The organism is Promicromonospora sp. NPDC057488 (assembly GCF_042802395.1).
Taxonomy (GTDB): Bacteria; Actinomycetota; Actinomycetes; order Actinomycetales; family Cellulomonadaceae; genus Promicromonospora.
This window is the reverse complement of the sequence record NZ_JBHVEG010000017.1, coordinates 1-57,671: the sequence shown is the minus strand read 5'-3', so window position 1 is coordinate 57,671 and position 57,671 is coordinate 1. Positions and strand designations below refer to the sequence as shown.

The following is a 57,671-nucleotide window of genomic DNA, read 5'->3' as shown; positions in this document are numbered from 1 at the left end:
CAGCCAGGGCGGGGTCTCGTCGCGCACGGGGTCGAGGGTCACCAGGGTCACGCCGTGGCGGCCGAGGGTCAGGTCGAGGTCGGCCCGCCCGCCGTCCGGCGTGGGGACCACGGGCAGGGAGAAGGCGCGGCGGGCGGGTTCGCTCGCCTCGTGCAGGGCGTCGAGCTGCCGGGCCGACGGCGACGCGGGGCGCCCCATCTCGCGCCAGGCGGCCCAGGCGTTGCCGGCGTTCTCGTCGACGTCGTACCGCATCCCGAACACCCGCGACGTGTCAGACGTACAGGTCCCTCCAGTGACCTGTACGTCTGACACGATCGGCACGCTCAACCGGATCTCGTGGCGCTCCGGCTCGGCCGCGTCGTCCGTGCCGCCCACGGGCTGCCAGGCGAGCACCGTCACCTGCCCCGTCGCGGCATGGCGCGTGACCAGGTGGTCGACGCCGCGCGCGAGCACCTCCTGCCCCATCCGCGCCATGAACGCGTACAGGTGGAAGGTCGGCTTGCGCACCTGGCGGTGCCCGAGCATGCCGAACCCGCCGTGGAAGAACGACGCCGGCACCCCCTCCTCCTCGAAGACGTCGCTGAACGTCCAGTAGGCGAAGGAGTCGGCGTGCTCGCCGCCGCTCGCGAGCACGGGGGCGAGGTAGGCCGCGTTGTACGCCGTGTCGTGCACGGGGTTGTCGGGCCGGTAGCTCGTGTTGAACTCGGTGACGTGCAGCGGCCGCCCCGCGAGCGCCGTCCCGGCCAGGAGCTTTGCGGGCCGGGCGAACTGGTCCAGCAGGTCCTCGGGCCGGCGGAGCGTCTGGTAGACGCCGAACGGCACGTGCTGCGCCGGGCCGGAGGTGTAGGCGTGCACGGACAGGAAGTCGGCGGGCAGGTCGCGCCGGGTGACGAACTCGGCGAAGGGCTCCCACCAGTCGTCGGCGCCCGGCGAGATGGCGGGGCCGCCCACCTGGAGCGCCGCGTCGACGTCCTTCACGGCGAGCACGGAGGTCTCGTAGAGGCGGAAGTACGCCTCCTGGTCGGCGCCGGCCCAGAAGTGCGTGAGGTTGGGCTCGTTCCACACCTCGACGGGCCAGGTCCGCACCTCGTCGATGCCGTACCGGTCGATCAGGTGCCGCAGCAGGGCCTGCACCAGGCGGGCCCACTCGGCGTGGTCGCGCGGTGGCGTGACGTTGCCCTGCCACCAGAACACGGTCTGGCCGCCGGACGCGAGGCCCTTCGGCATGAACCCGAGCTCGAGGAACGGCTTGATCCCGAGCCGCAGGTAGGCGTCGACCACCTGGTCCACGTAGGTGAACACGTAGGCGGTGCCGCGGTGGCCCGCGGCGTCGTACGGGCGGTGCACGGCGATGTCGTCGTGCAGGATGCCGTGGCCCCGGATGTGCCGGAAACCGATCTCGCGCTGCACGAGGGCCAGCGACTCCTGGTAGTCCTGCCGCAGGGCGAGGTTGAACCGCCCCGTGCCCACGCAGGTACGCCAGGCTTCCCCGAGCACCCCGCTCGCCGAACCCGAAACAAGAACCCGCTCCACAGCACTCCTCTGCTCTGTCGGGTGCGGGACCCGAGGGTCCCGCACCCGACGGATGAACTACTCGGTGACGCCCGCCGCCTGGTTCACGGTGTCGACGTACGTCTGCGAGCCGGCGCTCTCCACCTCGGCCACGTACGCGTCCCACTCGTCGAGCGAGCGGTCGCCCAGGATGAACTGCGACGTCGCCGTCATGACCAGGTCCTGCAGGTTGGTCTGCAGCAGCGACGACTCCTCGCGCTGCATCTCGTCCATCGCGATGCCCGGGCCCTTCTCCGCGACGTCCTTCTTGTTCATCTCGTCGAGGAAGCCCTGCACCTCGGGCGTGAGCGTGGAGCGGACCAGGTCCGAGGTGGACCCGTGGGCCAGCGACCAGACGCCGTTGTAGTAGCCGAAGTCGGTGTTCAGCAGCTTCGGGGCGCCCGGGTTGAGGCCGCTCCAGTCGACGTCGTCGGCCAGGGTGCGGGTGCCGTCGGCGTCCTTGGTGTAGGTCTCGCCCTCGATGCCCCACTTGGCGAACTCGAGGCCCTCGTCCGAGTAGTACAGCCAGTCGACGAACTGCAGCATCGCCACGAAGTCGTCGCGCTCGGCGGCGCTGGAGGACAGCGCGATGCCGGACTCGAACTGGCCGCCGGTGGTGGCGTCCATGATGTTGCCGGCGGGGCCGGCCGGGACCACGATCTCCTTGAGCTTCGCGTCCTTGTCGCCGGCCTCCTCGAAGCCGGTGCGGTACCGCGTCATCTCCTGGTCGTTCACGCCGAGGGCGGCGACCTTGCCGGTGGTCAGCTTGGCGATGGCCGGGTCGTCCTCCTGGGTGAGGCCCTCGGGGTCGAGCAGGCCGCGGTCCACCAGGTCGGCGAAGTAGGAGACCAGCTCCTTGTAGCCCTCGGAGGTGCCCGTGTACTCGTACTCGGAGCCGTTCCAGGTGACGCCGTCGCCGTAGCCCCAGCCCGCCTCGGTGCCGAAGTTGCCGGCCGCGGCCTGGAGGGTGGCCTCCATGGGCCCGTTGATGGACCAGCGCTCGGTGTACGGGTAGTCGAGCTCCGGGTGCTCCTCCTTGATGACCTCGAGCTGGTCGGCGAACTCGTCCCAGGTCTTCGGGTCCTCCAGGCCGGCGTCCTCCCACCAGTCCTCGCGGATCGCGATCGAGTAGGACGGCTTGGGGCTCTCGTGCAGGCCGGGCAGCACGTAGAACTTGCCGTCGGCCTGGCGCAGGCGGTCCAGGTCCTCCTGAAGGCCCCACTTCTCGACCTTGTCCTGGAAGTTGGGCAGGTAGTCGAGGTAGTCCGAGATCGGCAGGACGGCGCCGCCCGAGGTGAGCGTCTCGACGTCGGCCGCGTAGGTGGACGGGATCAGGTCGGCGGCGTCGCCGGAGCTGATCAGGAGCGCCCGCTTCTGCTGCCAGTCGGCCAGCGGCACCGACTGGATGTCGAAGGTGACGTTGTGCTCCTCCTCGAACGCCTTGAGGATCGACCAGTCCTTCTGGAGCGGGTAGTTCGGGTGGTCGCGGTACATGAGACCGAACTCGAGCGGCTCGGTCGCCTTGAAGGTGGTGCCGACGCCGTAGTCCTCCATGGCGCCGACCATCTTGTCGGCCGTGTCGACGGCGGCGCCGTCGTCGTCGCCCCCGGACGAGCACGCGGTGAGCGTGAGTCCGAGCGCGGCCACGGCGGTGGCCGCAGCGACCTTTCTAGGGGTGATCCTCATTGATTTCCTCCGGGGTATGAACGTCGTCGTTCGACGGCGGATCGGTCGGTGGTGCGGCGCGCTCAGCCCTTGACGGAGCCGAGCATCACGCCGGACACGAAGTACTTCTGGACGAAGGGGTAGAGGCACACGATGGGCAGCGCCGTGAGCAGCATCGTCACCGCCTTGACGTTGGCGCCGATCTGGACGGCGACGTCGCTCAGCCCCTCGCCGGTGCCGGTGGCGCCCGCGATGATGTTCCGCAGGAACACGGTGACCGGGTACATCTCCGGGTCGTCCATGTAGAGGAACGCGGGGAACCAGGAGTTCCAGAACCACACCGCGTAGAACAGGACCATGGTGGCGAGCACCGCCTTGCTGAGCGGCAGCACCACCCGGAAGAAGATGCCGTAGGTGGTCAGGCCGTCGATCGCGGCGGCCTCCTCCAGCTCCTCCGGGAAGTTCTCGAAGAACGACTTCATGACGAGCAGGTTGAAGACGTTGATCGCCTGGGGCACGACGACGGCCCAGATGGTGTTCTTGAACCCGAGCTGGCTGACCAGGATGTAGTTCGGGATGAGGCCGCCGGTGAAGAACATCGTGAAGACCGCGAACCCGATCAGGATCATGCGGCCCTTGAGGTACTTCTTCGACAGCACGTAGGCGAACGTCGTGGTCAGCGCCATGGCGATCGCGGTGCCCACCACCGTGTAGACCACGGTGTTGAGGTAGTTGCGCCAGAACAGGTCCTGCTCCAGCACCGACATGAGCGTGGTCGTGTTGAACCCGATGGGCCACACGGTGACGTCGCCGCTGCGGATCGCGGCCTCGGAGCTGAACGCCCGCGCCGCCAGGTTGAGGAACGGGTACAGCGTGACGGCGGCGACCAGCACCAGGATGGTCGTGTTGACCCAGCGGAACACCGTGTAGCCGGGGGTGTCCTTGACCGTGGTGGTCTCGGGACGGGGCCGGGAGAGGTCGGGGGTCCCGGCGCCCACGGCGTCGGTGGTCGGGGCGGGGGCGGTGTTCACCACAGGGAGCTCCCGGTGACTCGGCGCGAGATGGCGTTGGCGGAGAAGACGAGGACCAGGCCGATCACGGCCTCGAACAGGCCGATCGCCGTGGCGTAGCTCAGCTGCCCCGAGGTGAGGCCGACGCGGTAGATGTACGTGGAGATCACGTCCGCCGTCGGCTGGGTCAGCGTGTTGTAGAGCAGGAAGATCTTCTCGAAGCCCACCTGCATGAACTGGCCGATGTTCAGGATGAGCAGCACCATCATCGTGGGCCGGATCCCGGGCAGCGTGACGTGCCACGTCTGCTGCCAGCGGTTGGCGCCGTCGATCCGCGCGGCCTCGTAGAGCTGCGAGTCGATGGTGGTCAGCGTGGCCAGGTAGAGGATGGTGCCCCAGCCGACGGTCTGCCAGACCTCGGAGGACACGTAGATCGTGCGGAACCAGTCGGCCTGCTGCATGAACGAGATCGGGTCGCCGCCGAACAGCTTGACCAGCCGGTTCACGGTGCCGTCCAGCGACGTCAGCTCGAACACGAAGCCCGCCACGATCACGACCGACATGAAGTGCGGCAGGTAGCTGACGGTCTGCACGAACCGCTTGAACACCCGTGACCGGAGCTCGTTGAGCAGCAGCGCCAGGATGATCGGCAGCGGGAACACGATCACCAGGGTCAGGGCGCCGATGATCACGGTGTTCTGGAACGCCTGCCAGAACGCCTGGTCCTGGATGAACCGCTCGATGTAGTAGAAGCCGACCCATTCCTCGCCGAAGATCGACCCGCCCGGCCGGAACCGGCGGAACGCGATCACGTTGCCGGCCATGGGCAGGTAGCGGAAGACCAGGAACCAGATGATCGGCAGGAGCGCGAGGCTGTAGAGGCGCCAGTGCTTGCGCAGTGCCAGGCCCCATGTCTCCTTGCCGCGTAGCTCAGTTGCGCCGCGTAGCTCGGTAGCCATCCCCACCTCTTTGTGGAACGTTTTCGAAACTATCGACGTCGATGCCGATAGTGCTTGTCGTGAGGGACAGTAGGGTGAGATCCGGCGACACGTCAAGACATGCCCAGAACGTGGTGATTACGATCCAGACACGGCGTTCCGTGCCCTGTACGAGACCCAGTACTGGCGCAATACGGTGTACCTTCGGGTCGAAACTTCCGCGGACATGACCGAAAGGGTGGGTGCGATGACCGGCGTGAGCCCCGGGCCGACCATCGCGTCGATCGCACGCGAGCTCGGCCTCTCGGTGCCCACCGTGTCCAAGGTGCTCAACGGCCGGGCCGACGTCGCCCCCGCGACCCGCGACCGCGTCGAGGCCGCGCTGGAGAAGCACCAGTACCGGCGACGGCGTCCGGCGACCGCGCCCACGGGCAGCGGGCTGATCGACCTGGTCTTCCACCGGCTGGGCTCGGCCTGGTCCATGGAGATCATCCGGGGCGTGGAGGACGCCGCCGCCGAGCTGCGGACCAGCGTGATCCTGTCCGAGCTGGGCGGCGAGCACCGCCCGCCGGCCCGGTGGCTCGACACCACCATCTCGCGACCTCCGCTGGGCGTGCTGCTCGTCGCCGCGAACCTGTCGGAGAGCCAGCACCAGCAGCTCGACCGGCGCGGTGTCCCCTACGTGGTGATCGACACCGACGGCGAGCCACCCGCCGACGTCGCCTCCGTGGGCTCCGACAACTGGAACGGCGGGCTCCAGGCCACGCGGCACCTGCTCGCGCTGGGCCACCGCCGCATCGGGATGATCACGGGGCCGTGGAACATGCTGTGCAGCCGGGCGCGGGCCGACGGCTTCCGGTCCGCGCACGAGGAGGCGGGCGCCGTCGTGGACGCCGCGCTCGTGCGCGAGGGGAACTTCTACGTCGAGGCGGGCTTCGAGCAGGGCCTTGAGCTGCTGTCCCTGCCGGACCGGCCGACGGCGGTGTTCGCGGGCTCCGACATGCAGGCCCTCGGCGTGCTGCGCGCCGCGCACCAGCTCGGCCTGCGTGTCCCCGAGGACGTGTCCGTCGTGGGTTACGACGACCTGCCGCTCGCGTCCTGGGTCGGCCCGCCGCTGACGACGGTGCGGCAGCCGCTCCGCGAGATGGGCGCGGCCGCCACCCAGATCCTGCTCGACATCGCCCGCGGCCGGTCGCCGAAGGTCCGTCGGCTCAACCTCTCGACGGAGCTGGTGGTCCGGGAGTCGACGGCGCCGCTGACCTGAGAGGGTGGGGCCCATGTCGAACCGAGTCATCGTGGTGGGTGCCGGCATCGTCGGCGCATCGGTCGCGTACCACCTCGCAGCGCGCGGGCAGGCGGTGACCCTGCTGGACGCGGGCCTGCCCGCCTCCGGTGCCACCGGCTCCTCGTTCGCGTGGATCGGGCGGCCGGACACCTGCGACCTACCCTCCGCGCCCCTGCGGTTCCTCGCCCTTGACGAGTACCGGCGGCTGGAGCGCGAGCTGCCCGGCCTCCGGATCTCGTGGACCGGGTCCCTCACCTGGGACAGCGATTCCGACACCCCGCACCACGCCCCGGACGACGGCGCGCTCGACCCCGTCGAGGTCACGGAGCTGCTCGTCGCGGCGGCCGTCGAACGTGGCGCCGAGCTCCGCGTCGGCACCCCGGCGACCGGCCTCGTGCGGGACGGCTCGGCCGTGACGGGCGTCCGGACCGGTGCCGGGGTGCTCCCGGGCAGCACCGTCGTCCTGGCCGCCGGGACCGGGACCCCCGCCCTGTGCGCCGGCATCGGCGTCGAGGTGCCGGTCGAGTCGTCGCCCGCCGTCCTGGTGCGGCTGCGCGCCGCGCCGGGCCTGGTGCGGACGATCGTCGCCGGCCCGGAGCTGGAGGTACGGCAGCTTCCGGACGGGACCCTGCTGCTTCCGCTGGCCTACGCGGGGCAGACGAACCGGGCTGCCCTCCAGGACACCGCCGAGGAGGCCCGGCGATCCCTGCTCCGATACTTTCCCGGGGCGTCGGACGTCGAGATCGTCTCCGCGGAGATCGGCTGGCGGCCGATGCCGACGGACGGCGAACCGATCGTCGGAGCCGAACCCGGTACGGCCGGGCTGTACCTCGCCGTGATGCACTCGGCCATCACCCTGGCCGCCGCGGCCGGCCGCCTCGCCGCCGAGGAGATCACGACGGGGGTCGCGGCGCCCGAGCTCGCGGGATGCCGGCCCGACCGGTTCAGCCGGGACCGGTTCGTCTGAGCCGCCGGCACCAGGGGCAGCCGCGCGCTCCGGTCCCCGGGCGGGCCGAGGACCGGAGGGCGCGCCCTCAGACCGACCGGGCGTGCGCCGCGAGCCGGTCGAAGGCCGCGTCCAGCTCGGCGTCGACGACCTGCGCCTCGGGGTGCGCCTCGAACCAGGACACCTGCTCGGCCGCACCGATGTCGTAGGTGATGGTGGTGCCGAACTCGGGCACGAGCGAGCGCACCTTCGAGCTGTCGAAGACCATCGAGTGCGCCTTGTCGCCAACCAGGCCGGGGCCCATGTCGGGCAGCACGCGGGCGATGGTCTCGGACGCGACGTGCACCAGGTCAGGGTTCCGGACGCCCGCGGCCTCGGCCAGCCAGGTGTAGATCTGGTCCCAGGTGGGCGCGTGGGTGCCGGTGATGTGGAACGTGTCGCCCACGGCCAGCGGGTTGCCGAGCAGCCCCACGAACCCGACCGCGAAGTCCTCGGTGTGCGTGATCGTCCACAGGGACGTGCCGTCGCCGTGGACGACGACGGGCTTGCCCGCGCGCATGCGGGCGACGTCGGTCCAGCCGCCCGACGTCGGCAGCAGGGTGCGGTCGTAGGTGTGCGACGGGCGCACGATCGTGGCGGGGAACCCGTTGTCCCGGTACTCGCGCACCAGCAGGTCCTCGCAGGCGATCTTGTCGCGGGAGTACTGCCAGAACGGGTTGCGCAGCGGCGTCGACTCCCGCACGGGCAGCCGCGACGGCGGCGTCTGGTAGGCCGACGCCGACGAGATGAACACGTACTGCCCGGTCCGGCCCGCGAACTGCGCGACGTCGCGCGCCACGTGCTCCGGCCCGAACGCCCGGAACTGGGCGACGACGTCGAACTCCCGGCTGCCGACGGCGGCGGCGACGGCCTCGGGGTCGTTCGCGTCCGCGACGAGCGTCTCCACCCCGGCGGGCACCGGACGGGTCGTGGATCTGCCCCGGTTGAGCACGGTCACCCGGTGTCCGAGCCGTGCGGCCCGGGCCACCGAGGCATGACTGATGATTCCGCTTCCACCGATGAACAGGATGCTCTGGGACATGCTCCAATCCTTGCACCGAGCACCCTGTCTGCGCTGGTCGGGGGCAAGATCGGTCCGAGGTGCGGACACCCTGCCGACCCTGCCCCCGCAGCACGTCGCGCAGCAGGTCAGCGCTGCACGCGCGCGCTGCCTCCGCCGGCCAGCTTGGCCACCTCGGCGAGTGTCGCCATGGTGGTGTCGCCCGGGGTGGTCATGGCCAGCGCACCGTGCGCCGCGCCGTACTCGACGGCCTCCTGGAGCGAGCCGAGCTCCATGAGCCCGTAGGCCAGGCCGGACGCGAACGAGTCGCCGCCGCCCACGCGGTCGAAGATCTCCAGGTCGGCCCGGTGGGTCGCCTCGGCGAAGCCCTCCGCGCGCGACCAGGCGATGGCGCCCCAGTCGTTGCGCGACGCCGAGCGCACCCCGCGCAGCGTCGTCGCGATCACCTGGAAGTTCGGGTACGCCTCCGACGCGGTCTTGATCATCGCCCGGAACGCGCCCGTGTCCAGGTCGGTCAGGTTCTCGTCGACACCCTCGACCTCGAAGCCGAGCGAGGCCGTGAAGTCCTCCTCGTTGCCGATCATGACATCGACGTGGCTGGCCAGGCGCCGGTTGACCTCGCGCGCCCGCTCCTCGCCGCCGATGCCCTTCCACAGGGAGGGCCGGTAGTTCAGGTCGTAGGACACGATGGTGCCGTGCCGGCGGGCCGCGGACATGGCGGCCTCGGCGACGTCGGCCGACGACTCCGAGAGGGCCGCGAAGATGCCGCCCGTGTGCAGCCAGCGCACGCCGCGGGAGAACAGCGCGTCCCAGTCCACGTCCTCGGGCTTCATCTGCGAGATCGCGGTGTTGCCGCGGTCGCTCACACCCACCGCGCCGCGCGCGCCGAAGCCGCGCTCGGTGAAGTTGAGGCCGTTGCGCACCGTGCGGCCGATGCCGTCGTACGGCACCCACTGCACGTACTGCGTGTCGAGGCCGCCGGTGAGCATGAAGTCCTCGACCAGGCGGCCGATCTCGTTGTCGGCCAGTGCGGTGACGATCGCGCCGCGCAGGCCGAAGCAGCGGCGCAGGCCGCGGGCCACGTTGTACTCGCCGCCGCCCTCCCAGACGTCGAAGCTGCGCGCGGTGCGCACCCGGCGGTCGCCCGGGTCGAGGCGGAGCATGACCTCGCCGAGGGCGACGACGTCGTAGGCGCTCTCGGCGGCGGGGCGGACGTTCAGGGAGCTCATCGGTTCTTCTCCTGGTCGATCTGGGCCGCGAGGGCCACGGCGTCGCGGGTGCGGCTGGTGATCCCGTCCCAGTCCCCCGCGGTCACGAGCTTGCGGTCCACCATCCAGGACCCGCCGACGGCGAGGACCGGGTCCAGGCCGAGGTAGTCGCCGAGGTTGGCGGCGCTGACACCGCCCGTGGGCACGAACCGCAGGCCGGGGAACGGCGCGGAGAAGGCCTTGATCGCGGCGGGCCCGCCGACCACGGACGCGGGGAACAGCTTGACGACGTCGACGCCCAGGTCGAGCGCCGCCATGATCTCGGACGGCGTGGCGACGCCGGGCAGCACGGGCACGCCGTGCTCCTGCGCGCGGCGCACGACGGCGGCCGACAGCCCCGGGGAGACGATGTAGCGCGCGCCGGCGTCGACGACGTCGTCCACCTGCGCGACGGTGGTGACGGTGCCGGCACCGATCACGACGTCGGGCTGGTTCTTGGCGACCGCGCGGATGGCGTCGAGGCCGCCGGCGAGCCGCAGCGTGATCTCGGCGACGGGCAGGCCGCCGGCGACGAGCGCGTCGGCGAGGCGGGCGCCCTCGTCGGCACCGTCGACCACGACGACCGGCACGAGCCGGTGCGCGGCCAGCGCGTCGAGGACCGGGTTGTCGGGGGATGACATGCGTGCTCCGTTTCGCTATGGTGAACGCCTGTTGTTCACTGCGAAACGCATGCTACGTGAGGGAGTCCCATGGAAGCCAGTCCGCTCGGCAGCGTCGACAAGGCGCTGCTGGCCCTCGACACCCTCGCGGGCTTCGGCGCCGCGGGTGCGCCGCTGGCCACGCTGGCTCAGGCCGTGGGCGTCAGCAAGCCGACGCTGCACCGCACGCTCGCCGCGCTGCGGCACCGCGGCTACGCCGAGCAGACGTCGGACGGCGCCTACCATCTGGGCCCCTCCGCACTGGCGCTGGGCAGCTCCTACCTGGCCGAGGAGAACCTCCCCGCGCTGCTGCACCCGGCCCTGACGGCGCTCAGCGAGGCGGTCGACGAGCTGGTGCACCTCGGGGTGCTCGCCGGGCGCGAGGTGGTCTACCTCGACAAGGTGGAGCCGCAGCGCGCGGTCCGGGTGTGGTCCGCCGTCGGGCGGCGGCGTGCGGCCGCGACCACGGCGCTGGGCCGGGCGCTCCTGTCGGTCCAGGACCTCGACGACGGTGTCCTGGAGCGGTTCGCCGGCGGGAACACCCCCGCGGAGCACCTGCGCGACGTGCTGGCCGACGCCCGGCGGACCGGCGTCGCCGGGGAGACCGAGGAGAACGAGCGCGGCATCGCCTGCATCGCGGTGCCGCTGCTCCGCGCGGGCCGGGGAGTCGCGGCGGTGAGCATCACGGCACCCGTGGAGCGGCTGCGCGGCACGGCGCGGGCGGAGCGCGTCGACGCGCTGCGCGAGCTGCTCCCGCCCCTCCTCCCGGCGGGCCTGTCGGTCCCGCCGCCGGCCAGCTGACCCGGGGCGCGGGGCGCGGGCACGACAAAGGCCCGGCCACCCCCATCGGGAGTGGCCGGGCCTTGTGTCAGGACCGGGTCCTACCGGGCGATCACGCCCCGCCGGCCGCCATCTGGCCCGACGGCGGCAGGTCGCGCGGCACCAGCCCAGCGCCCGCGGGCACCGACTGGGGCTCGGCCTGGGTCGGCCGACGACGCTCGTCGCGCTCCGTACCGCGGAACGTGAACTCGCCGAGGATGCCCTCGCCCTCGCCGTCGACGATCACCAGCTGGCCCGCCGTGAGGTCGCCGAACAGGATCTTCTCGGACAGCGTGTCCTCGATCTCCCGCTGGATCGCCCGCTTGAGCGGACGGGCGCCGAGCACCGGGTCGTAGCCCTTCTCCGCCAGCAGACGCTTCGCGGCGGGGGTGAGCTCGATGCCCATGTCCCGGTCGCGCAGGCGACGGTCGAGCTTCGCGATCTCCAGGTCGACGATCTCGATGATCTCGTCCTGCGAGAGCTGCGGGAACACGACCACGTCGTCGACGCGGTTGAGGAACTCGGGCCGGAAGTGCTGCTTGAGCTCCTCGTTGACCTTGGCCTTCATGCGCTCGTAGGAGGTCACCAGGTCGCCGCCGGCGTTGAAGCCGGTCTGGACGCCCTTGGCGATGTCCCGCGTGCCCAGGTTGGTGGTCATGATGATCACGGTGTTCTTGAAGTCGACCACGCGACCCTGCGAGTCCGTGAGGCGACCGTCCTCGAGCACCTGCAGCAGCGAGTTGAAGATGTCGGCGTGCGCCTTCTCCACCTCGTCGAACAGGACCACGGAGAACGGCTTGCGCCGCACCTTCTCGGTGAGCTGGCCACCCTCGTCGTAGCCGACGTATCCGGGCGGGGAGCCGAACAGGCGCGAGACCGTGTGCTTCTCCGAGAACTCGGACATGTCGAGCTGGATGAGCGCGTCCTCGTCACCGAACAGGAACTCGGCGAGCGCCTTGGCGAGCTCGGTCTTACCGACACCCGTGGGGCCGGCGAAGATGAACGAGCCACCCGGACGCTTCGGGTCCTTGAGGCCGGCCCGCGTACGGCGGATGGCCTGCGACAGGGCCTTGATGGCGGTCTCCTGGCCGACGACCCGCTTGTGCAGCTCGTCCTCCATGTGGAGCAGCCGGCTGGACTCCTCCTCGGTGAGCTTGACGACCGGGATGCCCGTGGACATCGCGAGGACCTCGGCGATCAGCTCGTCGTCGACCTCCGCGACCGTGTCCAGGTCACCCGACTTCCAGGCCTTCTCCTTGTCCGCACGGACCTGCGTGAGCTGCTTCTCCTTGTCACGCAGCCCGGCGGCCTTCTCGAAGTCCTGCTCGTCGATCGCCGACTCCTTCTCGCGGCGCGCCTCGGCGATGGACTCGTCGAGCTCCTTGAGCTCCGGCGGCGCCGTCATGCGACGGATGCGCAGGCGGGCCCCGGCCTCGTCGATCAGGTCGATCGCCTTGTCCGGGAGGAACCGGTCGTTGATGTACCGGTCCGCGAGCGTGGCCGCGGAGACCAGAGCGGAGTCCGTGATGGACACGCGGTGGTGCGCCTCGTAGCGGTCGCGCAGACCCTTGAGGATCTCGATGGCGTGCTCGAGCGACGGCTCCGACACCTGGATCGGCTGGAAGCGGCGCTCCAGGGCCGGGTCCTTCTCGACGTACTTGCGGTACTCGTCGAGGGTGGTGGCACCGATGGTCTGCAGCTCACCGCGAGCCAGCATGGGCTTCAGGATGGAGGCGGCGTCGATCGCGCCCTCGGCGGCACCCGCACCCACCAGGGTGTGGATCTCGTCGATGAACAGGATGATGTCGCCACGGGTGCGGATCTCCTTGAGCACCTTCTTGAGGCGCTCCTCGAAGTCACCGCGGTAGCGCGAGCCGGCCACCAGGGCGCCCAGGTCCAGCGTGTAGAGCTGCTTGTCCTTGAGCGTCTCGGGGACGTCGCCCTTGACGATGTCCTGCGCGAGGCCCTCGACGACGGCCGTCTTGCCGACGCCGGGCTCACCGATCAGCACCGGGTTGTTCTTGGTGCGGCGGGACAGCACCTGCATGACCCGCTCGATCTCCTGCGTGCGCCCGATGACCGGGTCGAGCTTGCCCTCGCGCGCGGCCTGGGTGAGGTTGCGGCCGAACTGGTCGAGCACGGCCGAGCCCGCGGGCTGACCTTCCTGAGGGCCACCGGCGGAGACAGGCTCCTTGCCCTGGTAGCCGCTCAGCAGCTGGATGACCTGCTGGCGAACCTTGTTCAGGTCGGCACCCATCTTGGTGAGCACCTGTGCGGCAACGCCCTCGCCCTCGCGGATGAGGCCGAGCAGGATGTGCTCCGTGCCGATGTAGTTGTGACCGAGCTGCAGCGCCTCGCGGAGCGACAGCTCAAGAACCTTCTTGGCGCGCGGCGTGAACGGGATGTGCCCGCTCGGCGCCTGCTGCCCCTCACCGATGATCTCGGTGACCTGGGTACGGACGCCGTCGAGCGAGATCCCGAGCGACTCCAGCGCCTTGGCGGCAACGCCCTCACCCTCGTGGATGAGGCCGAGCAGGATGTGCTCCGTGCCGATGTAGTTGTGGTTCAGCATCCGCGCCTCTTCCTGGGCGAGGACGACGACCCGACGGGCGCGATCCGTAAATCTCTCGAACATGTGCTGCTCCCTCACGAGCGGCGTACACCTGCACCGGCGGTACCAGGCCTGACCGCAACGACTCTATGCGCTCCCAACGCGGCGACCTACCGGTTGATGCCCATGTTCGCCAGGGGCGTGACGATGGACCGTCCGTGGACGGTAAAGCGCGCCCGGAGCGCGGCGACACGCCCGGGCGGCCCCGCGAGGCGGCGAGTCCGGGCTGATTCCCGGCCGATTCCGGCGAAGGTCGTTGACGCCTCCGCGTGCACCCGGCAGTCTCGTTCCCAGACCCGCACCCGCTCCGGGAGGCCCCATGGCGGACGAACCGAGCCCGACCCCCGAGTCCTGGGAACAGATCGTCGCGCGCTTCGCGCGCTTCTCCGGTGTCGTCGGCGAGGTGGACGACCCCCTGACGTGGGGTCTGGACCTCGTCGAGGAGGAGGTCACCGGGGTCTCCGACAGCACGGACCCGACGGAGGAGCGGTTCCTACGCTCCTACCGCACGTTCGCCGGCGAGACCGTGGAGGTCGAGACCCTGCGCGTGCCCGCGACGCCGGCGCAGGTCGAGGACATCGTGCGCGCCGCCTGCAGCGGCGCGCTCGTCGCCCCGCTGCACGCCGACGTCGACCCGGCCGCCTCGCCCGAGGCGGCCGACGTGACCGACCTCGCCGAGTCGTACCAGGACTACCGCAGCGCGATGCGCGCGATCGTCGCCGAGGTGGACGACGTGCCGGTCGAGACGAAACAGTTCCACGTGGACGGCACCGCCAAGCGCTGCATGCGGGTGACCGTGCGGAACGTGACCGCCGTCTACTCCCCCACGGCCGACCGGGCCCTGGTCGTGACCGGGCCCACCGACCTGGTGGACCGGGTCGACGTCGTCACGCGGCCCATCCGCAACCTCCTGCACGGCGAGGAGGGGCCGAGATTCTGAGCCCCGCGGCGGGCACGGCGGTAGGATCGCCGCCGTGATCCGCACCATCGCCTCCGCCGCAGCGGCGCGGCCCATGGCACGTCACGCCGCCGCACCACGCCGGCTCCTGCTGACCCTGCTGCTGCTGACCGTGCTCGCCCTGGCCGGGACGGCCGCCGCCGGGCAGCGTGCCGCGGCCGCCGCGCGCTATGGCGACGACATCCAGGTGAGCTCGGACGGCGTCTCCTTCGAGCCCGGCCGCGAGAGCGACGAGGTCGCCTACGTGGTCCGCTCGCTGAGCGGCAAGAGCGCGCGCTCCTACGGGCGGGACCTCACCCGCGGCGAGCAGAACCAGGGCTGGACCGGCTTCCGCGAGGCCAGGCAGGCCTACCCCGACGGCTACTGCGTGGTGTGGGTCGAGGTCGAGGACGCGAGCAGCTGGCACGAGACGAGCGGCGACAGCGTGTGCACCGCCACCGTGCGGCCCGCGGAGCCGACGTCGACCCCCACCCCGACCTCGACGCCCCGGCCCGCGGACGAGGAGACGCCGGAGGCCACGCCCACGCCGGCCGAGACGGAGTCCCCGGCGGCGGAACAGGCGGCGGCAGCGGCGACGGAGCCGACCCCGACGCCCACGCCGACCCCCACCCCGACGCCGTCGGCCAGCCCGAGCCCGACACCGACCCCGTCGGCGTCCGCCACGCCGAGCCCCTCGCCGTCGACCACGTCGCCCGGGGCCGGGCTGCTGCGGAACATCCAGGAGGTGTCCCCGGCCCAGGCGCAGACGCACGTGGCGCAGGAGGAGGACCTGCTCACGCCGCTGGGCTGGGTCGCGGTGCTCGGCGGCGGCGGGCTGCTGACCGTGGGCGGCGCGCTGCTGCTCCTGCGCCGCCTCACCTGAGGCCCGCGCCGCACCTCGCTCCGGCCCAGCCGGACGACGCCGCTCGGGGCAGACTGATCCGGTGACCACTCCCGCAGGCCTCCTGCTGACCCCCGGCGCGGGCGCGAGCCGCGAGAGCCCGGCGCTCGTCACGGTCGAGCAGACCCTGGCCGACGCCGCGCCGCCGCTGCCCGTGCGCCGCGTCGACTTCCCGTACCGCCTGGAGGGGCGGCGGATGCCGGACCGGGCCCCCGTCGCCGTCGCGCACCTGCGGAAGGAGGCGGCCGCCTGGGCGGACGAGCTCGGCGTGGGGACCGGCCAGCTGCTGCTGGGCGGGCGGTCCTACGGCGGGCGGATGTGCTCGATGGCGGTCGCCGAGGGCCTGCCCGCCGCCGGGCTGGTGCTGCTCAGCTACCCGCTGCACCCGCCGGGCAAGCCGGAGAAGCTCCGCGTGGAGCACTTCGGGCAGATCGAGGTGCCGACGCTCCTCGTCTCCGGCGACAAGGACCCGTTCGGCACGCCCGACGAGCTCGCGGCCCACGTCGCGGCGATCCCCGGGCCCGTCACCAACGTGACGCTGTCCGGGGCGCACGACATGCGCGGCGTCGCGCGGGAGAAGGCAGTGGCCGAGGCCGTCGCGGCCTGGGTCGCGACCCTCTGAGGAACGTGTCAGACCCTCAGGTCACCAGGGTGACCTGAGGGTCTGACACGTGCGGCGGGGTCCGGGTCAGCGACCGCCGGCCGGCTTCTCCGGGTACTCCGGGGGGGTCTTGTCGAGCTCGATCGCGATCTCGCGCCGCTCCGCGACGATGTGCGGCCGCTCCTCGTCGCGCTGCTCCAGCGCGTCCGCCTGCAGCTCGGCGTCCAGGTGGTCCCAGTACAGGGTGCCGTCGAGGTGCTGCGACTCGTGGATGAAGCAGCGCGCCAGGTAGCCGGTGCCCGACAGCTGCACCGGTCCCCCGTGCTGGTCCACGCCGCGCACCGTGGCGGCGCCGGGCCGTTCCAGGGGCTCGTACGCGCCGGGCACGGAGAGGCAGCCCTCCTCCTCGGTCTCGGGCTCGGCCTCGAGGTCCATCTCCAGGACCGGGTTGACCACGTGGCCCACGTGCCGGTCCCCGGACGCGTCCGTGAGGTCGTAGACGAACACCCGCAGGTCCACGCCCACCTGAGGCGCCGCGAGACCCACGCCCTGCGCCGACTCCATGGTGGCGAACAGGTCGTCGATCAGCCGCGCGAGCTCCGGCGTCGAGAACTCCTCGACGGTCCGGGACGGCGTGTGCAGCACCGGCTCGCCGATCTCGGTGATGCGCAGCACCCGGCCCCGCTCCACCTCCGGGGCGGTCGCGGGGTACTCCTCGACCGGCTCGCCGAGCAGGTACGTGACGGGCTTACGTCGTCGGGGGCGGGTCCATGCCATGGCAGAGAGGGTACCTTCGACGCATGCAGTCCACGCCGATCCGCGACGCCGCCGGCGCCGCGGGGTACGCGCTCGACACGGCGCAGCTGGCCGCGGCGGAGCACCTCGAGGACCTGCTGCACACCCTGGGCACGCGGCCCGGGCGCCCGCGTCACGACGGCCCGCGCGGGGTGTACCTCTGGGGCCCCGTGGGCCGCGGCAAGACCTGGCTGCTGGACCGGTTCCACGGCCGCTCGGGTGGGCCCCGGTTCCACTTCCACGAGTTCTACCGTGCGCTGCACGCCGAGGTCTGGGCCCGCACGGGCACGCCCGACGCGATGGAGCGCGCCCTGGACGCCCTGCTCGGCGACGCCGCCGTGCTCTGCTTCGACGAGCTGCACCTGCACGACGCCGGGGACACCATGCTGCTCTCCCGCGCCCTCCGCGCCCTGCTGGGTCGCGGGGTGACGCTCGTCGCGACGTCGAACTACCCGCCGCAGGGGCTGCTCCCCGACCCGCTGTTCCACGAGCTCGCCGAGCCCCTCATCACCCTGCTGGAGGCGTCGCTGGACGTGCGGCGGGTCGACGGCCCGGTGGACTACCGCGAGCTGCACGCCCCGGCCGCTACGGGATGGCGGACGGGGTTCGTCGTCACGCCCGGGTCGGCGGGCGGGTTCGCGGACAACGGGCCCGCCCGGCCGACGCCCGGCGAGGCCGTCGACGTCCCCCTGGCCGGCGGCCGCAGCGTGCGCGCCCTGCGCGCGGCGGACGGCGCCGTGTGGTTCGACTTCGCCGGGCTCTGCACCGCGCCGGTGTCCGCGTTGGACCTGCTGTCGCTGGCGGACCGGTTCGACCGCTGGGTGGTGTCCGACGTCGTGCCGTTCGCCGACTGCCACGTCAGCACGCAGGCGCGGTTCGTGAGTCTCGTGGACGTGCTCTACGACCGGGACCTGGCGCTCGTGGTGACCGCTCCCGGTCCGCTGGACGAGGTGTTGCTGGTGCCCGACGGCCGCCCCGCCCCGCCCGACCTGGCCCGCGCGACGAGCCGGCTGCGGCAGCTGGGTCGGGCCGGGCGCCTCGTACCGGAGCGGCAGGCATGAGCGGCGCGCACCGGCCGACCGTGCGTTCGCGGGACGACGGCGTCGCGGCCGCGCTCCGCCGTCGGGCCGTACCGGCCGTCGCGGCCGTGCTGACCGTGGTCGCGGGACTGTCCGTGCGGTCGGTGCTCGCGGGCGACGTGGCGAAGTACGCGGGCGACGCGCTCTACGCCCTGCTGATCTTCTGGCTCGTGCTGGTCGTGGCCCCGCGCACGCGCGGGTGGGTGGCCGCCGTCGTGGCGTGCGGGTTCAGCGTGGCGGTCGAGCTCTTCCAGCTCACGGGCGTGCCCGCGACGCTCGGCGCGCACAGCACGCTCGCCCGGCTGGTGCTCGGCACCACGTTCAACGCCCCGGACCTGCCCTGGTACGCCGTGGGCGCGGCAGCGGGCTGGGCGCTGCACCGGCTCGTCGTGCTCCGAGGCACCGCCCGGCGCTGACGGCGGGCCGCGGACGCCGTCACGGCGCGGGCGCCCGTCTCGTCGGTGGGGCGACAGCGACCTGCGGCACCGGAAGGACCCCGATGAACATCGCCCTGTGGACAGTGGCCGGACTGCTCGCGCTCGCCTACGTGGCCGGCGGCGGGCTCAAGGTGGTCATGAGCAAGCAGCGGATCCGCGCGACGGGCGGCGACTCGGCGGCCTGGACCGATGACGTCAGCCCGGCCAGGATCAAGACGATCGGCGTGCTGGAGGTCCTGGGCGGGCTCGGCCTCGTGCTGCCGGGCCTGACAGGCGTCGCGCCGGAGCTGGTGCCGCTCGCGGCGCTGGGCCTGGCGATGATCATGGTGGGCGCGGCGGTCACGCGGATCTCCCGCCGGGAGTACCGGCTCCTGGTGGCGGACCTGGCCTACCTGGTGCTGATCGCGTTCGTGCTGTGGGGCCGGCTCGGGCCCGTCCCGCTGGCCGCCTGAGGGGCCGGCGTCCGGCCGCCGGGCCGGCCGGTCACTCGACGACGCGCAGCGAGTGGTCGCTCGTGTTCAGCCGGCGCCCGCCGTCCGCGGTGACGGTGACGATGTCCTCGATCCGCACGCCGAACCGTCCGGGCAGGTAGACACCGGGCTCGACCGAGAAGCACATGCCGGGGACCATGGGCAGCTCCTCGCCCTCGATCATGTACGGCGGCTCGTGCGTGGTGACGCCGATGCCGTGGCCGGTGCGGTGGATGAACTGCTCGCCGTACCCGGCCTCGGTGATCAGCCGCCGGGCGGCGCGGTCCACCTCCTGGCACGCCGCCCCGGGGCGTACCGCGTCGACGCCGGCCTGCTGGGCTCGGCGCACGATCTCGTGCACCTCGCGGACCTGCTCGGTGGGCTCGCCCACGCAGACCGTGCGGCTGGTGTCGGAGCCGTAGCCGAACATCAGGCCGCCGAAGTCCAGCACTATGCAGTCGCCGTCCTGGATCACCCGCACCCCCGCCTCGTGGTGTGGGTTGGCCCCGTTGGGCCCGGATCCCACGACCGTGAAGTCGACCTGCTCGTGGCCGTGGGCGCGCAGCAGGTCGGCGAGGTCGGCGGCGACGTCGGTCTCGCGGCGTCCGGCGAAGCGGACCTTCAGGATCTCCTCGTAGGTCGCGTCGGCCGCGGCGCCCGCGGCCGCCAGGCGCGCCAGCTCGTTGTCGTCCTTGACCGCCCGCAGCATCGGGAGCCGCCGGGTCAGGGACTCGTACCGCGACCCGGGCAGCGCGGACTGCAGGCCGAGCAGGTGCATGGCCCACGTGTTGTCGGAGACGCCGTACGCGCCGTCCGGCCGCAGCATCCCGCGCACGACGTCGTACGGGTCGGCGCCGTCGGTCCAGCCCACGAGGGCGAGGGCGGGCGCGCCCTCGGCCCGCTCGGCGTCCGGCCGCTCCAGGGTCGGGACCAGCAGCGTGGGCTCCCGGTCCGCGGTGAGCAGCAGCATGGTGAGCCGCTCGGTGATCGCCGTCGGCTGGTAGCCGGTGAGCCAGACCAGGTCGGGCCCGGGCGCCACCAGGACGCCGTCGAGGCCGGCCGCGCGCCCGTCGTCGACCACGTGCGCCATGCGGGCGGCGTAGTCCCGGGTGGTGAAGGGGACGGCGGTGAGGGGTTCGGTGCTCATGACGTCTCTCCCGAGGGCTGGTCGACGGACGGGGCGTCCTGGGCCCCGCCCGTGGCGGCGGCGGTCGTGGGCAGCGTGTGCAGGTGCGCGGCGGCCGCGGCCGCCGAGTCGGACAGGCTGGCCCGGCCGGCCGGGTGCCGCACGATGACGACGATAGCGAGCAGCAGCCCGAGCGCGCTGAACACCGCCATGACCCACGACGCCGCGGCCAGCCCGGCCGAGAGGGCGTCGGCGTCCGCGGCGCCGTCCGCCACCTGGTTGGCGGTCACGCCGGCGTAGATCGTCGCCGCCAGCGCGGTCGCCACCGCCGCTCCGACATACCGGGCCATGTTGGAGACGCCGGAGGCCTCGCCGACCTGGTCCGCCGCCACCGAGGCCGTGGCGGCCGACGACGACGGGCCGTTCGACAGGCCCATGCCGACGGCGATGGCCACGAGGGGCAGCAGGAACACCAGGTACTGCCACGACGCGTTCGCGAAGCCGATCGCGACGAAGCCGGCGGCCGTGATCGCGAAGCCAGCGCCGATGACCTGCCGGGGACCGAACCGCCCGGCCAGCCGGGGCACCAGCGGGGCGACGACGACGAGGCCCACCGTGGCGGGCAGCGTGGCCAGCCCCGCCTGCAGCGGCGAGAGGCCGAGCGTCGACGGGTCCTGGAAGTAGAGGCTGAGCAGGTACATGAGCGCGTTGATGGTGCCCGCGCCGATCAGGATGGCGATGGTCGCGCCCACCAGGACCCGGTTGCGCAGCAGGCGCAGGTCCAGGAGCGGGGCGGCGACCCGGCGCTCGGTCCGCACGAAGGCCCAGCCCGCGACCAGCGTGATCGCGAAGCAGGTGAGCGTGGGCACCGAGATCCACCCCCAGTCGCCGCTCTTGCTCACCCCGAGGATCAGCGGCATCAGGGTCAGGGCGATCAGGAAGGTGCCGAGGTAGTCGATGGACCGTGGCGCGTCCGGGTCCCGGGACTCCGCGACGGCGAAGTAGGTGAGCGCCATGCACAGCACCGCCACGCCGGCGTCGATCCAGAACAGCCCCTGCCACCCCGTGACGTCAACCAGGACACCGCCGACCAGCGGCCCGGCGGCGGCCCCCACCGCCGCCGCGGCGCCCCACAGCGAGACGGCGCGCAAGTTCTCGTCGCCCTTCGTGGCCACCGACAGCAGGCTCAGCCCGCAAGCCAGGATGGTGGCGCCGGCGGCGCCCTGGATGACCCGGCCCGCGATGACCATGCCGCCCGACTGTGCCAGCGCGATCAGCACGCAGGAGACGACGAACAGCGCCAGGCCGAGCTGGAAGACCCGCTTGCGCCCGAAGACGTCGCCGAGCGAGCCGGAGGTGATGATCACTGCCGCGCCGACCAGCGAGTAACCGGTGACGGCCCACTGCAAGGTGTCGACCGACATCCCGGTGTCCTCGCTGATCGCCGGCAGGAGGATGCTGACCGCCGAGGTGTTCGCGTTGACGACCAGCGTCGAGATGCAGGTCGCCGCCAGCACGCCTCCGGCGCCGACCGGGGTGCTCGTCGCGTTCATCCGGGGTCCCTCCCGAGCGAGACCCTAGGAGCCGCCCGGGCGCGGCCGGTCACCCGAATTGGGTGAGAGAGGCAGGTGGCCCCCGGTCAGAGATGGTTCTGACCTGGCCCGTGCGAGAGGGGCCTACCGGGTCAGGCTCGGCCGCAGAGCAACAACCAGGTCGGCGGCGAGGAACGACACCGCGGATGCGACCTGCTCGGGCTCGCCCACGAGCTCCTCGGCCCGGCCGGCCATCACCGCGCCAAGGGAATCAGGTCCACGGCCGAAGAGTTCGTCGAGATGGTCGATCGCCTCACGGGTCACCTCGTGGCTCAGGTCGTTGCGGAGCAGGTCGTCGATCGCAGTACGGAGCGTCTCGGTCTCCACGGCACGAAGCACCCGGTAGATGTCGTGCGCGTCCTTGTCGTTGAGCCTGGTGGGCGCCCCTACACGCTCCGCGATCTTGAACAGCTTCGCGACCAGAAGGGCAGCGGGCCCAGCAACACGCGCTCGGATCTCTCGCGGGTCCTCGGGATCGAGCGCGCGGACTGCGATCTCCGAGTTGTCGACGAGCGCCGCCTCCAGGCCCCGGGCGCGCCTGGCAACGCCCTTGTGGTGTGGTGGGATGCGGGCGCCGCGCCTGCCACCCAAGCCAGCCAGCTGCTCCGGAACCATCAGATCGACAGGGATCCCATCACTGCTGAGCCACGAACCTGGCTGATCTCCCGGTACGAAGCCACCGCTCTTCATCGCCGCTTCGAGGAGCGGATCGTCGACCAGGGCCCTGGGGTCGAGCGCCACGTCGCTGTCCTTGGTGGCTTCGGCCAACGCTACGTCCACGCCCCCGGTCTGGAGATAGATCGCCTGAGCCCCGATGACGACAACTGCGTCGCGCTGATCCGCTAGCGCCTCGAGCGCATCGAGGAGGACTGCTCGGGACCTCGCAAGCAGGTCGAGCTCATGTCCGTGACTCCGCATTTCGTTCCTTCCATGCCGCGAACTCAGGGCTGTTCTCAGCCCATTCGATGAGAGCCTCCGCCTCGGACGGCGATCGGCCCGGCCCTGTCATCAGGTCGACCGCGACCTGAGTCGGCGCGGCGAGAACAAGGCCGTCAACCATCATCGTTCGCTCGGTCAGAACATCGAACACAGGTTCGGCAAGGATCACGTTCGCCCCCCTGTCGGTCTCGCGCAGCCCCCACTCCTCAGCGATCAGCCGGGGCCGGGCCGCGTACGCCATGACAGAACGTGCCGGGGCATAGGGCGCCCACGCGGCGGCCGCCACCGACCCGGTCACCGCGTACTCCTCACGGGCACCCGCGCGGATCTGGTCCACGAGGTGCTCCACGCCCCGGGGCGCGACCCAACGAGTCAGGGCGTTGGCCTGCGAGAACTGATAGTCCTGGCCCCACCTGCGCAGAAGCCCCGACCAGTCGGTGAGGGTCAGGTCTCCCCCGCGACTTCTGGTCACGAGCGACTCGGACTCCAGGAATTCGATCACGCGATAGACGGAGCCGGTCGCGGCCCCAGAAACATCAACCAGTCGCCGGATCCGCCACTGGTCAGGGAAGTCGAGGAGTGCTCGCACGACCCGGGCTGCGGGCTCCCCCTTGAGCGCCCCGCGGGGTCGTCCGGGCCCGCGCCACGGGTCCTTGTCCGCTCCACGATCGGAGACGAACAGACCCGGCATATCGACTCGCACCAGCACGTTGCCGGTCGCGTCCGCGTACGACAACCCGGCCTCCGCCAGACGTGTGCGCACGGAACCGGTCAGGTAGCGGGCGACAACCATCCCGGTCGATCCCGGAACCGCCTCCATGAGGCCGGCGAGCTTTGCGCTAACGGTGGCGACGTCGCGAGCCTCCAGCGTGGTCTTGGCCTCGACGAGAACCACGGCCGCAACCTGGTCCGGCGATGTGAAGCGAAGAATCAGGTCAGCACCATCGGCGCGGTCCGACGACTCGGCCACGCCCCAGGCGGGCGGCAGCCGAGTTCGAAGGACGTCGACGGCAGCCTGAACAACCTGCCGTTCGTCGCGGGGCTTCGCGGGCAGAGGCTCCATGTTCAGATAATAGGCCCTCTCAGCCGTCGACGGAGAGCGGCAATTAGCTGAACATGTTCGAGGGGCAGCCAGCTACGTTTCCGTAGATCGCGGTTTCCAGCTCCCACCGGGCGGCGGGCCCAACGTGGGAGAGCGGAGTACGCCGGGGGTGCGCGAGATGCCCGCAACGGAGCCTGAGATGCAAGAAACCCCGGCCAACCGAGGCACATATGGCCTGGTCGGACGGGGTGTCCTTGGTGGAGCCGCCTGTGGGAATCGAACCCACGACCTTCTCATTACGAGTGAGACGCTCTGCCGACTGAGCTAAGGCGGCGCACGCACCGCACACCGGTCAGGACCGGATGGGTGAGCGGGCCCAACTGTACCCAATGCATGACCCAGGTTCCAAAGCGAAACCGTGTGACTTCCCTGACCGGCGGAACGGCGCCGCCCAAGAGGTCAGCAGGTGAGCCCGTCCTTCGGTGCCTTGCCCTCCAGCAGGTAGGTCTCCACGGCGTTGCTGACGCAGGTGTTGGAGCGGCCGTAGGCCGTGTGCCCCTCGCCCTCGTAGGTCACCAGCACGCCCGTCGACAGCGTGTCCGCGAGTGCCTCGGCCCAGCGGTACGGGGTGGCCGGGTCGTTCGTGGTGCCGATGACGACGATCGGGGGCGCGCCCTTGGCGGCGGGGTCGAACTCCTGCTCGGCCGGCGGGTACGGCCAGTCGGTGCACTCGATGCCCGAGTAGCCGAACGACTCGCCGAGCGTGGGGGCGGCGGCCTCGATCTCGGCGGCGATGTCGCGCATCTTCGTCATGTCCTCCTCGGCGCGGGAGTCGGCGCAGTTGATCGCGCGGAACGCCTCCTCGCTGTTGGACTTGAAGGTGCCGTCGTCGTTGCGGTCGTTGTAGACGTCCGCCAGGTAGAGCAGGTCGTCACCGGTGCCCTCCCAGAAGACCTCCCGCAGGGCCTGGGTGAGGAACGACCAGGATGCCTCGTCGTACATCGTCACGGCCACGCCGTAGAACGCGAGCTTCTTGGTCACGTCCCGCCCCGACGACGTCGGGATCGGGTTGGGCTCGGCGTCCTCGACCATGTCCTGGATCCGCTTCAGGCCGGCGTCCACGTCGTCACCGAGCGGGCAGTCGCTGCCCGCCTGGCAGTCGGTCACGTAGGCCCGCAGCGCGCTCTCGAAGCCCTCAGCCTGCTGCAGCGCCACCTCGTCCGAGCTGAGCGTGGTGTCCAGCGCGCCGTCGAGCACGAGGCGGCCGGCCCGGTCCGGGAAGAGGCCGGCGTAGGTGGCCCCGAGCTGGGTGCCGTACGAGTAGCCGAGGTAGTTCAGCTCGTCGTCGCCGAGCGCGCCCCGGAGCATGTCCATGTCCCGCGCGGCGGACTGGGTGTCCACGTTCCCGAGCAGCGGGCCGGTGTTCTCGTCGCACGCCTTGCCCCAGGCGCGGACGGCGTCCTGCCGCGCAGCGAGGCCCTCCGGCGTGTACGGGTAGTCGGTGCTGAGGAACTCGTCCTTGCCGGCGTCGTCGTAGCACTTGACCGGCGTCGACTGCCCCACCCCGCGCGGGTCGAAGCCGACGATGTCGAACGACGAGCGCAGGGCCTGCCCGAACCGCGACGGGTCGGCCACGAAGTCCACCCCGGAGCCGCCCGGCCCGCCCGGGTTGACCAGCAGGGACCCGGTCTTCTGCCCGGTGGCGGGGATGCGCTTGAGCGCGATCTCGATGCTCCCCGCCCCCGGGTCGTGCCACGACAGCGGCGCGGCCGCCGTCGCGCACTGGAAGTCGTCGCCGCACTCGGTCCACTCCAGCGACTGACCGTAGTAGTCCTCGTAGCCCTTGGGCGCGCCCTCCGTCGCCGAGCCGTCCGACTTGCCCACGTCCTCCAGCGCGGTCTGCACCTTGGGAGGTGCTCCGCAGGCGGCGAGGAGCAGGGCAGTGGTGAGCAGCGTGGCGACGACGGCCGCAGGCTGACGACGGCGGGCGGGGCGAATCACCCGGCCAACCTACCGGTTGTGCTCGGTGGATTTCCTACCCGCTGGCGAACCGACACGCGACCCTCACGAGTCGAGCCAGGCGACCGGACCGGGCTCGCCGTCGGCGCTGCGCGGCTGGAGCTCGACCTTGCCCTTGTCATCGAGCTGGACCGGCACCGGCTGCCCGGTGTCGGACTCGGCCGGGACCTCGACCACCGTGGTCGTGGGCACGAAGTCCATGGTGCAGATGCCGTCCTCGGCGGGCACGAAGGTCACCGTGAGCACGCCGTCCGCCGCGGCCACGCCGCCGGACTTACCGCCCGAGCCGATGGTCGCCTGCGGTTCCGCGAACGTGGGGCACGAGCTGGACCCGTTGGTCACGACGTACAGCAGACCGGGCTCGGGCGACCACGCGACGCCCACGGTCGAGTCGGTGCTGCCCTCGAGCCCCGGCGGCAGGCCGCGGCCCGAGTTCCCGGCGGCGATCTCCATGTCGGCGGCCTCCGGCAGCTTGCCGTCCTCGGACGCGCTGGGGCTGGGACTGGGGCTCGTCGTGTCGCTCTCCTCCGGGGACGACGTCGACACCGACCCGCCCGTCTGGGATCCCGCGGTGTCGGCCTGCGCGCACCCCGCCAGCGCGAGGACCGCGATCACCCCGATGCCCAGCGCCGACGCGCCCGCGCGCGTGAGAGTCCGTGCCGCAGCACCCGACCGGTTCGTCCGCTCGATCCTCATGCCCAGTTCCTTCCGCTCGCCTCTGACACCACCAGGTGTGTGTCGCAGGAATGCGACGCCTCCACCCCTGTCATGTGGCGAGCGGCGTGGTTCTTGCACGACACCGCGACCAACATTGGCAAAGGGTCAGGTGATCGGCACCTCGAGCGGGTGAGAAGTCAGACGCGGGCGGTCGCGAACCGGAGCTTCTCGGGCGTAGCGTCCGCGGCCGTCTTGCGCAGGAAGGCCCGGCGGTGCACCGAGAAGGCGTTGCGGTCGTCGAAGAAGTCGCGCGCCATCTCGGCCAGCTCGATGGTCTGGTAGTACGACAGCGGCCGGTCGGTCGCCCGGCGCTCCGCACGCGCGGCGAGCATCCAGCCGAGCGTCGCGGGCTCCTCGTACCCCTGCGCCGCCGACTGCAGCCAGGTGGTGAACTCGCCCCACTCGCGCGGCCCGACGGCGCTGATCAGCCCGATGCGCGCCGCCTCGGCCACCGAGATCGGCAGCTTGCGCGACAGCAGCAGCGACGCCCGGTGGTCGCCCACGCGCGCCGGCATGCTCCAGGAGTGGAGCTCGGAGCCGAAGATGCCCATGTCGTAGTACGGGTTCAGGACGACGCCCTCGCGGGCCAGCGTCACGTCCGCGCACAGCCCGGCCATGACGCCGCCGGCGCCGGCGTTCGCGGTGAACGCGGCGACCGTGAGCTGCTCGGCGGTCGCGATGGCGAGGCAGAGCTCGTCGATGGCGCAGATGTTGTCCCAGGCCTCGGCGGCCGGGTCGGGCGAAGCGTCGACGGTGCCCAGGTGGATCCCGTTGGAGAACGCGTGCTCCGTGCCCTTGATGACCAGCACCCGGGTGTCCTCGGTGAGGGCCTTCTCCACGGCGCTCGTCATGCGGCGGCACTGCTCCGTGTACATCGCGCCGCTGTAGGAGCGGAACGTCAGGTAGCCGACGGCGCCGTCGCGCACGTAGGTGGTCTCCGCCATGGAGTCCGGCACGCGGCGGAATGGGGCGTTGCTCGCGTCGATGACCTGCGCGGCCGGGAGCTTGGTGCCGCGGCGTCCGCTCAGCTCGGCGGCGTAGCCCACCCAGAGCGTGCCGACGCCGCAGGCGATCGCCACCGCGTCGAGGTTGCGGCCCACCACGGTGCCGGGCTGGGCGCCGGTGTGCTCCGGCGACGCGACGGCGTCGAACACGCAGACCGAGCGGCCGTTCACGCCCGCGGGGGCGCCGGGGGCGCCGTCGGCCGCGGCGACGAGCCGCTCCAGCTCGGTGGCGGGGCGGCTCCAGTCGATCCGGAAGTCCTCGCGGCGCAGCAGCGGCAGCTCGCCGCTTACCGGCACGATCCGCAGGCAGGCCTCCGAGGGGATGGGCCGCTCGCCGTCGGCGACCTTGCGGACCACCTCGCCGATGCAGGCCATCGCGGCGTCCGCGACGCGGCTGTTGTACAGCGCGCTCTTGGAGATGGGCTGGTCCGGCATGTCGAACACGGCCGTGGCCCACACGGGGCCGGCGTCCAGCTCCTCGACGGCGGACAGGGCCGTCACGCCCCAGCGGTCCCGGCCGTCGCGGATCGCGTGGTCCAGCGACGAGGGCCCGCGGTCGCCCACCGGGCCCGGGTGCACGATGACGGTCGGCCAGCGGTCGTAGATCGTGTCCGGCACGCGGTGCTTGAGGAACGGGCAGAGGATCAGGTCCGGGTCCACCCGCTCGACGGCGCGGGTCATGGCGGCGCCCGACTCGAAGGTCGGGGCGAGCTCGACTCCGACGTCGTGCCCCTGCTCCCGCAGGGAGCACCAGACCCGCTGGGTAAGACCGTTGAAGGCAGAAACCAGCAGGAGGATCCTCATCGGACGGTGGACTCCTAAATCGCACGGAAGAGCTCTGGGGGCGCCCCGCAGCCTAACCAGGGACGGCATTCGGGACAATGTGCCACGGTGGTTCAGATTCACCCGCGCGAAATCTTCACACGTGGCGGATACCGCGGAGGAACTTCAGCCCTGCGGACGCAGCGCGATCGCCATCGCCTCAAGGGCCAGGAGCGGCGCCACGTTGCCGTCCAGGCGGGTGCGGGCCACCCCGATCGAGTCCATGCGCCGCACCGTCTGCTCGGGGGTCGAGTCGGCCGCGAGGGCACGCACCGTCTCGGCGAGCTCGGCGTTGACCAGGTCGACCTCCGCCCCGAGCTGCACCACGAGCACGTCCCGGTAGAGGGAGAGCAGGTCCACCATCGCACGGTCGAGCACGTCGCGCTGGTGCCGCGTGGCGCGCCGCTTCTGGTCGTCCTCCAGCTGCTTGAGCTGGGAGCGCAGGCGCGGGGGCAGCGTCTCGCCGTCGGCCACTCCCAGGGCGCGCAGCAGCTCGGCCTTCTCGGCCGCGTCGCGCTCCTGCGTGGCCGAGACGGCCTCCGCCTTGGCCACGTCCACGAGCTCGCCCGCGGCGAGGACGGCGTCGCCGACGCCGCGGATGCGGCGTGCGATGCTCAGCACGGCCGTGCGCCGCTCGCGCGCCCCGGCGTCCCGGGCCAGGCGCTTGGCCAGGCCGACGTGGCTCTGCGCCGCACGGGCCGCGCTGAGCGCGACCGCCGGGTCCGCGCCGTCGCGCCGCACCAGCAGGTCGGCGACCGCCTGCGGGGGCGGCACGCGCAGCACCACGCCGCGGCAGCGCGAGCGGATGGTGGGCAGCACGTCCTGGACCGACGGCGCGCACAGCACCCAGACGGTGTGCGGCGGCGGCTCCTCGATGGCCTTGAGCAGCACGTTCGTGGTGCGCTCGGCCATGCGGTCGGCGTCCTCGATGACGATCACGCGCCACCGGCCGCCCGAGGGCGAGCGGGACGCAGTCATGATCAGGTCGCGCACCTCGTCGATGGTGATGACGACCTTCTCCGTGGCCAGCAGCGTGACGTCGGGGTGGGTGCCCGCCATGGTGGTGGTGCACGACCGGCACACGCCGCACCCGCCCTGCGGGCACTGCAGAGCGGCGGCGAAGGCACGCGCGGCGACCGACCGGCCGGAGCCGGGCGGCCCGGTGACCAGCCACGCGTGCGTCATCGCGGCCGGGCTGGCCACGGCGGCCTGCAGCGTGGCGACGGCGGACTCCTGCCCGACGACGTCGTCCCACACCGTCACGAGCGGTCCTCGGAGTCGGGGACCGTGACGGCGGCCGCCTCGGTGACCACGGGCGTCAGGCCCAGCCGCGCGACGACGTCGACGCGGATCTGCGCCTGGATGTCGTCGACCGGGGCCGCGGCGTCGATGACCACGTAACGCTCCGGGTCGGCCGCCGCGCGCTGGAGGAACGTGTCGCGCACCCGCGTGTGGAACTCGAGGCCGGCCCGCTCCAGCCGGTCCAGCGCACCCTTGCCCTCGGCCGCGGCGCGGCGCGCGGCGGCCGCCTCGGGGTCGAGGTCGAGCAGGATCGTGATGTCCGTGCGCAGGCCCTTGGTGGCCCACAGCGAGAGGTGCTCCACCTCGCCGGGCGGCAGGTCGCGGCCGCCGGACTGGTAGGCGATCGAGGAGTCGACGTAACGGTCGGTGATCACCACGGCGCCGCGCTCCAGCGCGGGCCGGACCACGGTCTCGACGTGGTGGGCGCGGTCGGCGGCGTAGATGAGCGCCTCGGCGCGCGGGCCCATGTCCTGACCGTGCATGACGGCGGCCCGCAGCTCCTGGCCGAGCGTGGTCGCGCCCGGCTCGAACGTGAGCAGGACCTCGCGGCCCGTCAGGTCCGCCAGCCAGTCGCCGAGGAGGCGGGACTGGGTCGACTTGCCCACGCCCTCGCCGCCCTCGAAGGAGATGAAGTAGCCCGGTGCGTTCACGCCGCCACCCTAACCGGGCCCGCTGACATCGACCCGGGCGGCTTCCGCTGAGCGGCGCCCGCGCACCCGGCGCACGATGGGGAGATGGACGACAACGAGCAGAGCATCACGTCGATCACCGAGGACGAGTGCTGGGAGTTCCTCTCCATGCAGCCCATCGGGCGCCTCGGCACCGCCGTCGGGGGCGAGCCCGAGATCTTCCCGCTGAACTTCGCGGTCGCGGACCGGACCATCTACTTCCACACCATCCCGGGCACGAAGGTCGCCGAGGTGGCGATCAACGAGAAGGTCGCGTTCGAGGTCGACCAGTGGGGTCCGGAGATCGCGTACAGCGTCGTCGTGAAGGGCACCGCCGAGATCCTGGAGACCGACGCCGACATCGCGGCGGCCGAGTCGACCAACCTGATCAGCTACCTGGAGGAGACCCGGGACACGTGGGTGCGCATCACGCCCACCCACGTGACGGGCCGCCGCCTGCGGCGCTGACCCGCGCGGCTACTTCTTGGCCGCGGGCTTCTTGGCCGGAGCCTTCTTCGCGGGCGCCTTCTTGGCCGGCGCCTTCTTCGCCGGGGTGCGCTTCTTGGCCGGGCCCTGGGCGCGCTTCTCGGCGAGCAGCTCGATGGCCCGCTCGGCCGTGACCGACTCCGGGGTGAGGTCCCGCGGCAGGGTGCGGTTGGTCTCGCCGTCGGTCACGTACGGGCCGAACCGGCCGTCCTTGACCGTGATCGGCTTGCCGCTGTTCGGGTCGTCGCCGAGCTCGCGCAGCGGCGGCGTCGCGGTGCGCCCGCGGCCCCGCTTGGGCTGCTTGTAGATCTCCAGCGCCTCGTCCAGGGTGACCGTGAACATGGCCTCCTCGGACGGCAGGGTCCGCGAGTCCGTGCCCTTCTTGAGGTACGGGCCGTAGCGGCCGTTCTGCGCGGTGATCTCGTCGCCCGACTCCGGGTCCGTGCCCACGACGCGCGGCAGCGACATGAGCTGCAGGGCGTCCTCCAGGGTCACCGAGTCCAGGGCCTGCGTCTTGAGCAGCGACGCAGTCTTCGGCTTGGGCAGGGCGGCCAGCGCCCGCTTCTTCGCCGCGGCCGACAGGTCCGGGTCGAGGTCGGGCTCGGGCAGCTGCTCGGTGACGTACGGGCCGTAGCGGCCGTTCTTCGCCACGATCGGGTTGCCCGTCTCGGGGTGCTCGCCCAGCACGCGGCCGTCGTCGGCGCCGGCCGCGAGCAGCTCGCGCGCCTTGGCGACGGTCAGCTCGTCGGGCGCGACGTCGTCCGGCACCGAGGCGCGGGGCGGGGTCTTGCCCTCCTCGACCTCGGCCGCGAGGTCCTCCAGGTAGGGGCCGTAGCGGCCCACGCGCACCCGGATGCCCTCGCCGATGTCCACGGAGTTGATCGCCGCGGCGTCGATCTCGCCGAGGTTCTCGACGAGGGCGCGCAGCCCGCCGCCCTCGCTGTCCACGCCGAGCTCGTCGGACGTGCCGATGTTGCCCGGCACCTCCCCGAAGTAGAACTCGCGCAGCCAGGCCACCCGCTCGCGGGAGCCGGCCGCGATCTGGTCGAGGTCCTCCTCCATCGTTGCGGTGAAGTCGTAGTCGACGAGCCGGTCGAAGTGCTCCTCCAGCAGCCGGATCACCGCGAACGCGAGCCACGTCGGCACGAGGGCCTGGCCGCGCGTGATCACGTAGCCGCGGTCCTGGATGGTCGAGATGGTCGCGGCGTACGTGGACGGGCGGCCGATGCCGCGCTCCTCCAGCGCCTTGACCAGCGAGGCCTCCGTGTACCGGGCGGGCGGCGTGGTCGAGTGGCCGTCCGCGGCGAGGTCGGTGCCGGTCAGCGCGTCGCCCTCGGCCATCGTCGGCAGGCGCGTCTCCTTGGCCGCCGCGGCGGTGTCGGGCGCGTCGGTCTCGGCGTCCGCGCCCTCCTCGTAGGCCGCGAGGAAGCCGCGGAACGAGATCACCGTGCCGGACGCCGAGAACACCGCCTCGTTGCCGTCCTGCGCGCCGCCGACGATGGTCGCGCCGAGGCGGACGGACGCCGTCGAGCCCTTCGCGTCCGCCATCTGCGAGGCCACCGTGCGCTTCCAGATCAGCTCGTACAGCCGGAACTGGTCGCCGCTCAGCTCGCCGGCGACCTGCGCCGGGGTGCGGAACGAGTCGCCCGCGGGGCGGATCGCCTCGTGCGCCTCCTGGGCGCCCTTGGCCTTGCTGGCGTAGAGCCGCGGCGCGCCCGGCACGTACTCCGCGCCGTACAGCTCAGCGGCCTGCCGCCGCGCCGCGTCCGTCGCCTCCTTGGAGAGCGACGGGCTGTCGGTACGCATGTAGGTGATGTAGCCGTTCTCGTACAGACCCTGCGCGGTGCGCATCGCCTGCCGCGACGACATCCGCAGCTTGCGGCCCGCCTCCTGCTGCATCGTCGAGGTGGTGAACGGCGCGGCCGGACGGCGCGTGTACGGCTTGGTCTCCAGGCTCTTGACCGCGAAGTCGGCGGCCTCCAGCCCGGCGACGACGGCGCGGGCCGCCGCCTCGTCGAGCTGCACGACACCGGTGCGGACCTTGAGCCGGCCCCGGTCGTCGAAGTCCCGGCCGGACGCGACCTTCTGGCCCGCGAGCTGGGTGAGCCGCGCGCGGAAGGACGGCTGGCCGGAGCCGGCGCCGTCGTCCGCGACCGCGAAGGTGCCCGCGACGTCCCAGTAGTCGGCCGAGACGAACGCCATGCGCTCGCGCTCCCGCTCGACCACCAGGCGCGTGGCCACCGACTGCACGCGGCCGGCGGACAGGCCCTGCCGCACCTTGCGCCACAGGACCGGCGAGACCTCGTACCCGTACAGGCGGTCGAGGATGCGCCGCGTCTCCTGGGCGTCCACCAGGTCCTGGTCCAGCTCGCGCGTGTTCTCCAGCGCGCGGAGGATCGCGTCGCGGGTGATCTCGTGGAACACCATGCGCTTGACGGGGACCTTGGGCTTGAGCTCCTGGATCAGGTGCCAGGCGATGGCCTCGCCCTCGCGGTCCTCATCGGTCGCGAGGAAGAGCTCGTCGGCATCCTTGAGGGCCTTCTTGAGCTCGGAGACCTTCTTCTTCTTGTCCGCGTGGACCACGTAGTAGGGGTCGAACCCGTTGTCGACGTCGACGGAGAACTTGCCGTACGGGCCCTTCTTCATCTCCGCGGGCAGGTCCTTGGGCTGCGGGAGGTCGCGAATGTGCCCCACGCTGGCTTCGACCTCGTAGCCGTCACCGAGATAGCTCTGGATCTTGCGAGCCTTCGTGGGCGACTCGACGATCACGAGCTTGCGTGCCTGGGACATCCGGTCCTGCCTGCTTCCTGCTGGGTCTGGGGACGTGCGCCGGGTGGCGTTGGAGAGTTCACGGTACGCCAGGCGCGACGGATCGCACCCTATCCGGGCTCACAGTGGGCCGCCCGGCAGTTTCACATGACCGTGGTGATTTTCACTCGTGGCGTCAAGGACACGGCGTCGATGACACAGGGAGCCACACATCTGCGCCACGGTCTCTCCAACGGACTCCTCTACCGTGGGGCCATGACCGACCGCACCCTCCCGCCACCCGCGCTGTCGCAGCCCGCAGAGGGCCACGCCATCGGCAGCGTCAGCAGCCCGATGCCCGGTCGGACGCCTGGTCACCGGCCCCGGGTTGGTCCGCGCGTGGCGGCCGCCGTCGTCGCCGTCCTGGGCATGTGGGGCGTGTGGGCCACCTGGGACACCTTCGTCGCCTCCGGCCGCGGCCAGCACGCCGACCAGCTCGCGCTCGAGGGCGCGGCCACCGGGCAGGGCGTGCTGTGGGAGCTGGCCGAGCCGGTGCTCGGTGTGGTGTCCAACTCATTCGTCGGCCTGGGCCTCGCGGTCGCCGTCGTGCTCGCGCTGGCCCGCGGGCGCTGGTGGCTCGCGGCGCAGGTCGTGATCCTGGTGGCCGGCGCGAACCTCACCACGCAGGTGCTCAAGCACCTGGTGCTCGACCGGCCCGCGCTGCTCGACACCGCGCGCGCCGACATCAACACCCTGCCCAGCGGGCACACGACCGTCGCCGCCTCGATCGCCGCCGGGCTGCTCATCGCGGTGCCGCGGCGCTGGCGCCCGGTCGTCGCGCTGGCGGGCGCGGCCTACACGGCGGCGACCGGCGTCTCCACGCTGATCGGGCAGTGGCACCGGCCGTCCGACGTCGTCGCCGCGATCCTGGTGGTGCTCGCCTGGGGCGCCGGCGTCTGCGTGCTGAGCTCCCGGTCGTCCCTGGACGAGCCCCGCTCCGGCGCGGAGCCCGGGTCGTCGGGCGCGGCGGGCCTGCTGCTGCTCGGCGCCCTGGTCAGCGGGGCGCTCGGCGTCGGCGCGCTGGGCAGCGTGCGTGGCTACGGCTGGGCCCTGCCGATCGGCGGCGACCTGACGGCCTACATGGGCGGGGCGCTCGGCGTGGTGGCCGTGACCCTGGGCTCGTTCGCCCTGCTCCTCCTGGTCCGGCAGTCCACGGCGCGCCCCTGAGACCCCACGAGCGTGTCAGACGCTCAGATCACGGGAGTGACCTGAGCGTCTGACACGTCATCCGAAGGGGGTCACGGGGTCGAGTAGCCGCCCGTGTACGAGCCCGAGCCCGAGTACGACTCCACGACCCAGCGGTAGGTGCCCGCCGTGCCGTTGTAGCTCACGCTCTCGTCGGGCTGCGACGTGATGCCCTGGGCCACGGTGACCCAGCTGCTGCCGCTCACCTTCTGCAGGAACAGGTCGAAGTCGGCACCGGTCGGGCCGTCGAGGCAGCCCGTGATGGTGCCGGACGACGCCGAGAAACCGCTGCTGCTCGGCTTGTACGTGTAGGCGCCGCTGCTCAGCGAACCGCTGAACGCCGTCTCCTGGCTCGCGCAGCCGGTCGGGGGCGTGGTGCCGCCGCCACCGGTGATCAGGGTGACGCCCGCGGCGCTGAGCGCCTCGTTCACCGGCTGGAAATACGTGGTGCCGCCGGAGGAGCAGTTGCCCGAGCCGCCCGAGGTCATGCCCTGGGCCTGGGTGCCGGCCAGCAGCGAGCCGCCGGAGTCGCCCGGCTCGGCGCAGACGTTGGTACGGATCAGGCCCGACACGGTGCCCTCGGCGTAGGTGACCGAGGCGTTCAGCGCCTGGATGGTGCCGCAGTGCCAGCCGGTCGTGGAGCCCGAGCGGCAGACGGTGGCGCCCACGGCGGCCGCCGTCGAGCCCGCGACGTTCACGGTGCCGCCGCTGTAGTTGTTGACCGCGCCCACGGGGGTGTCGTCCGTGCCGACGTTCACGTAGGCGTAGTCGTTGCCCGGGAACGAGGAGGTGCGGAAGGTGCCGCTGGGGCTGGTGGTGGCGTTGCCGACGTTGCCGCAGTGGCCGGCGGTGACGAACCCGCCGGTGGCCGAGAAGCCGACCGAGCAGCGCGAGCCGCCGATGTAGTAGGCGTTGCCGCCGATCACGTTGATGAAGGTGCGGGGCATCTCCTTCACCTCGACGAGGGAGACGGAGCCGGCCGCGATGCCGGCCCGCTCGACGGCGGCGGCGACGGCGGCCTTGGCGCCCTTGGCGACCTCCAGCACCACCGCGTTGGACTCGACGTCCACGTACGCACCGGCGACCTTGGCCTCGGGAGCCGCCCGGTACGCCTTCGTGGCCAGACGGTCGAGCTGCGCCAGGGACTTGTCGACGGTGACCGCCGTGGCGCCTGCGGCCCGGACCTCGGCCGCCCTGGCCTTGTCGGTGACCGCGACGAACAGCTCGGTGCCGCTCACCCAGGCACCCGCGTAGCCCTTGTCGAGGGACTTGGCGATGGCGTGCTGCTTGTCGGACAGGGCCTCGTCGGTCTTGAGACGGGCCACGGCCTGGGAGGTGGTCAGGCCGAGGTCGCGCTCCATGGCGTCGACCATGCCCGGGGCGTAGCTGGACACCTCGGGCTTGTCGGCTCCGGCAGCAGCGGTTGCGGTCGCAGCGGTGATGCTGCCGGCGAGAAGCGTCGCCGCGGCTGTGGCCACGGTGATCGCCTTGAAGGATGTGCGTCTCATGTCCAGCGACTCCTTGTCGTCGGGGCAATGAATTCACCCAGTGCGACAGAGCGTAAGGTCGCGTTCAGGTAACTCCCAGATACCGTTTTGGACATATCGGCGCAATATGCGGACATGCCGCAGAGCGGGTAGGGACTTCCCCTACCCGCCCCGCGGCCCGACGGCGGTGGCGCTCAGCGCCCTCGCGTCAGTGCCTTCGGCTGGTTCAGTTCGTCAGGAGCGACACACCGGCCGCGCTCAGCGCCTCGCCCACCGGCTGGAAGAAGGTCTGGCCGCCGGAGGAGCAGTTGCCGCTGCCGCCGGAGGTCATGCCCTGGGCCTGCGAGCCGGCGAGCAGCGAGCCGCCCGAGTCGCCCGGCTCGGCGCAGACGTCGGTCTGGATGAGGCCGGAGACGCTGCCCTCGGCGTAGTTCACCGTGGCGTTGAGCGCCTCGATGGTGCCGCAGTGCCAGCCGGTCGTGGAGCCCGAGCGGCAGACGCTGGCGCCCACGGCGGCCGGCGTCGAACCCTCGACGGCCACGGTGCCGCCGTTCCAGTCGTCGACGACGCCCACCGGGGTGTCCGAGTCGACCGAGACGTAGCTGTAGTCGCTGCCCGGGAACTCGGAGACCTCGAAGGTGCCGCTCGGCTCGCTCGCCGAGGAGCCGACCGAGCCGCAGTGGCCGGCCGAGACGAAGCCGCCGGTGACGGCAAACCCGACCGAGCAGCGCGCGCTGCCGTCGATGAAGTAGGCCTCGCCGCCGATCACGTCGGCGAAGGTGCGCGGCCGCTCGGTCGCCTGCGTCAGCGTGACGGCGCCGGCCGGCACGCCGGCCTCGGCCACCGCGGCGCGGACGTCGGCGCGGGCGCCGTCGACCACGTCGATGACGATCTCGTTGGTCTCCACGTCCACGTGGTACGAGGTCACGTCGGACGAGGACAGCGCGCCGTCCAGGTCCGCCGTCCAGGCGTCGAGCGCCTTGAGCGAGTTGTCGACGGTCACGGGGGTGGCCCCGGCCGCGCGGACGTCGGCGGCCTGCGCGGCGTCGGTGACGGCGACGTGCAGCGCGTCCGACCCCTCGACCCAGGCTCCGGCGTAGGAGGCGCCGAGCGACTTCTCCAGGCTCTGCTGCGTGTCGGCCAGGAGCTCCTGCGCCTCGATCTGGGCCACGGCGTCCGCCGTGCTCAGGCCGAGGTCACGCTCCATGGCGGCGACGAGGCCCGGCGTGTAGCCGGCGGTCGCGGCCTCGACGTCGGACGGTGCGGCGGCGACGGCGCTGATGGTGCCGGCAAAGAGGCCCACGGTGGCGGTTGCCACGGCGACGCCCCGGAGGGAAGTACGTCTCATCTCCAGCGACTCCTTGGATCGGAGAGGGTGAAGTTCCACCCACGGGTGATTTTTCACCCGCCCTGCCACCGTAGGAGGAGATGGACTTCACGCCCAGATCACACTCAGGTCATACATATTTCCTATGGAGGGCAAACCACGTAAGTGTCCCCATCAGCCGAGCATCCCGTACATGGCCAGCCACTGCTCGTACTGCGGGCTGCGGCGCACCGCGTCGCGGTGGGCGCGGTGCGCGGCGCCCTCGACGGCCTCCAGGTCCACGCGCAGGTCGGCGTCGTGCCGCCAGCCCAGGTAGTGGGTACGGCGCAGCGGCGCCCCGGCGAGGGGGACCGCGGCCACGCCCGGCGGGTCCGGCTGGCCGGGCTCCACGAGCGCGACGGCGCGCCCCGCGCGCACCTGGTCGACGGCGGTGGTCCACTCGGCCTCGCCCATGCCGCGGGGCGTGAACCCCGCGCGGACGCACGCCGAGACGAAGCACTCCTCGAGGCAGCCGTGCGACGGCACGCGGAGCCACTGCTCCTCTGCCAGCTCCGCCAGCGACACCTCGGGCTTGCCCGCGTACGGGTGGTGCTCGTCGATGAGCACGAACATCGGGTCGGTGCAGACCCGGGTCCAGGACACCTCGACGGCCGCCGGAGGCGAGACGTCGGAGCACATGCCGACCAGCCCGACGTCGATGGTGCCGCGGGCGAGCCGCGCCGCGACGTCGTCGGGCAGGTGGGGCATGGCCGTGGTGACCTGCGCACCGGGCATGCCGATGTGCAGCTGGTTGACGAACAGCCCGCCCAGGCCGGTGCCGGTGATGCCGACCCGGACGGTCTCGCCGTGGGCGACGTCGCCGTTGACGAGGCGCTCGGCGTCGTCGGCCAGGGCCGACATGGCAGGGAGAAGCACGCGGGCGTGCCTGAGTACCAGCTCGCCGAGCTCGGTCGGTCGCGCACCGAACCGGTCGCGGACGAAGACGTTCCCGCCCAGGGACCGGTCGATGCGGTTGAGCTGCGCGGTCAACGCCGGCTGCGCGATGCCGAGGGCAGCGGCCGCCTTCGTGACGCTGCCCGACTCGGCAACCGCGACGACCATCCTCAAGTGCCGCATGTCGAGTTCCACAGGGTGGAAAATATCTGTCATACGCCCATATGTCTCGGGCATCGACAAAATTTATCGGTCTGCGCGAAAGACCGTTACGTCCCGGTAACGGCCTCCAGGGGTCCGCGCGGCCGCCGCGACGGCCCTGCCGGGTCCCCGGGACGGCCCGCCGCGGACGCCGGTCAGCCCTCCAGAAAACCGTCCCTGACCAGGCCGCGGACCGCGGGGAGCAGCTCGGCCGCCAGCGCGTCCGCGGGCACCTCGAACAGCGACGCGATGGCAGCCACGATCTGCCCGACGGTCAGGTCGCCGTCGCACGCGCCGACGAGCGCCGCGAGCGGCGTGGACGCGTGCACGCCCCGCCCCAGCCCGTCCCCCTGCCGCAGCACGACGACGTTCGGGTCCGCCGCGCCGGGCGTCAGGTAGCGCTCCTCGGTGACGTCGGCGGCGGTCACCAGGTGTGCCGCGGCGAGCGCGGCGTCGTCCCGGGCCGCCAGCCAGTCGTGCCCGGCGAGGCTGCGGGCGATGTGCGCCCCGAGCGGCTGGCGCACCGACCCGGTGTGCTCCTCCAGGCGGCGCAGCGTCGCGGCGCCCGAGGCGGGCCGCCGCAGGGTGACGATCCCGAAGCCGACCGCCTCGACGTCCCGGGACGCGAAGTCGTCCAGCCAGGCGCCGTACGCCGCGGCCCAGGCGTCCGGCTCGCGGTCGGGCGTGGTGCCGCCGTCGCGGATCCAGGTCTCGGCGTACTCGGCGGGGTCGAGCACCTCGCGCTGGATGATCCAGCCGTCCAGGCCGGCCTCGTCGAGCCAGCGGCCCACGCGCTCGGTCCACGGCTCGCCGCGGCGGTGCTCCCAGTTCGCCAGGAGCTGGGCCGTGCCGCCCGGCGCGAGCACGCCGCCGACGCCGAGGACCAGGTCCCGTACCAGGTCGTCGCCCGCCCGGCCGCCGTCGCGGTACTCGTAGTCGCCGAGCGCGTCGGCGACGGCGCGGCCGGCCGCCCCCGCGTGCGGCGTGATGACGAACGGCGGGTTGGAGACCACCAGGTCGAACCGCTCCCCCGCGACCGGCTCCAGCATGGACCCGTGCCGCAGGTCCAGCTCCGCGCCGTCAGGCAGGTTCAGGGCGGCGTTGAAGCCCGCGAACGACAGCGCGCGGTGCGAGATGTCGGTGCCCACCACGTGCTGGGCATGCCGCGCCGCGTGCAGGGCCTGGATGCCGCAGCCGGTGCCGAGGTCGAGCACCCGGCCGACCGGGTTGCGCACCGTGACCTGGGCGAGCGTCAGCGACGCGCCGCCGGCCCCGAGCACGTGGTCGGTCGCCAGGCGCCCGCCCGTGGCCAGCTCGCCGAGGTCGCTGGCGAGCCACCAGCGGGCGTCGCCGACGGCGTCGACCGACGAGTAGGGGCGCAGGTCCACGACGGCGCGCACGGCGTCGTCGTCCCCGGTGCCCTGGGCGGCGACCAGGCCGAGGCGCTCCGCACCGGCCGTCCCGGTGCCGGGCAGCGCGCGGTCCAGCGCGGCGCGCGGCACGGGCTCGCCCAGCAGGAACAGGGTGGCGAGCGTGGCGCGCGGGTCGCGGTCCGCGGCCGGCTTGCCCGCCACCGCCGCGGCGAGGGCCCGGCGCGCCGGCAGGGCCTGCTCCCGGTGCAGCGCGGACGCGGCCAGCGGGCCGAGCACGTCCTCGACGCCGTCGACGTCGTAGGCGGAGGAGACCAGGTCGTCCCGGAGGGACGCGACGAGGCCGGGATCGGTCACAGGAGGGTGCACGGGCACCATCCTGACCTGACTACCGGGTGCAGTTCGAGTTGACGTAGAGCCCGATGGTCTTGGTCGCCTCGATCATCGCGTCGGTGTCGAGCTCCTTCTGCGCACCGCCGACCGCCGAGGTCACCGCGGGGCCGTCGTTGGCCTTCACCTTCTCGATGTTGTTGGCCACCGTGGAGTAATAGGTGAAGGCGACCGCCCACTCCTGCGAGATCTCCTCGGGCGGCGTGACGCCGTCCAGCGCGTTGCGCGCGTTGATGAAGCCCTTGCGCAGGGTGTCGGGCTGGTCCTCGACCATCGCCGACTGGGCGTTGGCGGCCTGCGTCCAGGCCATCTGCGTCTGCGCGCACGACGCGGCGTCCGCCGTCGAGCCCGAGCCGCCGGCGCCGCCGGAGAAGGTGTCCATGCCCCAGCCCGCGCCCAGGCCCAGGCCCGCGGAGACGACGCCGGCCAGGACGAGCACGAGCGGGCGGTCCAGGAACTTGGGCAGGCCCCGGCGGAGGGTCTTCTTGATCCTCCGCTGCTGCGCCGTGCTGGGCGTGGGGATGCGGCCGCGAGGGCCCTTGCCGGCCTTCGCGGAGCCGGCCTTCGACGAGCCGGACCTGCCCGGTCCGGACGGTTCGTCGCCGGCCGCCGGGACGGCGGCGTCGGAGCCGGAGATGCTCGGCAGGCCGGGCAGCGCGCCGTCGTCGGGCAGCGGCTCCTGGGGGGCCTCGTCGGCCACCGGGCCCGCGATCAGGGGGAAGCCGCCCGCGGGGGTCGGCGTGAGGTCCTCCTTGGGCGCGCCCTTGGCGCCGGACCGGGCACCCTTGCCCTTGCCGCGCGACTTGCCGGCCTTGCCGCTCTTGCCGCCGGCGTTCTTGCTACGGCCCCGGGTCGTCGCGGGCTCGGCCGCGGCCACGGAGCCCCACGGGTTGGCGTCGGCCTCGGGCTCGGCGTCGCTCCCGCCGTCGGCGACGGCGGGGGCCGGGACGGGTCCCCAGGGGGATCCGGCGGCGTCCTCGGCCGGGGCGGGCTCAGCGGGCGCGGCCACGCCCGCCGCGGCGCCCCACGGGCTGGGCGCGGCGTTGTCCTTGCCGAGCCCCTCGGCCCACTCGAGCGCGCTCGCACCCGGCGCGTCCTCGCCTGACGCGAGGCTCTCCGCCCAGGTCAGCGCATTGCTTGCGGGGGGACCACCAGCGCGGGCAGCAGCACGACCACCTCGCGAGCCCTTGCGCCGTGTCGCACTCATAGCCGCGCACTTTACCCGCAGAACCGGGGAAGACAGGAGGGGCAATCGTGTGATAGCTGACGAACTGTGGGTGAAGTGCTACCCGTTCAGGTAGGCGATGCTCGCCCAGAACACCACGACCACGACGGCCACGACCCAGATGGCGAGCGTGAGCAGACCCCAGTTGCGCGCGCGGCGGGACGACTTGCGTGCCTTGTCGTGCTGCCCGGTCTTCCACAGGGTGTTGACGCGCATGGCGTTCACCAGCGCGATGATTCCCGTCGGCGGGAATCCGAACAGGGTGACCAGGACGGTGAACACCAGATACGTCGGTGGCGGGTACTGCAGCTGCGCGGGGTAGGTGTGGACGTTGACGTTCACGGGCGCACGCGAGCGACCCGAGCTCCCGGGCTGCGCTGCCGAGTTACTCATGAAATGTCCCCCCTCACCGATATAGAGGGAGAACTTAGTGCAATTTCGGCGTTTTGTTGAATGCCCAGGTCAGCCCGGGATCTTGCGCAGCACCTCGCGATAGAAATGCACTCCGCGGCTCAGGGAATCGACGCTCAGCCGCTCTCCGGCACCGTGCGACGACTGCCGCTGCTCGCGGCTCATGACGAACGGCCGGAACCGGTAGACGTGGTCGCTGATCGGGGTGAACCGGCGCGCGTCGGAAGCGCCCGGTGCCACGTGCGGCACCACCAGGGCGTCCGGGTACGCGGCCCCGATCGACTCGCTCAGCAGCGCGAACTGCTGGCTGTCGGTGGGCGAGACCTCGCTGGGCTCGTCGCTCTCCACGACCTCGATCTCGACCCGCTTGTCCGCGATGACGCGGCGCAGCCGCGCGACGGTCCGCTCCACGGTGTCGCCGGGTGCCACGCGGACGTCGAGGCGGGCCCGGGCCGTCGCGGCCGCGACGTTCGCGCCGGGGCTGCCCTCCAGCTCGGTGACCGCCACGGTGGTACGGACGATCGCGGTCGCCTCCGGGCCGGCGCCCGCCAGCAGCCAGGCCGCGAGCTTGCGGAACGGCCCGGCGGCCACCTTGGTGACCAGCCGGAGCATCGTGCCCTTGAAGCCGGTGGCACGCGGGGCCACGGCGGCGAGCATCTCGGCGGTGGGCGGGCTGACGCGCGCCGCGAACCGGTGCCGGCCCGCCCGCGTCACGGCCCGGGACAGGCGCGTGGTCGCGGTCCAGCGGCCGGGGGTGGCTGCGTGGCCGCCGACGTCCGTGGTGTAGAGGTTGATCCCGATCAGGCCGCGCTCCGCGACGCCCACCAGGGCGGTCTGCCGGTCGACCCCGGGAAAGACGTCGGTCCCGACGAACCCGCCCTCGTCGAGCACGAGCCACGGGCGCACGCCGAGCTCGTACAGGCGGCGGACGGCGATCTGGGCGGACTCCCCGACCGTCTCCTCGTCCGCGCCGAAGAAGAGCCAGATGTCGCGCTCGGGCACGAAGCCCTCGCCGAGCAGCGTCTCCACGGCGTCGAGCACCGCGACGAGCGCGCCCTTGTCGTCGAGCGTGCCGCGACCGTGCACCACGCCCTCGTGGATCTCGCCCGAGAAGGGGTTGCCGCCGGGCCAGTCCATGACCCGCACCGGCGCCACGTCCTGGTGTGCCATGAGCACGACGGGGTAGGGGTGCAGCACGTCCTGGCGCCCCCGGCCGGGCCAGCGGTAGAGCAGGCCGTGCTCGCCCGCCGGCTCGCTCTGCAGGGCGTGCACACGCGGGTAGAAGGTCGCCAGCGCGGCGCGGTGCCGGGCGAACGACTCGTGGTCGAGGAACTGCGGGTCCCACGTGGACACCGTCGGGATCTGCACGAGCGACGAGAGGTGCCCGGCGGCGATGTGGCCCGCCGACGTGTGCCGGTCGGCGTACGGCTCCGACGCGGCGAACGGCGACGAGCCGGGCCGCTGGGACAGCACGGCGTCCGGCGCGGCGGGCTGCTCGGCGACGGGCTCCGGCCTGGGGCGGGGCTTGGGCTCCGGCCTGGGCTGCGGCTGCGGCTGCGGCTGCGGCTTCGCGGCCGGCTTGCGCTCCGGTGCGGCGGTGACCTCACGCTCGGCCGGGGCCTGCTGGGCTGCCGCCTTCGCGATCATTTCGGCCGTGACCTGAGGAATGGCCTCGGTCGGGTCGATGTCGGCACTCACGGGACCTTCTCCTGCTCCGGGCCTCCCACGACGGGACCCCTGCGTCGGGGCTCCCGACCACGCCCGCGGACCACGGGGCGTTCGGGAGCACAACACGGCAGACGATAGCGGTAGCACCCGGTTTTCCACATACCCCTGGTGATGGCTGGCGCCCCGGTCACGGTGTGACCGGCACGTCCGCGGAAATCAGCCCGCGGCCCAGTGGATCGCCGTCCCCGCCTGGCTCAGGCCACCCCGGGGATGGGTACGGAAGAACACCGACGTGCCGAACACGAACGCCCGCGCGTGTCCTATTTTGCCGGATACAGCAGCAATTCGCCCACTGGCGGCCTCGGGCCCGGGCCCGTCCCCCGAGGAGGACCAGTGGCCGGCCAGGAAGCTGCCGTAGGTCAGCTCCGCCGTCGTGCCCGGGCCCACGTCCGTGAACCACACCGCGGGGTAGACGAACCCCCGGTCCTGCGGGTGGTCGCCCAGGACGTCGCCCGGGGTGTCGGTCTCGATGATGCCGTTGCCGGCCTCGTCCCCGGTGACCGCGGTGCCGCTGACCAGCCCGTACGACTTCGCGGCCGCGAAGGCGCCGGCGCCGCGCCCGACGATCGCGCCGCCGTCGCGCAACCAGGACCGGACGTAGGCGTGACCCGGCGAACCCGGCGGGAGGTCCAGGGCCGTGCCCACCCACAGCACGTCGGCGCCCTCCAGGCCCGTCGGCCGGCCGACGGCGGCGCTCGTCCGGATACCGCCCGCCGAGACCGCCACCAGGTCGTCGAAGCCGAGCGCCGTGAGCGCGAGCCGGTCGTCCTGGTCGCCCACGTACGCGATCGTCAGGTCCTCGGTCGGCTCCGCCGCCCGGTACGCGGCGCGCGTCGATGCCTCGAGGTCGACGCCGTACCGGTCGGCCGCGGCCCGCGCCGCGTCCCGCCCGTCCGGCCCGACGACGACGCCGCCGTCCGCCGTGAGCCGCGCGGCCACGTCCTGGCCCAGCAGGTCGTTGAGGGCGCGGTGGTCCGCGACGCCGGCCAGGTCGAACCGCAGGTAGCGCTCGCCGGGCACGGCGCCCCCGTGCTCCACGGGAGCGCGCAGGCGGGTGGTGCGTCCGACCGGGCCGTCCGTCGTGACGCCCACCCGGTCCACCGTCGCGCCCCAGAGCTCGGCCAGCGACCAGGCCGAGATGTCGTACATGCCAGGGACCTTGCCGGAGATGTCCGAGCCGAGGCCGAGCAGGGCGTTCGCCAGGCCCCGCAGCGGCTGGTGCAGGTCCACCACGTACGAGCCCGCGGGATAGGTGGTGCCCGTCCCCGGCACGCGCGCCGGGGCGTCCAGCCGGCCCACCTCGATGCCGTGGAACAGGAGCGTGTACACCAGGTCCTCGGCGTCGCTCGCCGACCGCTGGCCCTCACCCACGGGGATCACGTAGGCGCGCGGGAGCCGCACGGGCTCCTGGTCGTCGGTGGTGCCCCAGTGCCGCTTCCACTCGTCCGGGCCGGGGACGCCGGCGACGTTCTCGGTGGTGAGCGCGACCTTGGGCGCACCGGCCACGCCGCGGCGGAACGTCTCGACCTGGTCCGCGAGCATGGCGTCGGAGCTGCGGTGCACGTAGTCGATCATCGAGGTCATCGCCGTGACGGCCACCTCGGTGTCCACCGCGGAGTCGGCCGGTGTGGTGGTCGCGCCCGTGCGGCCCAGCGGCAGCTCGACCGTGGTGGTCACCGCGCCGTGCAGGGCCGCGTACTGCGCCGTGAAGACGGGCGGGTAGTCGTCCCAGCCGGACGGGGTGTCCCGGTACGGGATCTTGACGAACCCCGTGTCCTTCTCGACCACCCGGTCCGTGCCGGGGTCGTAGTACGTGTTCCCGGCGATGTCGGCCGCGACCACGTCGTCCTCCACCTGGCGCGCGATCGCGTAGCCGTGCGGCAGGAGCAGGTCGTACTCGTAGTTCTCGCCGTGCGGCGGGCCGGCCGGCTCGAGCTGCAGCACGTCCGTGTAGCCGTGGAAGTCCGCCGCGAGCAGCGGCTGCACCGCCTGCAGGGTGCGCACGTACGAGCGCGCCTCGGGCGTGGCGAGCGTGATCATGTCGCGGTTGGCGTCCAGGCCGAGCGACGTCGAACGGGTCGCGTGGGTGCGGCCGTCGGGGTTGAGCGTCAGGCTGAACACGATCCGGTGACGGGACAGGGTCTCGCGTGTGGCCCGGTCGTCGGCCGTGGCGAGGCGGTCGATGACCCGCAGCGCGGCGTCCGTGCCCTCCCACTCGTCACCGTGGATGTTCGCGGTCATCCAGATCGGGGTCTTGTAGCCCGACCGCAGGGCCGAGTCGTGCGCGGCCAGGTTCGGCCGGTCGCGGATCTCCGTGCGCCAGCCCGCCTGCCGCGCGGTCTCCACCTCGCTCTCCGGCGCCGTCACCGTGACCAGGTAGAGGTCGCGCCCCTCGGTGGACTGCCCCACCACCTGCGTCGAGACCCGGTCGCTGCGCTCCATCAGCCGCTGCAGGCGGGGTGCCAGGTCGGCGTGGCTCGCCGTCCGGTTACGGTCCGTGGCGTCGCGCTCGGCCGGCGGGAAGACCCGCAGCCGGGGCTGGTACGGGTACGACGCCGGCATGCGGACCTCGGCCGGGCCGCGCGGGACCGGGTCGGGCGGCACGTACGACGCGATGAAGGCGCCCGGGTCGGTCGGGCCGTCGGCGGGACCCGTCCGGATGTCCGCCACGGCGGGTCCGGAGCCGCCCGACGTCGCCGTCGCGGGCGCGGCGCCGCCGACGACCAGCGTCACGCCGGTCACCGCGCCGGTCAGCGCGGCGAGCATGCGGGTACGAGCGAGCAACGGAGCCTCCCCAGCGACAATCCGGCCAAGTCTGGACCATCCGGAGGGCGAACCGGGAATCAACTGCGGCGACCGCATGGCCCGGTGGCCCGGGTTCCCGGCCGCTCGGCGGGCCCGCGCCGCGGAACAATGCCGTTGACCGGGGCCTGAGGCGGCGGTGCACTGGGTTCATGACCACTACCGAGCGATGGACCTCAGCCACCGTCTACCCCGACATGTGGGTGGACCCCGACAGCGACCCGCGGGAGGCGCTGGCCAGCCCGGTCGGCGAGAAGGAGACCCTCTGGAACTACCTGCGGCACTACCGGCTCACGCTGGAGATGAAGTGCGACGGGCTCGACGCCGAGCAGCTCGCCCGCCGGTCGGTGCCGCCGTCGACCATGTCGCTGCTGGGACTGGTGCGGCACCTCGCGGACGTGGAGCAGAGCTGGTTCCAGCGGGCGCTGCAGGGGCGCGTCGACCTGCCCAAGATGTTCGGCAAGGGGCCGGAGAACCCCGACGCGGACTTCGACGGCGCCGTGGCCGATCCCGCCGTCGTCGAGGACGCGTGGGAGAACTGGCGGCGCGAGGTCCGGGACGCCGACGCCTGGATGGAGACCCTGCCCGAGGACGGGCTGGGCGAGACCGTCGAGCACCACGGCGACCAGGTCCCGATCCGGGACGTGCTGGTGCACATGGTGGAGGAGTACTCCCGGCACGTGGGCCACGCCGACCTGCTCCGCGAGTGCGTCGACGGCCGCGTGGGCCAGTAGCCTCCTGCCGAGATAGAACCCTGGCGAAGTAGAACCCTGGCGATCTCGCCAGGGTTCTACTTCGCTGCAGTTCTACTTCGCTGCGGTTCTATCTCGGCGTCAGACTGCCGCCGCCGTGCGGTCCTGCTCCGCCTGCTGGGCCGCGTCGACGCGGGAGGCCCGCACGCGGGACCAGATCACGGCGCCGAAGGCCACGGCCGCCGCCACCAGAGCGATGCCGATGCGCAGCGCGTGGTTGGCGTCCGCCGGGACGCTGACCGCCACCACGGCCGGCGCGATGAGCAGCGCGACCAGGTTCATCACCTTGATCAGCGGGTTGATCGCGGGGCCGGCGGTGTCCTTGAACGGGTCGCCCACGGTGTCACCGATGACGGTGGCCGCGTGCGCCTCCGAGCCCTTGCCGCCGTACTTGCCGTCCTCGACGATCTTCTTCGCGTTGTCCCAGGCGCCGCCCGAGTTGGCCAGGAAGATCGCCATGAGCACGCCCGTGCCGATGGCGCCGGCCAGGAACCCGGCCAGCGGCCCGACGCCGAGGCCGAAGCCCACCGCGATGGGCGCGAACGCGGCCAGCAGGCCCGGGGTGACGAGCTCGCGCAGCGAGTCCCGGGTGCAGATGTCCACGACCTTGCCGTACTCGGGACGCTCGTCGAACGTCATGATGCCCGGGTGCTCGCGGAACTGGCGGCGCACCTCGAACACGATGGCGCCCGCGGCGCGGGTCACGGCGTCGATCGCGAGCCCGGAGAACAGGAACACGGTGGCGCCGCCCAGGATCACGCCCACGAGGGTGACCGGCGAGATGATCTCGTAGCTGAGCATCGAGGTCACGAGGCCGGAGCCGACGTCGCCCACCTGCGCGAGCGCGTGCGACACGGCGTCGGCGTAGGAGCCGAACAGCGCGGTCGCGGCCAGCACGGCCGTGGCGATCGCGATGCCCTTGGTGATGGCCTTGGTGGTGTTGCCGACGGCGTCCAGGTCGGTGAGGATCTGCGCGCCCTCCTCGTCGACGTCGCCCGACATCTCGGCGATGCCCTGCGCGTTGTCGCTGACCGGGCCGAACGTGTCCATGGCGACGATGACGCCGACGGTGGTGAGCAGGCCGCAGCCGGCGAGGGCCACGAGGAACAGCGCGAGCGGCACCGAGCCGCCGGCCAGCAGGAACACGCCGCAGATCGCGGCGGCGATGATGCCGGCCGTGTACACGGCGGACTCGAAGCCCACGCCGATGCCGGAGAGCACCACGGTGGCGGCGCCGGTCCGGGAGGTCTCGGCCACGTGCAGGGTCGGCTTCTTGTCGGTGCCGGTGAAGTAGCCCGTGACCCACAGGATGACGCCCGCGAGCACCACGCCGATCAGCACGGCGAGGGCGGAGACGATCCGCGGGTCTGCGGTCACGTCGGTGAGGTCGGCGGTGCCGGTCATCTGGCCGAACGAGGACGGCAGGTAGACGAAGGCCGCGATGCCGGCCAGCACGGCGCCGACGACGGCGGAGATGTAGAAGCCGCGGTTGATCGCGGCGAGCCCGCTCTCGGACCCCCGCACCCGGGTGATGAAGACGCCCAGCAGCGCGACGAACGCACCGATCGCGGTGACGATCAGCGGGAACACGAGGCCCTGCTCGCCCATGGCGGCCTTGCCCAGGATGAGGGCGGCCACGAGGGTCACGGCGTAGGACTCGAAGAGGTCGGCCGCCATGCCGGCGCAGTCGCCGACGTTGTCGCCCACGTTGTCCGCGATGGTGGCCGCGTTGCGGGGGTCGTCCTCGGGGATGCCCTGCTCGACCTTGCCGACCAGGTCGGCGCCGACGTCGGCCGCCTTGGTGAAGATGCCGCCGCCGACACGCATGAACATGGCGAGCAGCGCGGCGCCGAAGCCGAAGCCCTCCAGCACGGCGGGCGCGTCCACGTCGTACACGAGCACGACGAGCGCGGCGCCGAGCAGGCCCAGGCCCACCACGGACATGCCGACGACGCCGCCGGTGCGGAAGGCGATGCGGGCGCCCTCGGCCCGGCCGCCCGGACGGGTCGCGGCCGAGGCCACGCGCACGTTGGCGCGCACCGCGAGCCACATGCCCAGGTAGCCGATGGCCGCGGAGAACCCGGCGCCGAACAGGAACGCGATGGAGCGCCCGACACGCACCCCGCCGTCGCCCGGCAGCAGGAAGAGCAGAGCGAACACCACCGCGGCGAACAGCACGAGGGTGCGGAACTGCCGCTTCAGATAAGCGGAGGCGCCCTCCTGCACGGCCTGGCCGATGTCCTGCATCTTGGCGGTTCCGTCAGGCGCGGCGAGTACCTGGCGGCGCAGCACGAACGCGCACCCGAGGGCGGCCACCGCGATCACGGCGATCACCGCCACCGTGGTGTAGCTCCCTGCGCCGAAAACAATGCCGTCTTCGAGCATTCGTCCTCCTCGACGAGCTCCGGGGCTGTTCCCCCAGATATGTAATGCCCTGCACAGGCTTGACCCGTGCAGGGCCGATGCATCCCGCCAGCAACGTCGATGGCGGGAAGAGACCAGAGTCTACTCACATGTGACGCCAGTCACTATGTCGAAGCATGGAGACTTCCGCACCCCGGCGCGACCCTGCCGAGAGGGTCAGGCGGTGTCGGTGAGGACCCGGATCTCCTGGATCAGCCGGCCCGAGTCGGTGAGGTCCGGGAGCACCACGTCGGCCCCCGCCTCGGCCAGCCGGTCCGCCGGCGTGGTCCCCGACGCGACCGCCACCACGTGCGCCCCGCCCTCCAGGCCGGTGCGCACGTCCTCCAGCGAGTCGCCGACGATCACGGTGTTGCCCTTGTGGAACGCGCTCTCGTACCGCTCGCTCGCGCGCCGCTGGGCCACCGCCACGAGGGCGGGCCGGTGGGCGTCGTCCGAGGAGTAGCCGCCCACGGCGGCGTCGACGTACTGGTCCATGCCGAACACGCCGAGCTTGATGCGGGCGTTCGGCTCGAGGTTGCCCGTCAGCACCGTGGCCACCAGGTCGGGCTCGGCGGCCACGGCCTTCAGGGCGCCCATGGCCCCGGGGAGCACGGTCCCGAGCCGGCGCACCTCGTCGGTGCGAGCCGCGAAGTGCAGGGGCACCGCCGCGAGCATCCGCGGCAGCAGGTCCTCCGCCTCGCGCTCGGGGACGCCGTTGTCGGCCAGCAGCCCGCGGATCGCGAGCGGCATGGTCACCCCGGTCCCCTTGGCGGGGAGGCGTTCGGCGGGCCGTCCCACGACCTCGGCGAACGCCTCCCGGTATGCCGTCCGGTCCACCTCGCCGACGTAGACGAGCGTCCGGTCGATGTCCCAGAGCACGAGGGCCCGGGCATCGCCGCGGGAGGTGGCCGGCGCCGTCACGACGCCAGCGCCGCGATCCGCTCGGTCAGCACCCGCGCCCCCACTCCGGAGCGCCGCGTCGAGCCGCCCCGCCGCAGGTCCGCCGACAGGTCCCGCAGGTGCTCCCGCAGGCGTGCCGACTGCACGGTCTCGGCGATGGCCACGGCCTCCTCGCCGGTGGCGCAGGCCGCGTCGAGGTCGCCCGCCCGGGCGTGCGCCTGGGCCGCCCGGCTGAGGAACAGCCCGTGCGTGCGCCGCTCGCCCGCCCGCTCGGCGCGGATCGCGTGGCCGAAGCTCTCGACGGCGCGGGCCGTGTTGCCGAGCGCCAGGTGGGCCGAGCCGGACTGACCGTGGATCTCGCCCTCGTTCATCCAGTACAGCCAGTGCGGGTCGTCCTCGCCCCGGCCGCGGGCGCACAGCTCCGAGGCCTCGCCGAGGGCGCGGCGCGCGGCCTCGCCCTCGCCGGCAGCGGCGTGGCCGCGCGCCTGGCGGGTCAGCAGCGTCGCCGACAGGTGCGGCGCGTCGAGCCGGGCGATCCGGCGCCGGCCGGCCTCCGCGGCCCGGACGGCGTCGCGCGGGTCGCCGCTGGAGTAGCCGTGGATCGCGAGGTAGGACAGCGCGCCGGCGCCGAGCCGGTCGTCGGCCGCCGCGTGCGCGGCACGGAGCCCGGCGAGCATGTAGGCGCGCGCCGCGTCGGTGCGCCCGGCGTCGAACGCGAACCAGCCGGCCTGCGTGGCGGTGTCCGCGGCGACGGCGGCGAGCAGCCGGCCCGTGACCTCGTCGTACGTGCTGCGCTCCAGGATCCGGACCACCAGGGCGAGGTGGGCGCGGGCCAGGTCGGCCACCGCCCCGCTGCCCGAGCCCTTGTCCATGACCCGCAGCTCGTCGAGCGTGCCCTGCAGGTGCCCGCAGAGCTCCAGCGACACCCGGGTGCCGACGGTGGCGCGGCGCAGCGGCTCCGCCTGCTCCGCGTCCCAGCGCTGGATCATCGAGTTGAGCGCGATGCCCGACGCCGGCCGCGGCGTGTCCGTCCCGGCCGCGTCGGCCATCGCGGTGGCCGAGACGGGGCCGTTGGCGTCCGCGGGCAGCCAGTCCGCCGTGTTGTCGGCGACGTGTGCCAGGCGGAGCGCGCTCAGCATGCGGTCCGCCGTCCACGGCAGCGTGGGGTCGGGCGCGGTGGGCGTCACGGTCACGGGTGCGCTGGCGGCCTGGCCGGACGACGCGGCGCGCGTCGGCGCGGCGGCGTCGGGCAGCGGGCTGATCCCGGGGAGCGGGAGGCGCACCAGGTCCGGCGGCGTGCCCAGCCCCGTGAGGAACTGGACGACGCGCGAGACGTCGGTCAGGCGGCGGTCACCGCACTCCAGCATCGACAGGTAGGACTGGCTCAGCCCGGTCAGGGCTGCCACGTCCTCCTGCCGCAGCGGGACGAGCTGCCGCACCATGCGGCTGACCTGCCCGAAGTCCCAGTCGGCCAGCGCCGAGCGGACGGCTTCGTCCTGCCAGACCCGGGACGGGACGCTGGGCAGCGACACCACGGGGACTGACTCGGTGCGCCGGCATGCGGCGCAACGCGCTTCGGAGTTGTAGCGGCTGAGGACACAGCCACATCGAGCGCAGGTGCGTACGGTTGCACGAGGCACAGGGGGCTCCTGAGGGTCCGGCATTTCTCTTTTGCCGAGTTCACGGCTCTGGATGACCACAGTGGTATCACCCCCACGAGGTCCATGCATCTGGACGGTACTAGGTATTTTTCTCCAGACCAGTGGACAACGAGGATCGGACGTTTTCGCAGGTCAGGCCGATTCTTTCTTGGACAAACGTCCAACTCATGTCCGCATTGTGTCAAATGTATACCCGGACAGAACCAACGGAAACATGCAAAAGCGCAGGTCGCCCCGATCAACCGTCCTTAGCGCCTCGTTCCGGGACGATTCGGCTTTTCACCCGCCGAGGACGGCGCTCATGGCGCGCGAGAGGTACCAGGGATCGACCACGGCGGTGAGCTCACGCGCCGAGTGCATCGACAAAATTGGCACTCCGACATCGACAGTGCGAATGCCCAGACGCGTCGCTGAGATGGGTCCGATCGTCGAACCGCACGGCACGACGTTGCTCGAGACGAACTCCTGGGTGGGCACCCCCGCTTCCCGGCACGCCGCGTTCCAGGCGGCCGCCCCGTGGGCGTCCGTGGCGTAGCGCTGGTTGGCGTTGATCTTGAGGATCGGGCCGCCGCCGGCGACGGGGTGGTTGGCCGGGTCGTGCCGCTCGGGGTAGTTCGGGTGCACCGCGTGCCCGACGTCGGACGACACGTGCAGGGACGCCGCGAACGCCCGCGAGCGCTCCTCCGCCGTGGCGCCGAGCGCGGTCGAGATCCGGACCAGCACCTCCTCCAGGAACGGGCCGGCGGCACCGGAGCGCGAGGCGCTGCCGATCTCCTCGTGGTCGAACGCGGCGAACATCTCGACGCCGGTCGAGCCGTCGTCGCCGGAGGCCCGCCCGAGCAGCGCCGTCAGGCCCGCGTGCGTGGAGAGCAGGTTGTCGAGCCGCGCGGAGGCGAACAGCACCTGGCCGGCGCCGAACGCGCGGGCGGGCTGCGTCTCGGCCAGCACCACGTCGTACCCGCCGATGTCCGCGGGGTCCACGCCGGCGTCCGCCGCGAGCGCCGCCAGGACGTCGGCGCTCTGCGCGTCGCCGAGGCCCCAGACGGGCTGGGTGTGGCGCTGCTTGTCCAGGGCGAGCCCGTTGTCGTTCACGCCGCGGTCCAGGTGGATGGCGAGCTGCGGGATCCGGAGCATGGGGCCGGTGCGCACCAGGTGCTCGGTGCCGTCGTGCGTGACGATCCGCCCGGCCAGCTCCAGCTCGCGGTCGAGCCAGGAGTTGAGCAGCGGCCCGCCGTAGACCTCGACGCCGACCTGCCACCAGCCACCGGCACCGTGCGTGGTCGGCTTGGGCTTGAGCTTGAAGCCGGTGGAGTCGGTGTGGGCTCCCACGATGGTGAACGGCGTCGTGGGGCCGGCGGTGGCGGGCACGGTGAAGGCGATGACCGAGCCGTCACGGACCACGACGTAGCGCCCGCCCGGGGTGACACCCCAGGCCGCGTCCTCGGCGAGGAGCGTGAAGCCCGCCGCCTGCGCGCGCCGCGCCACCTCCGCGGCCGCGTGGTAGGACGACGGCGACGCCGCGATGAACTCCCCCAGGTCCGCGGCGTGGTCGCGGGCCTCCTGGGGGACGGCCGCCGGCTGGACCGGAGCGGTCCGGTCTGCTGCGGGCTGGTCGGCTGCGGACTGTGCGGGGGTGAGTGTCTGGTCCGTCATCCAGCCATTATCTCCGCCCGTGCAGGTCCCCTGGCCCACGTGTCAGACGCTCAGGATCCACGGGGGGCCTGAGCGTCTGACACGTGGCGTTGGCTACTCGCCGGCGGCGTCTCTTCCCTGGGGCGTGGCCGGTTCGAGGGAGACCCAAGCCCGCCCGACACCGTCCGGGATGCTCGGCAGGCGGAGGTCGATGATCGCCCCTTCGCCTGCCGGGACGTCGACCTCGGCCCCGGCCTCGCCCCCGTCGCAGCTGATCTGGGTGGACGCGAGCACGTCGCCCGTGGGCCACAGCACGACCTCGATCGGCAGCAGAGCCTCCGGGTCCGTTCCCTCGCACTGGCCTACGACCCTCAGCGGCGTGTCGGACGAATAGCCGGGCTGGGTCAGCTCCGCGGTGACCCAGCCGGTGGTGCGATCCAGCTCGAACCGTGCGACCTGGCCGCCGACCGGCTCCGGGAACTCGATCGCCGACTCGCCACCACGCTCCCCGGTCGGGCTGTGCGCGCCGTCGGAGTCGATCCGGACCGGCACCGGCTCGCTCACCGCCGTCGTCCAACCGGACTCGACCTGTGGGAAGGCGACCACCCGTACCTCGTAGTCGCCCTCGGGCAGGGGCGTCTCGAAGACGGTGCTCTCACCGGTCCCGCCGGGCACGCACGTCGTGGACGCACCCCCATTGGCCTCGATCACGTCCGCGCCGGAGCCGACCAGCGGAGCACGCAGGTCCGACGCCTCGAAGACGTCGGTTCCCAGGTCCACGACCACGCCTCCCTGGCTCCACACCAGCACGGGGGCCCCTTGGAGCACCCCGTCCCCCTGCTCGACCGTCGCCGCCATGCCCCGCAGCGTCACGGACTCGCCGCCGCCGAGATCTCCCGGCCGTTCGTAGACGTCGCCGGCCGCCTCGACCGACCAGCCCTGTGCCGTGGACTCCAGGTCGGCGACCGGCATCCCGCACGTCAGGTCGCTCCATTCGAGCCAGGAGGGCTGGTAACCGTCCTGGATCGGGAGGTCCGGCCCGGACGACGACAGGGAGGACGGCGTGGGCGAGGGCGCGGTCGCCCCCGGCAACAGCGCCTCGGGCTGGTCCGAGGGCACGAGCTGTACGGCCCCGAGCACCAGGGCGCCCGCCACCGCGAGCGCGCCACCGCCGAGCCCGCCTAGCTTCGCCGTCCGACGCCGGCGCACCCGCCTGCTCATGTTCGGTATCGCCGCCGCGGGGCCCGTGGGTGACGCCGGGTCCACACCGCCCGCCATCGCGCCGAGGGTCTGCGCCAGCAGGCCCGCCCCAGCGGGCTCCACCCAGCCGTGGTCCTGGTCCCTGGCGTCGTCGTACCGGTTCATCGCTGCTTTCCTTCCATCGTCGCGTCCACTGGTTCCAGCACGTCGCGCAGCGTGCGCAGAGCGTCGTGCAGATAGCGCTTGACCGTGCCCGGCGCGGTCCCCATCGAGTCAGCGACCTGCGCGATCGTCTGGTCCTCGAAGTAGCGCAGCACCACGCACGCGCGCTGCCTCGGCGGGAGCCGGGTCAGTGCGTGCACGATGTCGGCCCGGGCCGTGACACCCGAGTCGGGGAACCGGACGTCCTCCACGGCGACCCGCGGGGCGATGTCGGCCCATTTCTTGTTCCGCCGCCAGCCGTCCAGGTACAGGTTCAGCACCGTGCGGCGCACGTACGCCTCGGGGTAGCGCGCGCTCCTTCCGGCCCCGTCCGCGGCCCCTGCCCCGTCGAGGGGCACCGTGCGCATGCCCGACGTCGCCCGGCCGCCGCGCCCGCCCGGCCGGACCAGGCGCGAGCAGTACCGGACCAGCGCCTCCTGCACCAGGTCCTCGGCCTGCCGCACGTCGCCGCACAGCGTGTACGCGTACCCGACGAGCGCGCCGCCACGTTCCGTGGCGAGCGTCTCCAGGTCTTCGTGCCAGCCCATTGCCGGCTCCTTCCTGCCGTCTTGACCGTGTCGACGAACCAGGGCGCCGGGAGGTTGTGCGGGTTCGGGACCCGATTCTGGGGGACGGCGGGGCATTTCTGCCCGGGCACGGGTCGAGCCTGCCGGGACCAGGGGTCTCGACAGGCTCGACCAGCGGGGTCGGTTCGACCGGCGGGGTCGGTTCGACCGGCGGAGGTCGGCTCGGGTCAGCCCGCCACGGAGGCGGGGACCAGGCGCGCGTACGCGAGCACGACGCCGTCCGGCACGTCGGTCAGCTCGATGCCGACCCGCTCGCCCGGGACGTCCGGGGCCTGGTAGCCCCAGGTGCCGTCCGTGCGGTCGTGGCCGTCGCACCGGATCTCGCCGGTGACGTCGCCCCACTTGCCGGACAGCGCGTAGGTGATGCTGTCCTCCGGGTCGGACGACGTGCACCGCGCCTGGACCACGTACCCCTCGCCCTCGGTGAGCTCACCCTCCGGCCAGACGGCGCGGTAGGTGTCGCGACGCTCCCACGCCCCGGTGCGGTCCACCACCACGCTGCCGAACCCGCGGTCCGGCAGCAGCGTCTGGTCGGGGTCGCCCGGCAGCTCGAACGGAACCGGCGCCTCCTGGCCGCCGGCCGCCCACCGCGGTTCCCCGTCCTCGACCGTCACCGGCAGCGGGTCGCCCGCCACCAGGGTGTCGGTCGAGTACTCGATGGTCATCGGGTAGGCCGTGTACTCGCCGTCCGGCAGCCACTGCTCGGCGTCGTCCGGGGCGCACGACGAGGTGCGGTCCTCCTGCGCCGTCGGGCCGCCGTCCTCGTGCGTCAGGTACATCGGGTACTTCTCCCAGCCGCCCAGGTCCACGACCGTGCCGTCCTCGTCCACCCAGACCAGGGTCGGCGAGTTCAGGTCGTTCTCCGAGGTGTCCGCGCCCTCGGCGTCGGCCGCCCGCAGCGGCAGCGAGTCATAGGTGGACCACTCGCCCTCGTAGTGCACCGACTCCGTGGTCAGGTCCCCGGTGGCCGCGAGCGTCACGTCCTCGGCGAAGCTCAGGCCGGCCAGGTTCGCGCCGCACCGCAGCGGCGTCCCGGTCAGCAGGTCCGGCTGCGGGACGTCGCGCTGCGCGACGTCCGACACCGCCTGCGGCTCATAGGTGGGCAGCGGCGCCGCCAGGCCCGGCGTCGCGAGCTGCGTGGCACCCAGCACCAGCGCGCCCGCCGCGACCAGCGCCCCGCCGCCGACGCCTACGCCGACCAGCCGCGCCGTCCGCCCGCGAGGTGTGCGCGTGCCGTGATCCGTGCGGTCGTCTCCGTGGCTCATCTCTGTTCCCCCGGTTGTTGGCGTACTTGCTTTTCACCCCCTATGACGCCCGGGTCCGGCGAACAGTTGGGGTCGGATCCTTCTCGCACCGAACCCGTCCGGGTCAGGATGAGGACATGGCCGAGACGGTGGACAACCCTGTGGACGACGCCGGGCGCGCACCCGCGTACCCGCTCCGGTTCCGCTCCGCCGAGGCCCGCGGGGTGCGGATCGGCCGCCCCCTGCGCGTGCTCGGCCGGGCCCGCGGGGTGGACGAGGCCCTGCTCGACCGGATCGGCCGCGCCTTCTTCGAGCAGGACGACGCTGCGGCGGCGCTCGCCGCCGCGATGCGCCTGCCCGCGGGCGCCCCGGGCCGGGTCACGCACGCGGCGCTGCGGGCGGCGCTCGCGGGCGGGCCGAGGCCAGTGCCTGGAGATGAGATCGGTCGGTTGCGTCGAGACCGGTCGGTTGATCGACCGATCTCGACGCAAGCGAC

General features: G+C 72.5%; 47 protein-coding genes and 1 tRNA gene (1 of these 48 running past the window's edge). 13 read left to right on the top strand and 35 right to left on the bottom strand.

What is annotated here, in order from left to right:
• The 4 genes from ACFU5G_RS05775 to ACFU5G_RS05760 all read right to left on the bottom strand — a co-directional run.
• Positions 1-1,497, bottom strand: the 5' portion of a protein-coding gene (locus ACFU5G_RS05775; RefSeq protein ID WP_377241692.1) for a xylan 1,4-beta-xylosidase. 51 nt of this gene lie to the left of the window's left edge; the window shows 1,497 of its 1,548 coding nt (coding positions 1-1,497); its start codon is at positions 1,495-1,497; its stop codon lies beyond the left edge, outside the window.
• Between the two features lie 93 nt (positions 1,498-1,590).
• Positions 1,591-3,237 (bottom strand): extracellular solute-binding protein, encoded by a 1,647-nt coding sequence (locus tag ACFU5G_RS05770; RefSeq protein ID WP_377241690.1) that lies wholly within the window; start codon positions 3,235-3,237, stop codon positions 1,591-1,593.
• A gap of 62 nt (positions 3,238-3,299) precedes the next feature.
• Positions 3,300-4,250, bottom strand: coding sequence for a carbohydrate ABC transporter permease (locus ACFU5G_RS05765; protein ID WP_377241688.1), 951 nt, complete (start codon positions 4,248-4,250; stop codon positions 3,300-3,302).
• Positions 4,244-5,185 carry a sugar ABC transporter permease gene (locus tag ACFU5G_RS05760; RefSeq protein ID WP_020015868.1) on the bottom strand — a complete coding sequence of 314 codons (942 nt, stop codon included), beginning with the start codon at positions 5,183-5,185 and terminating at the stop codon, positions 4,244-4,246. The genes ACFU5G_RS05765 and ACFU5G_RS05760 overlap by 7 nt, the downstream gene beginning before the upstream one ends.
• Positions 5,186-5,411: 226 nt before the next feature.
• Between ACFU5G_RS05760 and ACFU5G_RS05755 the strand changes: the two genes are divergently transcribed.
• Both ACFU5G_RS05755 and ACFU5G_RS05750 read left to right on the top strand, forming a co-directional pair.
• On the top strand, positions 5,412-6,428 hold the full coding sequence (locus tag ACFU5G_RS05755; protein WP_377241686.1) for a LacI family DNA-binding transcriptional regulator: 1,017 nt from the start codon (positions 5,412-5,414) through the stop codon (positions 6,426-6,428).
• A gap of 13 nt (positions 6,429-6,441) precedes the next feature.
• Positions 6,442-7,416, top strand: coding sequence for an NAD(P)/FAD-dependent oxidoreductase (locus ACFU5G_RS05750; RefSeq protein ID WP_377241684.1), 975 nt, complete (start codon positions 6,442-6,444; stop codon positions 7,414-7,416).
• Positions 7,417-7,483: 67 nt separating this feature from the next.
• Here ACFU5G_RS05750 and ACFU5G_RS05745 read toward each other — a convergent pair whose 3' ends face one another.
• From ACFU5G_RS05745 to eda, 3 genes are all read right to left on the bottom strand, one after another.
• Entirely contained in the window at positions 7,484-8,476 is a 993-nt protein-coding gene (locus ACFU5G_RS05745; protein ID WP_377241682.1) for an NAD-dependent epimerase/dehydratase family protein, read from the bottom strand.
• A 107-nt stretch (positions 8,477-8,583) separates the two neighbouring features.
• A complete protein-coding gene (locus ACFU5G_RS05740; protein WP_020015865.1) occupies positions 8,584-9,684 on the bottom strand; it encodes a sugar kinase in 1,101 nt (366 codons plus the stop codon).
• The gene (gene eda / locus ACFU5G_RS05735; RefSeq protein WP_377241680.1) at positions 9,681-10,343 is read right to left on the bottom strand and encodes a bifunctional 4-hydroxy-2-oxoglutarate aldolase/2-dehydro-3-deoxy-phosphogluconate aldolase; all 663 of its coding nucleotides are present in this window, start codon (positions 10,341-10,343) and stop codon (positions 9,681-9,683) included. The genes ACFU5G_RS05740 and eda overlap by 4 nt, the downstream gene beginning before the upstream one ends.
• A 69-nt stretch (positions 10,344-10,412) precedes the next feature.
• Between eda and ACFU5G_RS05730 the strand changes: the two genes are divergently transcribed.
• The gene (locus tag ACFU5G_RS05730) at positions 10,413-11,162 is read left to right on the top strand and encodes an IclR family transcriptional regulator (protein ID WP_377241678.1); all 750 of its coding nucleotides are present in this window, start codon (positions 10,413-10,415) and stop codon (positions 11,160-11,162) included.
• 91 nt (positions 11,163-11,253) lie between these two features.
• Here the strand turns inward: ACFU5G_RS05730 and ACFU5G_RS05725 are convergent, their stop codons facing one another.
• Positions 11,254-13,815, bottom strand: a complete 2,562-nt coding sequence (locus ACFU5G_RS05725) for an ATP-dependent Clp protease ATP-binding subunit (protein WP_377241676.1) — start codon at positions 13,813-13,815, stop codon at positions 11,254-11,256.
• 295 nt (positions 13,816-14,110) lie between these two features.
• Here ACFU5G_RS05725 and ACFU5G_RS05720 point away from each other — a divergent pair, with 295 nt between their 5' ends.
• The 3 genes from ACFU5G_RS05720 (at position 14,111) to ACFU5G_RS05710 (ending at position 16,251) form a co-directional block, all read left to right on the top strand.
• Positions 14,111-14,731: a hypothetical protein gene (locus ACFU5G_RS05720; RefSeq protein WP_377241674.1), complete on the top strand. Its 621-nt coding sequence runs from the start codon at positions 14,111-14,113 to the stop codon at positions 14,729-14,731.
• A gap of 34 nt (positions 14,732-14,765) precedes the next feature.
• Entirely contained in the window at positions 14,766-15,611 is an 846-nt protein-coding gene (locus ACFU5G_RS05715; protein ID WP_377241672.1) for a hypothetical protein, read from the top strand.
• A 61-nt stretch (positions 15,612-15,672) separates the two neighbouring features.
• Entirely contained in the window at positions 15,673-16,251 is a 579-nt protein-coding gene (locus tag ACFU5G_RS05710) for an alpha/beta family hydrolase (RefSeq protein ID WP_377241670.1), read from the top strand.
• A gap of 66 nt (positions 16,252-16,317) precedes the next feature.
• Here ACFU5G_RS05710 and def read toward each other — a convergent pair whose 3' ends face one another.
• Positions 16,318-17,007 (bottom strand): peptide deformylase, encoded by a 690-nt coding sequence (gene def, locus ACFU5G_RS05705; protein ID WP_121385961.1) that lies wholly within the window; start codon positions 17,005-17,007, stop codon positions 16,318-16,320.
• Positions 17,008-17,030: 23 nt separating this feature from the next.
• Here def and zapE point away from each other — a divergent pair, with 23 nt between their 5' ends.
• The 3 genes from zapE to ACFU5G_RS05690 all read left to right on the top strand — a co-directional run bounded on the left by zapE (position 17,031) and on the right by ACFU5G_RS05690 (position 18,993).
• Positions 17,031-18,086, top strand: coding sequence for a cell division protein ZapE (gene zapE, locus ACFU5G_RS05700; RefSeq protein WP_377241668.1), 1,056 nt, complete (start codon positions 17,031-17,033; stop codon positions 18,084-18,086).
• Entirely contained in the window at positions 18,083-18,520 is a 438-nt protein-coding gene (locus ACFU5G_RS05695; RefSeq protein WP_377241666.1) for a DUF2809 domain-containing protein, read from the top strand. The genes zapE and ACFU5G_RS05695 overlap by 4 nt, the downstream gene beginning before the upstream one ends.
• 83 nt (positions 18,521-18,603) lie before the next feature.
• Complete coding sequence (locus tag ACFU5G_RS05690) at positions 18,604-18,993, top strand: DoxX family protein (RefSeq protein ID WP_377241664.1); 390 nt, start codon at positions 18,604-18,606, stop codon at positions 18,991-18,993.
• Between the two features lie 31 nt (positions 18,994-19,024).
• On the opposite strand, the gene ACFU5G_RS05685 is transcribed toward ACFU5G_RS05690, so the two are convergent.
• The 10 genes from ACFU5G_RS05685 to tmk form a co-directional block, all read right to left on the bottom strand.
• Complete coding sequence (locus tag ACFU5G_RS05685; RefSeq protein WP_377241662.1) at positions 19,025-20,158, bottom strand: aminopeptidase P family protein; 1,134 nt, start codon at positions 20,156-20,158, stop codon at positions 19,025-19,027.
• A complete protein-coding gene (locus tag ACFU5G_RS05680) occupies positions 20,155-21,690 on the bottom strand; it encodes an MFS transporter (RefSeq protein ID WP_377241660.1) in 1,536 nt (511 codons plus the stop codon). Before ACFU5G_RS05680 ends, ACFU5G_RS05685 begins: the two co-directional genes overlap by 4 nt.
• Before the next feature lie 123 nt (positions 21,691-21,813).
• On the bottom strand, positions 21,814-22,497 hold the full coding sequence (locus ACFU5G_RS05675; protein WP_377241658.1) for a hypothetical protein: 684 nt from the start codon (positions 22,495-22,497) through the stop codon (positions 21,814-21,816).
• A gap of 130 nt (positions 22,498-22,627) precedes the next feature.
• Entirely contained in the window at positions 22,628-23,731 is a 1,104-nt protein-coding gene (locus ACFU5G_RS05670) for a hypothetical protein (RefSeq protein ID WP_377241656.1), read from the bottom strand.
• 237 nt (positions 23,732-23,968) lie between these two features.
• A tRNA-Thr gene (locus tag ACFU5G_RS05665) sits at positions 23,969-24,044 on the bottom strand.
• 125 nt (positions 24,045-24,169) lie between these two features.
• Positions 24,170-25,711 (bottom strand): alpha/beta hydrolase, encoded by a 1,542-nt coding sequence (locus ACFU5G_RS05660; RefSeq protein WP_377241653.1) that lies wholly within the window; start codon positions 25,709-25,711, stop codon positions 24,170-24,172.
• Between the two features lie 63 nt (positions 25,712-25,774).
• Positions 25,775-26,425 (bottom strand): hypothetical protein, encoded by a 651-nt coding sequence (locus ACFU5G_RS05655; protein WP_377241651.1) that lies wholly within the window; start codon positions 26,423-26,425, stop codon positions 25,775-25,777.
• A gap of 158 nt (positions 26,426-26,583) precedes the next feature.
• Positions 26,584-28,254 (bottom strand): enoyl-CoA hydratase-related protein, encoded by a 1,671-nt coding sequence (locus tag ACFU5G_RS05650; RefSeq protein ID WP_377241649.1) that lies wholly within the window; start codon positions 28,252-28,254, stop codon positions 26,584-26,586.
• Between the two features lie 144 nt (positions 28,255-28,398).
• Entirely contained in the window at positions 28,399-29,535 is a 1,137-nt protein-coding gene (locus tag ACFU5G_RS05645; RefSeq protein WP_377241646.1) for a DNA polymerase III subunit delta', read from the bottom strand.
• Positions 29,532-30,224 (bottom strand): dTMP kinase, encoded by a 693-nt coding sequence (tmk, locus tag ACFU5G_RS05640; protein ID WP_377241644.1) that lies wholly within the window; start codon positions 30,222-30,224, stop codon positions 29,532-29,534. The genes ACFU5G_RS05645 and tmk overlap by 4 nt, the downstream gene beginning before the upstream one ends.
• 84 nt (positions 30,225-30,308) lie before the next feature.
• Here tmk and ACFU5G_RS05635 point away from each other — a divergent pair, with 84 nt between their 5' ends.
• On the top strand, positions 30,309-30,710 hold the full coding sequence (locus ACFU5G_RS05635; RefSeq protein WP_020015844.1) for a pyridoxamine 5'-phosphate oxidase family protein: 402 nt from the start codon (positions 30,309-30,311) through the stop codon (positions 30,708-30,710).
• Between the two features lie 9 nt (positions 30,711-30,719).
• Here the strand turns inward: ACFU5G_RS05635 and topA are convergent, their stop codons facing one another.
• The gene (gene topA / locus ACFU5G_RS05630) at positions 30,720-33,518 is read right to left on the bottom strand and encodes a type I DNA topoisomerase (RefSeq protein WP_377241642.1); all 2,799 of its coding nucleotides are present in this window, start codon (positions 33,516-33,518) and stop codon (positions 30,720-30,722) included.
• A gap of 234 nt (positions 33,519-33,752) precedes the next feature.
• On the opposite strand from topA, the gene ACFU5G_RS05625 reads away from it, so the two are divergent.
• On the top strand, positions 33,753-34,703 hold the full coding sequence (locus ACFU5G_RS05625) for a phosphatase PAP2 family protein (protein WP_377241640.1): 951 nt from the start codon (positions 33,753-33,755) through the stop codon (positions 34,701-34,703).
• Between the two features lie 71 nt (positions 34,704-34,774).
• On the opposite strand, the gene ACFU5G_RS05620 is transcribed toward ACFU5G_RS05625, so the two are convergent.
• The 8 genes from ACFU5G_RS05620 to ACFU5G_RS05585 form a co-directional block, all read right to left on the bottom strand.
• The gene (locus ACFU5G_RS05620) at positions 34,775-36,229 is read right to left on the bottom strand and encodes a S1 family peptidase (protein ID WP_377241638.1); all 1,455 of its coding nucleotides are present in this window, start codon (positions 36,227-36,229) and stop codon (positions 34,775-34,777) included.
• Between the two features lie 205 nt (positions 36,230-36,434).
• A complete protein-coding gene (locus ACFU5G_RS05615; protein ID WP_377241636.1) occupies positions 36,435-37,556 on the bottom strand; it encodes a S1 family peptidase in 1,122 nt (373 codons plus the stop codon).
• Between the two features lie 153 nt (positions 37,557-37,709).
• Complete coding sequence (locus ACFU5G_RS05610) at positions 37,710-38,651, bottom strand: LysR family transcriptional regulator (protein ID WP_377241634.1); 942 nt, start codon at positions 38,649-38,651, stop codon at positions 37,710-37,712.
• Positions 38,652-38,824: 173 nt separating this feature from the next.
• A complete protein-coding gene (locus ACFU5G_RS05605; protein ID WP_377241632.1) occupies positions 38,825-40,417 on the bottom strand; it encodes a methyltransferase in 1,593 nt (530 codons plus the stop codon).
• Positions 40,418-40,427: 10 nt separating this feature from the next.
• Positions 40,428-41,636, bottom strand: coding sequence for a hypothetical protein (locus ACFU5G_RS05600; RefSeq protein ID WP_377241630.1), 1,209 nt, complete (start codon positions 41,634-41,636; stop codon positions 40,428-40,430).
• Between the two features lie 78 nt (positions 41,637-41,714).
• The gene (locus ACFU5G_RS05595) at positions 41,715-41,996 is read right to left on the bottom strand and encodes a CD225/dispanin family protein (RefSeq protein WP_377241627.1); all 282 of its coding nucleotides are present in this window, start codon (positions 41,994-41,996) and stop codon (positions 41,715-41,717) included.
• A gap of 120 nt (positions 41,997-42,116) precedes the next feature.
• Complete coding sequence (locus ACFU5G_RS05590; protein WP_377241625.1) at positions 42,117-43,763, bottom strand: M20/M25/M40 family metallo-hydrolase; 1,647 nt, start codon at positions 43,761-43,763, stop codon at positions 42,117-42,119.
• A 186-nt stretch (positions 43,764-43,949) separates the two neighbouring features.
• A complete protein-coding gene (locus tag ACFU5G_RS05585; RefSeq protein ID WP_377241624.1) occupies positions 43,950-46,577 on the bottom strand; it encodes a M14 family zinc carboxypeptidase in 2,628 nt (875 codons plus the stop codon).
• Positions 46,578-46,747: 170 nt separating this feature from the next.
• On the opposite strand from ACFU5G_RS05585, the gene ACFU5G_RS05580 reads away from it, so the two are divergent.
• Entirely contained in the window at positions 46,748-47,329 is a 582-nt protein-coding gene (locus tag ACFU5G_RS05580; RefSeq protein ID WP_377241622.1) for a DinB family protein, read from the top strand.
• Between the two features lie 99 nt (positions 47,330-47,428).
• On the opposite strand, the gene ACFU5G_RS05575 is transcribed toward ACFU5G_RS05580, so the two are convergent.
• The 7 genes from ACFU5G_RS05575 to ACFU5G_RS05545 form a co-directional block, all read right to left on the bottom strand.
• Positions 47,429-49,732 carry a sodium-translocating pyrophosphatase gene (locus ACFU5G_RS05575; protein WP_377241620.1) on the bottom strand — a complete coding sequence of 768 codons (2,304 nt, stop codon included), beginning with the start codon at positions 49,730-49,732 and terminating at the stop codon, positions 47,429-47,431.
• A 195-nt stretch (positions 49,733-49,927) separates the two neighbouring features.
• Positions 49,928-50,671 carry a haloacid dehalogenase-like hydrolase gene (locus ACFU5G_RS05570; RefSeq protein WP_377241618.1) on the bottom strand — a complete coding sequence of 248 codons (744 nt, stop codon included), beginning with the start codon at positions 50,669-50,671 and terminating at the stop codon, positions 49,928-49,930.
• On the bottom strand, positions 50,668-52,182 hold the full coding sequence (locus tag ACFU5G_RS05565) for a helix-turn-helix domain-containing protein (protein WP_377241616.1): 1,515 nt from the start codon (positions 52,180-52,182) through the stop codon (positions 50,668-50,670). The genes ACFU5G_RS05570 and ACFU5G_RS05565 overlap by 4 nt, the downstream gene beginning before the upstream one ends.
• Positions 52,183-52,590: 408 nt before the next feature.
• Entirely contained in the window at positions 52,591-53,964 is a 1,374-nt protein-coding gene (locus ACFU5G_RS05560; protein WP_377241614.1) for a M18 family aminopeptidase, read from the bottom strand.
• 93 nt (positions 53,965-54,057) lie between these two features.
• Positions 54,058-55,308 carry a hypothetical protein gene (locus ACFU5G_RS05555; protein WP_377241612.1) on the bottom strand — a complete coding sequence of 417 codons (1,251 nt, stop codon included), beginning with the start codon at positions 55,306-55,308 and terminating at the stop codon, positions 54,058-54,060.
• Positions 55,305-55,892: a sigma factor-like helix-turn-helix DNA-binding protein gene (locus tag ACFU5G_RS05550; RefSeq protein ID WP_377241610.1), complete on the bottom strand. Its 588-nt coding sequence runs from the start codon at positions 55,890-55,892 to the stop codon at positions 55,305-55,307. Before ACFU5G_RS05550 ends, ACFU5G_RS05555 begins: the two co-directional genes overlap by 4 nt.
• A gap of 206 nt (positions 55,893-56,098) precedes the next feature.
• Positions 56,099-57,196 carry a hypothetical protein gene (locus ACFU5G_RS05545; protein ID WP_377241608.1) on the bottom strand — a complete coding sequence of 366 codons (1,098 nt, stop codon included), beginning with the start codon at positions 57,194-57,196 and terminating at the stop codon, positions 56,099-56,101.
• 116 nt (positions 57,197-57,312) lie between these two features.
• Here ACFU5G_RS05545 and ACFU5G_RS05540 point away from each other — a divergent pair.
• Positions 57,313-57,671: hypothetical protein (locus tag ACFU5G_RS05540; RefSeq protein WP_377241606.1), on the top strand; the 359-nt coding region annotated here is incomplete at its 3' end.

Coding starts and splice junctions, on each gene's coding strand:
- ACFU5G_RS05695 (WP_377241666.1), top strand. CDS start 18,083: ATGAGCGGCGCGCACCGGCCGACCGTGCGTTCGCGGGACGACGGCGTC.
- zapE (WP_377241668.1), top strand. CDS start 17,031: ATGCAGTCCACGCCGATCCGCGACGCCGCCGGCGCCGCGGGGTACGCG.
- ACFU5G_RS05725 (WP_377241676.1), bottom strand. CDS start 13,815: ATGTTCGAGAGATTTACGGATCGCGCCCGTCGGGTCGTCGTCCTCGCC.
- eda (WP_377241680.1), bottom strand. CDS start 10,343: ATGTCATCCCCCGACAACCCGGTCCTCGACGCGCTGGCCGCGCACCGG.
- ACFU5G_RS05690 (WP_377241664.1), top strand. CDS start 18,604: ATGAACATCGCCCTGTGGACAGTGGCCGGACTGCTCGCGCTCGCCTAC.
- ACFU5G_RS05745 (WP_377241682.1), bottom strand. CDS start 8,476: ATGTCCCAGAGCATCCTGTTCATCGGTGGAAGCGGAATCATCAGTCAT.
- ACFU5G_RS05615 (WP_377241636.1), bottom strand. CDS start 37,556: ATGAGACGTACTTCCCTCCGGGGCGTCGCCGTGGCAACCGCCACCGTG.
- ACFU5G_RS05580 (WP_377241622.1), top strand. CDS start 46,748: ATGACCACTACCGAGCGATGGACCTCAGCCACCGTCTACCCCGACATG.
- ACFU5G_RS05680 (WP_377241660.1), bottom strand. CDS start 21,690: ATGAACGCGACGAGCACCCCGGTCGGCGCCGGAGGCGTGCTGGCGGCG.
- ACFU5G_RS05635 (WP_020015844.1), top strand. CDS start 30,309: ATGGACGACAACGAGCAGAGCATCACGTCGATCACCGAGGACGAGTGC.
- def (WP_121385961.1), bottom strand. CDS start 17,007: ATGGCATGGACCCGCCCCCGACGACGTAAGCCCGTCACGTACCTGCTC.
- ACFU5G_RS05605 (WP_377241632.1), bottom strand. CDS start 40,417: ATGGTGCCCGTGCACCCTCCTGTGACCGATCCCGGCCTCGTCGCGTCC.
- ACFU5G_RS05730 (WP_377241678.1), top strand. CDS start 10,413: ATGGAAGCCAGTCCGCTCGGCAGCGTCGACAAGGCGCTGCTGGCCCTC.
- ACFU5G_RS05670 (WP_377241656.1), bottom strand. CDS start 23,731: ATGGAGCCTCTGCCCGCGAAGCCCCGCGACGAACGGCAGGTTGTTCAG.
- ACFU5G_RS05545 (WP_377241608.1), bottom strand. CDS start 57,196: ATGAGCCACGGAGACGACCGCACGGATCACGGCACGCGCACACCTCGC.
- ACFU5G_RS05575 (WP_377241620.1), bottom strand. CDS start 49,732: ATGCTCGAAGACGGCATTGTTTTCGGCGCAGGGAGCTACACCACGGTG.
- ACFU5G_RS05740 (WP_020015865.1), bottom strand. CDS start 9,684: ATGAGCTCCCTGAACGTCCGCCCCGCCGCCGAGAGCGCCTACGACGTC.
- ACFU5G_RS05550 (WP_377241610.1), bottom strand. CDS start 55,892: ATGGGCTGGCACGAAGACCTGGAGACGCTCGCCACGGAACGTGGCGGC.
- ACFU5G_RS05755 (WP_377241686.1), top strand. CDS start 5,412: ATGACCGGCGTGAGCCCCGGGCCGACCATCGCGTCGATCGCACGCGAG.
- ACFU5G_RS05650 (WP_377241649.1), bottom strand. CDS start 28,254: ATGAGGATCCTCCTGCTGGTTTCTGCCTTCAACGGTCTTACCCAGCGG.
- ACFU5G_RS05760 (WP_020015868.1), bottom strand. CDS start 5,185: ATGGCTACCGAGCTACGCGGCGCAACTGAGCTACGCGGCAAGGAGACA.
- ACFU5G_RS05610 (WP_377241634.1), bottom strand. CDS start 38,651: ATGCGGCACTTGAGGATGGTCGTCGCGGTTGCCGAGTCGGGCAGCGTC.
- ACFU5G_RS05600 (WP_377241630.1), bottom strand. CDS start 41,636: ATGAGTGCGACACGGCGCAAGGGCTCGCGAGGTGGTCGTGCTGCTGCC.
- topA (WP_377241642.1), bottom strand. CDS start 33,518: ATGTCCCAGGCACGCAAGCTCGTGATCGTCGAGTCGCCCACGAAGGCT.
- ACFU5G_RS05625 (WP_377241640.1), top strand. CDS start 33,753: ATGACCGACCGCACCCTCCCGCCACCCGCGCTGTCGCAGCCCGCAGAG.
- ACFU5G_RS05655 (WP_377241651.1), bottom strand. CDS start 26,425: ATGAGGATCGAGCGGACGAACCGGTCGGGTGCTGCGGCACGGACTCTC.
- ACFU5G_RS05720 (WP_377241674.1), top strand. CDS start 14,111: ATGGCGGACGAACCGAGCCCGACCCCCGAGTCCTGGGAACAGATCGTC.
- ACFU5G_RS05685 (WP_377241662.1), bottom strand. CDS start 20,158: ATGAGCACCGAACCCCTCACCGCCGTCCCCTTCACCACCCGGGACTAC.
- ACFU5G_RS05620 (WP_377241638.1), bottom strand. CDS start 36,229: ATGAGACGCACATCCTTCAAGGCGATCACCGTGGCCACAGCCGCGGCG.
- ACFU5G_RS05560 (WP_377241614.1), bottom strand. CDS start 53,964: ATGACGGACCAGACACTCACCCCCGCACAGTCCGCAGCCGACCAGCCC.
- ACFU5G_RS05555 (WP_377241612.1), bottom strand. CDS start 55,308: ATGAACCGGTACGACGACGCCAGGGACCAGGACCACGGCTGGGTGGAG.
- ACFU5G_RS05770 (WP_377241690.1), bottom strand. CDS start 3,237: ATGAGGATCACCCCTAGAAAGGTCGCTGCGGCCACCGCCGTGGCCGCG.
- ACFU5G_RS05750 (WP_377241684.1), top strand. CDS start 6,442: ATGTCGAACCGAGTCATCGTGGTGGGTGCCGGCATCGTCGGCGCATCG.